The sequence below is a fragment of the Streptomyces sp. NPDC007929 genome, assembly GCF_042959065.1.
Lineage (GTDB): Bacteria > Actinomycetota > Actinomycetes > Streptomycetales > Streptomycetaceae > Streptomyces.
Window position 1 is genome coordinate 55,528 of the sequence record NZ_JBIBKD010000016.1, and the last position, 57,671, is coordinate 113,198.

Consider the following 57,671-nt stretch of genomic DNA (forward strand, 5'->3'; position numbering starts at 1 on the left):
GCGCCCCTCCCAGTTCATCTTCCGTTCACTCAGGTTGCCTACGTTCGTCTGGCCAATGACCTCGAACGATTGCCTGGGTAAATGGAAAGCTTCTCGCTGATCCTCGCGATTGTGGTGGTAACCGCTCTCGCGTTCGATTTCACGAACGGTTTCCACGACACCGCGAACGCGATGGCCACGACCATTTCCACGGGCGCCATGAAGCCCAAGGTTGCGGTGGCCATGTCCGCGGTCCTCAACCTGGTCGGCGCCTTCCTGTCCGTCGAAGTCGCCAACACGATCTCCAAGGGCCTCGTCGACGAGGCCGGCATCCGTCCCGAGGTCATCTTCGCCGCCCTGGTCGGCGCGATCCTCTGGAACCTGCTGACCTGGCTGGTCGGTCTGCCGTCCAGCTCCTCCCACGCCCTCATGGGCGGTCTGATCGGTGCCACGATCGCCTCGGCGGGCGTCGGCGCGGTGCACGGTGACGTGCTGGTCACCAAGGTGCTCATCCCGGCGATCGCCGCCCCGCTGGTCGCGGGCGTCGCGGCGATGCTCGCCACCCGGCTGACGTACTCCCTGGGCAGCAAGGCCGAGAGCAACGCGTCCAAGAAGGGCTACCGGGCCGGCCAGATCGCCTCGGCGGGCCTGGTCTCCCTGGCCCACGGCACCAACGACGCGCAGAAGACCATGGGGATCATCACCCTCGCCCTGGTCGCGGGCGGCGCCGTCGCGCCCGACTCCGACCCGCCCATGTGGGTCATCCTCTCCGCGGGCGTCGCGATCGCGCTCGGCACGTACCTGGGCGGCTGGCGCATCATCCGCACGATGGGCAAGGGCCTGACCGACCTCCAGCCGCAGCAGGGCTTTGCCGCCCAGACCTCCGCGGCCACGGTCATCCTGGCCTCCTCGCACCTCGGCTTCTCCCTCTCCACGACGCACTCCGTGTCCGGCTCGGTGATGGGCGCGGGGCTCGGCCGCAAGGGCGGCGTGGTCCGCTGGTCCACCGCGACGCGGATGTTCGTCGCGTGGGGCCTGACCCTGCCGGCGGCGGCCCTGGTGGGCGCGCTCGCCGAGTACGTCACCGGCTTCGGCAGCTGGGGCACCGGCCTGGTGGCGGTCTTCCTCGTCGCCTCCAGCGCGTGGATCTGGAAGCTGTCGCGGCGTGAGGTCGTCGACCACACCAACGTCAACGACACCGACGACGCGGAGCCCGCGGGTGTGGTCACCACGGCGATGGCCGCGGTGACGCCGCCCCCCGCGGTCACGGTGATGGAGGACCCGGTCCCCGCCTTCCCGCCGCAGGCCACCGCCGAGCGCACGCCGACCACGCCCACCACGGTCTGACCCCGTCACCGGCTACAAGGAAGAGTCTTTCGATATGAAGATCGACTGGGCGGCCCTCGGTTCCGTCTTCGGTGTCAGCCTCGTGGTCACCGTGGCCCTCGTCGGCCTGTTCACCCTCGGCATCACGGGCCTGTCGCGCCGTGAGCGGGCGGTGGCGGAGGGCGGGTCCGCGGGGCTCGCGGTCACCGGCGCGTACGCGTGTTTCGCGGCGTGTGCGGCGGCCGTGGGGTACGGGATCTATCTGATCGTGGCCTGACGGGCCTGATAGGCCTCAGGGCTTGAGGGCCTGACGTCACGTCGTGTCCGCCGGGCGGTACGGAACTCCGGTTCCGTACCGCCCGGTCGTCGTGTGCACGGCAGAGGGATGTGGGGTTCTCCACACTCTCCCCTCGCAGGTCAACGGCAAGTTGACGGCGGTTCCCGGCCGTGGTGGACTGCCGGGGCCAATACGGCGGCAGGAGAGGAAGCCGGTGAGATTCCGGCGCGGTCCCGCCACTGTCACCGGGGTAGCGATCCCCGGGAGCCAGGAACTCTCACCGCCGGTCTCGTCAACCCAGGGCGTGGACACCCTGAGTGAGGACACATATCGCCATGCGCGGCTGCCGATCGAGGTTCGACTCCCCACCCCCGCCCGCCCTCCTGGCCGGCTGAGCCCATGGGTGCCGGTCGCGTCTTCGCGTACGGCGCCGCCGCCGGCCTGATCGGTGACCTGCTGCTCGGTGATCCTCGCCGGGGGCATCCGGTCGCCGTGTTCGGGCGGGCCGCGGGTGCCGTGGAACGGGTGCTGTGGCGGGACCACCGCGGGTGGGGCGCGCTGCACACCACCGTGTGTGCCGGAGGTGCCGTCGCTCTCGGGTCCCTCGCCGCGCGGGCCGTACGCGCCTCCACCGTCGCCTCGGTCGCGCTGACCGCGGCCGCCACCTGGGCCGTCGTCGGGGGGACGTCGCTGGCCCGGGAGGCGCGGACCATCGGGAGTGCCCTGGAGGCCGGGGACGTCGAGGCGGCCCGGGCCCGGCTGCCGCATCTGTGCGGGCGGGACCCGCAGGCGCTGGACGCCGACGGAATGGCCCGGGCCGTGGTCGAGTCGGTCGCCGAGAACACCTCCGACGCAATCGTGGGGGCGCTGGTGTGGGGGGCCGTCGGCGGGGTGCCCGGGCTGCTCGGGTTCCGGGCCGTCAACACCCTGGACGCCATGGTCGGGCACAGGTCGGCCCGCTACCGCCGCTACGGGTGGGCCTCCGCGCGGCTGGACGACCTCGCGGGGTGGCCGGGAGCGCGGCTGACCGCCGTACTCGCCGTGCTGGCCGGGCCGGATCCGCGGGGGGCCGTGCGCGCCTGGCGGGCCGACGCGGTGCGGCATCCGAGTCCCAACGCCGGGCCCGTGGAGGCCTCGTTCGCCGGGGCGCTCGGGGTGCGGCTCGGCGGGACGCTCTCCTACGGCGGGCGGGTGGAGCACCGGCCCGTGCTGAACGCGCGGGGGCGGACCGTCGGCACGCACGACGTCGAACGGGCCGTGCGGCTGTCGAAGCGCGTCACCTGGCTCGCGCTCGGGGTGTGCGCCGGTGCGCGGTCGCTGATGAGCGCGCGGTCATCGAGAAGGGGGAAATGACATGAGCGGTGGGCTTCTTGTCGCCGGCACCACCTCCGACGCAGGCAAGAGCGTCGTGACCGCCGGGATCTGCCGGTGGCTGGTGCGGCAGGGCGTGAAGGTGGCGCCCTTCAAGGCGCAGAACATGTCCCTGAACTCCTTCGTGACGACGGAGGGGGCCGAGATCGGGCGGGCGCAGGCCATGCAGGCACAGGCCTGCCGCATCGAACCGACCGCGCTCATGAACCCGGTGCTCCTCAAGCCCGGTGGCGAGCAGAGCAGTCAGGTCGTGCTGCTGGGCAAGCCGGTCGGGGAGATGAGCGCGCGCGGCTACCACGGCGGTCGGCAACAGCGGCTGCTGGGGACGGTGCTGGACTGCCTGGAGCAGTTGCGGGGCACGTATGACGCGGTGATCTGTGAGGGGGCCGGTTCGCCCGCCGAGATCAACCTGCGGCGGACGGACATCGTGAACATGGGGATCGCCCGGAACGCCGGGCTGCCCGTGCTCGTCGTCGGCGACATCGACCGGGGCGGGGTGTTCGCCTCGTTCTTCGGGACGGTGGCGCTGCTGTCGCCCGAGGACCAGCGTTGCGTCGCCGGGTTCCTCGTCAACAAGTTCCGCGGGGACGTCTCCCTGCTGGAGCCCGGGCTGGAGATGCTCCAGGGCCTCACGGGGCGTCACACCTACGGCGTACTGCCGTTCCGGCACGGGCTCGGGATCGACGAGGAGGACGGACTCAGGGTCTCCTTGCGGGGGGCCGTGCGGGAGTCCGTCGTCGCCCCGCCGGTCGGTGAGGACGTGCTGCGCGTCGCGGTCTGTGCCGTGCCGCTCATGTCCAACTTCACCGACGTGGACGCGCTGGCCGCCGAACCGGGCGTCGTGGTGCGGTTCGTGGACCGGCCGGAGGAGCTGTCCGACGCCGACCTCGTCATCGTGCCGGGCTCGCGGGGGACGGTCCGCGCGCTGGAGTGGCTGCGTGAGCGGGGCCTCGCCGAGGCCCTGGTCCGCAGGGCCGCCGAGCAGCGGCCCGTGCTCGGCATCTGCGGCGGCTTCCAGATCCTCGGCGAGCACATCGAGGACGACGTCGAGAGCCGCCGGGGCCATGTCGACGGGCTCGGGATCCTGCCCGTGCGGGTGCGGTTCGCCCGCGAGAAGACCCTCACGCGACCTGCGGGCGAGGCCCTCGGGGAGCACGTCGAGGGCTACGAGATCCACCACGGCGTCGCCGACGTCACTGGCGGCGCTCCCTTCCTGGACGGCTGCCGGGTCGGCCAGACCTGGGGCACGCACTGGCACGGCTCGCTGGAGTCGGACGGCTTCCGGCGGGCGTTCCTGCGCGAGGTGGCGGCCGCCGCGGGCCGTCGCTTCGTGCCCGCGCCGGACACCTCGTTCGCCGCGCTGCGCGAGGAGCAGCTCGACCGGCTCGGCGACCTGATCGAACAGCACGCGGACACCGACGCGCTGTGGCGGCTCATCGAGTCCGGCGCGCCGCAAGGACTGCCCTTCATTCCACCGGGAGCACCCGCATGAGCACTGTGTTGTTGTTGTCGACCGCCGACACGGACCTGCTGGCGGCCCGGGCCGCCGCCGGTGCCGACTACCGGATCGGCAACCCGACCCGCGTGGACGTCCGGGAGGAGCTGCCCGCCCTGCTGGACGGGGCGTCCATCGCCGTCGTCCGGCTGCTCGGCGGCAAGCGGGCCTGGGAGGACGGCCTCGCCGCGCTGAAGGCCTCCGGCATCCCGACCGTGCTGCTGGGCGGCGAGGCCGTGCCGGACGCGGAGCTGATGGCCGAGTCGTCCGTCCCGGCCGGTGTCGTGGCCGAGGCGCTGAAGTACCTCGTGGAGGGCGGGCCGGAGAACCTGACCGAACTCGCCCGGTTCCTCTCCGACACCGTGCTGCTGACGGGCGAAGGATTCGTCGAGCCGCGGAAGATGCCCGAGTACGGCGTCCACGGCGAGCGCACCCGCGTGGAGGGCCGTCCGACCGTCGGCGTGCTCTTCTACCGGGCCCACGAACTGAGCGGGAACACCGCCTTCGTCGACACCCTGTGCGACGCGATCGAGGCGCACGGTGCCAACGCGCTGCCGGTGTACTGCGGTTCGCTGCGCGGGGCGGACGCGGGCCTGTACGAGATCCTCGGGCGGGCCGACGCCCTGGTCGCCACCGTCCTCGCCGCGGGCGGCACCCACGCCTCGCAGGCCTCGGCGGGCGGTGACGAGGAGGCCTGGGACATCGGCGCCCTCGCCGAGCTGGACATCCCGGTGCTTCAGGGCCTGTGCCTGACGTCCTCGCGGCAGGCCTGGGCCGACTCGGACGCCGCCCTCTCCCCCATGGACGCCGCGATGCAGGTGGCGATCCCGGAGTTCGACGGGCGGCTGATCACCGTGCCGTTCTCCTTCAAGGAGCAGGGTCCGGACGACGTGCCCGTCTACGTCGCCGACCCGGAGCGTGCGGGGCGCGTCGCCGGCATCGCCGTACGGCACGCCCGGCTGCGGCACAAGGCGAACGCCGAGAAGAAGCTGGCGCTGGTCTTCACCGCGTACCCGACCAAGCACTCGCGGGTCGGCAACGCGGTCGGGCTGGACACCCCGGCCTCGGCGGTGCGGGTGCTCAACGCGCTGCGGGACGCCGGGTACGTCGTCGAGGGGCATCCGGACGAGGGTGACGAGCTGATCCACCGGCTCATCAACGCCGGTGGGCACGACGTGGAGTGGCTGACGGAGGAGCAGCTGGCCGCCGCGCCCGCGCGGGTGCCGCTGGCCGACTACCGGGCCTGGTTCGAGAAGCTCGACCCGGAGTTGAAGGACGCCATGACGGAGGCGTGGGGCGAGCCGCCGGGCAGTCTCTACGTCGACGGCGACGACATCGTGCTGGCGTCGCTCCAGTTCGGGAACGTCGTGGTGATGATCCAGCCGCCGCGCGGCTTCGGCGAGAACCCGATCGCGATCTACCACGACCCGGACATGCCGCCGTCCCACCACTACATGGCGGCCTACCGCTGGCTGGAGAACAGTTTCGGCGCCGACGCCGTCGTGCACATGGGCAAGCACGGCACCATGGAGTGGCTGCCGGGCAAGGGCCTCGGGCTGAGCGGCGGCTGCGCGCCGGACGCGGTCCTCGGGGACCTGCCGCTGGTCTACCCGTTCATCGTCAACGACCCGGGCGAGGGCACCCAGGCCAAGCGCCGCGGGCACGCCACGGTCGTCGACCACCTGGTGCCGCCGATGGCCCGCGCCGACACCTACGGCGACCTGGCCAAGCTGGAGCAGCTCCTCGACGAGTACGCGCTCGTCTCCGACCTGGACCCGGCGAAGGCGCCGACCGTGCGCGCCCAGATCTGGACGCTGGTGAAGGCCGCCGAGCTCCACCACGACCTGCATGTCGACGAGCAGCCGGACGACGCGGAGTTCGACGAGTTCGTCATGCACATCGACGGCTACCTCTGCGAGATCAAGGACGTGCAGATCCGCGACGGACTGCACATCCTGGGCGGCGGTCCGGTCGGTGAGCCGCGCGTCAACCTCGTGCTGGCGGTGCTGCGCGCCTCGCAGGTGTGGGGCGGGCAGGCCAACGCGCTGCCGGGGCTGCGGGCGTCGCTGGCGGAGCACTTCGGGCTGGTGGAGAAGGAGCTGCTGGCCGAGCCGGGCGCACCGGTGAAGGTGCCGGTCGAGCTGACGGACCTGGTGGACGGCCCCTCGCGCAGCGCCGCCGACGCGATCGACCTGCTGGAGCAGCTGTGCCGGCGGATCGCGGAGGGCATGGAGGAACGCGGCTGGGCGGTCGCCGAGAGCGCGCCGCTGGTCGGTGAGGTCCTGGGCACCGAACTGCCCGCCGCGGTCGCGGTGCTGGAGTTCGCCTGCACCGAGGTCGTGCCCCGGCTGGAGCGGACCACCGACGAGATCGGGCACATCCTGCGGGCGCTGAACGGCGGTTACGTCCCGGCCGGCCCCTCCGGCTCGCCGACCCGCGGTCTGGTCAACGTCCTGCCGACGGGCCGCAACTTCTACTCCGTCGACCCCAAGGCCATTCCGTCCCGGCTGAGCTGGGAGGTCGGGCAGTCGCTCGCGGACTCGCTGGTGCAGCGGTACCTCCAGGACACCGGCGCGTACCCGACGTCCGTCGGGCTGACGGTGTGGGGCACCTCGGCGATGCGCACGCAGGGCGACGACATCGCCGAGATCCTGGCGCTGCTGGGCTGCCGGCCGGTGTGGGACGACGCCTCGCGGCGCGTGACCGGGTTCGAGGTGGTTCCCCTGGCGGAGCTGGGCCGGCCGCGCATCGATGTGACGGTCCGCATCTCGGGATTCTTCCGGGACGCGTTCCCACACGTCGTGGGGCTGATCGACGACGCGGTGCGTACGGTGGCCGAGCTGGACGAGCCCGCGGAGTCCAACTACGTCCGGGCGCACGCCGACGAGGACACCGCCGAGCACGGCGACCGCCGCCGGGCGACCGCCCGCATCTTCGGCTCCAAGCCGGGCGCGTACGGGGCCGGTCTGCTGCCGCTGATCGACGCCCGCAACTGGCGCTCCGACGCGGACCTCGCCGAGGTGTACGCGGTGTGGGGCGGCTACGCCTACGGGCGGGGCCTGGACGGGCGAGCCGCGCGCGGGGACATGGAGACGGCGTTCAAGCGGATCGCCGTCGCCGCGAAGAACGTCGACACCCGTGAGCACGACCTGGTCGACGCCGACGACTACTTCCAGTACCACGGCGGCATGGTCGCCATGGTGCGGCACCTGACGGGCGAGAGCCCCGAGGCGTACGTCGGCGACTCGGCCACCCCCGACCAGGTCAAGACCCGCACGCTCGGCGAGGAGACGCACCGTGTCTTCCGCGCCCGGGTGGTCAACCCGCGCTGGATGGCGGCCATGCGGCGGCACGGCTACAAGGGCGCCTTCGAGATGGCGGCGACCGTGGACTACCTGTTCGGGTACGACGCCACGGCCGGGGTCGTGGACGACTGGATGTACGAGAAGCTCAGCGCCGAGTACGTCTTCGACCCGGAGAACCGGGACTTCATGAAGAAGTCCAACCCGTGGGCGCTGCGCGGCATCACCGAGCGGCTGCTGGAGGCCGCCGACCGCGGCCTGTGGGCCGAGCCGGACGCCGACACCCTGGAACGGCTGCGGGCCACCTATCTGGAACTCGAAGGCGACCTGGAGGGCGACGACAAGTGACCACCCCCTTTCCGTTCACGGCCGTCGTCGGCCAGGACGACCTGCGGCTCGCGCTGCTGCTGAACGCCGTGTCCCCGGCGGTCGGCGGTGTGCTGGTGCGCGGCGAGAAAGGCACCGCCAAGTCGACGGCGGTACGCGCCCTGTCGGCGCTCATGCCGACGCTGGACGTCGTCTCCGGCTGCCGCTTCTCCTGCGACCCCGGCTCCCCCGACCCCGCGTGTCCGGACGGGCCGCACGAGCCGGGGGCGTTCGAGACCCGGGCCGCGCGCATGGTCGAACTGCCCGTCGGTGCCTCCGAGGACCGGCTGGTCGGCGCGCTGGACATCGAGCGGGCCCTCTCCGAGGGCGTGAAGGCCTTCGAGCCGGGCCTGCTGGCCGACGCCCACCGCGGGATCCTCTACGTCGACGAGGTCAACCTCCTCCACGACCACCTGGTCGACCTGCTGCTGGACGCGGCCGCGATGGGCGCCTCGTACGTCGAGCGCGAGGGCGTCTCCGTACGCCACGCCGCCCGTTTCCTGCTGGTCGGCACCATGAATCCCGAGGAGGGCGAGCTGCGGCCGCAGTTGCTCGACCGGTTCGGGCTGACCGTGGAGGTCGCGGCCTCCCGGGAGCCCGACCAGCGGGTGGAGGTGGTGCGCAGGCGGCTGGCCTACGACGACGACCCGGACGGGTTCGCCGCGCGCTGGGCCGAGGAGGAGGCCGCCGTGCGGGCCCGGATCGTCGCCGCGCGGGAGCTGCTGCCGTCCGTGCGGCTGGGCGACGGGGCGCTGCGGCAGATCGCGGCGACCTGTGCGGCCTTCGAGGTGGACGGCATGCGCGCCGACATCGTGATGGCGCGGACCGCCACCGCGCTGGCCGCCTGGGCCGGGCGTACGGACGTGCTCGCGGAGGACGTCCGGCAGGCGGCGCTGCTCGCGCTGCCGCACCGGCGGCGGCGCAACCCCTTCGACGCGCCGGGGCTCGACGAGGACAAGCTCGACGAGACCCTGGAGGAGTTCGGCGGCTCGGACGACGACGACCCGGATCCGGACCCCGGCCCGGACGGGCCCGGCGGGGGCGGCGGACAGCCGGAACCCGACGACGCGCCCCAGGGCGACGGTGACACCGCGGCCCGGCCCGAGGCGGGCGAGGGCGGGCAGCCGCAGCCCGCGGGCGCCGGCGAGCAGTCGGCCGTACGGGCGTCGGAGCCGTTTCGCACCAAGGTGCTGAGTGTGCCCGGGATCGGCGAGGGCGCCGCCGGGCGGCGGTCGCGGGCGCGGACCGAGCACGGGCGGACGACCGGGGCCCGGCGGCCCCGGGGCGCGCTCACCAAGCTGCATTTGGCGGCGACCGTGCAGGCGGCGGCGCCGCACCAGCGGGCGCGCGGACGGTCCGGGCCGGGCCTGGTGGTGCGCCGGGACGATCTGCGGCAGGCCACCCGCGAGGGGCGCGAGGGCAACCTCGTGCTGTTCGTCGTGGACGCCTCCGGGTCGATGGCGGCGCGGCAGCGGATGAGCGCGGTGAAGGGCGCCGTGCTGTCGCTGCTGCTGGACGCCTACCAGCGGCGCGACAAGGTGGGTTTGGTGACCTTCCGCGGCACGGACGCGGACGTGGCGCTGCCGCCGACCTCGTCGGTGGACGCGGCGGCGGCCCGGCTGGAGACGCTGCCCACCGGCGGGCGTACGCCGGTAGCGGCGGGGCTGCTGCGCGCGCACGACGTGCTGCGCGTGGAGCGGCTGCGCGATCCCGCGCGGCGGCCGCTGGTCGTGCTGGTGACGGACGGGCGCGCCACCGGCGGCCCGGAGCCGGTCGCCCTGGCCGGGCGCGCGGCGCGGTTGTTCGCGGCCGACGGTGTCGCCTCGGTCGTCGTGGACTGCGAGTCGGGCCCGGTACGGCTCGGGCTCGCCGGGCAGCTGGCGGGTGAACTGGGCGGTACGGCCGTGACATTGGACGAGCTGCGGGCGGACAGCATCGCCGGGCTCGTGAAGGACGTGCAGAGGAGGGCCGCGTAATGCCGCAGGGACAGCCGAGTGTGGTGCCCGACGACGGACTGACGACCCGGCAGCGCCGGAACCGGCCGCTGGTCGTCGTCCACACGGGTGTCGGCAAGGGCAAGTCCACCGCCGCCTTCGGGCTCGCGCTGCGCGCCTGGAACCAGGGGTGGCCGATCGGGGTGTTCCAGTTCGTCAAGTCGGCGAAGTGGAAGGTCGGCGAGGAGAACGCGCTGCGGGTGCTGGGTGCCTCCGGCGAGGGCGGGTCGGTCGACTGGCACAAGATGGGCGAGGGCTGGTCGTGGGTGCAGCGCGATCAGCAGATGGACAACGAGGAGAAGGCCCGGGAGGGCTGGGAGCAGGTCAAGCGGGACCTGGCCGCCGAGACGTACAAGCTGTACGTGCTGGATGAGTTCGCCTATCCGATGCACTGGGGCTGGGTGGACACGGACGAGGTGATCGCCGTCCTGCGCGACCGGCCGGGGACCCAGCATGTCGTCATCACCGGCCGGAACGCGCCCGGCGAGCTCGTGGACTTCGCCGACCTCGTGACCGACATGTCCAAGGTCAAGCACCCGATGGACGCGGGCCAGAAGGGCCAGAAGGGCATCGAGTGGTGAGTGCTTCCGTCCCTCGGCTGGTCATCGCCGCGCCCTCCTCGGGCAGTGGCAAGACCACCGTCGCCACGGGGTTGATGGCCGCGTTCGCCGCGCGGGGGCTCGCCGTGTCCCCGCACAAGGTGGGGCCGGACTACATCGACCCCGGGTACCACGCGCTCGCGACCGGGCGGGTGGGACGGAACCTCGACGCGTACCTGTGCGGGCCCGAGCTGGTCGGGCCGCTGTTCCTGCACGGGGCGCGGGGGTGTGACATCGCCGTCGTCGAGGGTGTGATGGGGCTGTACGACGGGGCCGCGGGCGAGGGGGAACTCGCGTCCACGGCGCATGTCGCGAAGCTGCTGGGGGCGCCGGTGGTGCTGGTGGTGGACGCGTCGTCGCAGTCGCGGTCGGTGGCGGCGCTGGTGCACGGGTTCGCCTCCTGGGATCCCGAGGTGCGGGTGGGGGGCGTGATCCTCAACAAGGTCGCGTCGGACCGGCACGAGGAGCTGTTGCGGGAGGCGTTGGAGCAGGCGGGCGTGCCGGTGCTGGGGGTGTTGCGGCGGGCTGCGCAGGTGGCCACGCCGTCGCGGCATCTAGGGCTGGTGCCGGTCGCCGAGCGGCACGCCGCCGCTGTGGAGGCGGTGGCGGCGATGGGAGCCCAGGTCTCCGAGGGGTGTGATCTGGACGCGTTGGCGGGGCTGGCGCGGAGTGCGGGTGCGCTGTCGGGGGCGGCCTGGGATGCGGCCGAGGCCCTTTCCTCGCCCCCGCCGCCCCTCCCCTTCCCGTCCTCCAGGGGCTCCGCCCCTTCGACCCCGCCGGGGGGCGGAGCCCCCCGGACCCCCGGTCGGCCTGAACGGCCTCGTCCTCAAGCGCCGGACGGGCTGGTTGTCGCTGTTGCCGGCGGGGAGGCGTTCACCTTCTCCTACGCCGAGACCACCGAACTCCTCGCCGCCGCCGGTGCCGACGTCGTCACCTTCGACCCCCTGCGGGACGAGGAACTGCCCGTGGGGGCCGCCGGGCTGGTGATCGGGGGTGGGTTTCCCGAGGTGTACGCCGCCGAGCTGTCCGCCAACGTGCCGCTGCGCAAGGCCGTCGCCGAGCTGGCGGCGAGCGGCGCTCCCGTCGCCGCCGAGTGTGCCGGGCTGCTGTATCTGTGCCGGGAGCTGGACGGGCTGCCGATGTGCGGGGTGCTGGACGCCTCGGCGCGGATGACCGAGCGGCTCACTCTGGGCTACCGGGACGCCGTGGCCGTCGGCGACAGTGCGCTCGCGGCGGCCGGGACCCGGATGCGGGGCCACGAGTTCCACCGGACGGTGGTGGAGCCCGGCTCGGGGGCGGAGCCCGCCTGGGGGGTCCGCGGCCCCCGGCCGCGGGTCGAAGGTTTCGTACAGCGCGGTGTGCACGCGAGCTATCTGCACACGCACTGGGCGTCCGAGCCCGGTGTCGCCCGTCGGTTCGTGGAGAGGTGCCGGACGTCATGAGCAGCAGGCTGGTCGGAGTCGGGGTGGGCCCCGGGGATCCGGAGCTGGTCACCGTCAAGGGCGTGGGCGCCCTGCGGGAGGCCGATGTCGTGGTGGTCCCCGTGATGGACAGCGGGGAGCGTGGCCGGGCCGAGGCGACGGTGCTGCACTACGTGCCCGAGGAGAAGGTCGTACGGGTCGTGTTCGCGCTGAACGAGCGCAGCGACCGGGCCCGTCGCGAGGCCGCCTGGGACGCGGCCGGGCAGCGGGTCGCCGACCTGCTGCGGCAGCACACGTCGGTGGCCTTCGCGACCATCGGGGACCCCAACGTGTACTCGACGTTCACCTACCTCGCGCAGACCGTCGCCGAGCTGGTGCCCGGGACCGTCGTGGAGACCGTGCCCGGGATCACCGCCATGCAGGACCTGGCCGCCCGGTCGGGTGCGGTGCTGACCGAGGGCACCGAACCGCTCACGCTCGTGCCCGTCACCGCCGGGGCGGCCGTGCTGAAGGACGCCCTGGCCGGGCCCGGGACCGTGGTCGCCTACAAGTTCGGACGGCAGGCGCACGAGGTCGCCGAGGCGCTGCGGGAGACCGGGCGGCTCGCCGACGCCGTGTGGGGCTCGGCGCTGGGGCTCCCGGAGGAGTCCATCCACCCGGCGGCCGAACTGGACGGCGTACCGCTGCCGTACCTGTCGACGCTCATCGCGCCCGCCCGCCGCGACGGCGGACGCGGCGGCAAGTTGTGACACCCGTGAAGGACGAAAGGACCCCTCCCATGGCCGACGCCCCCGCCGGCAAAGTGACCTTCGTCGGCGCCGGTCCCGGCGCCGCCGACCTGCTGACGTTCCGCGCCGCGCGCGCCATCGCCGAGGCCGACGTGGTGATCTGGGCGGCCAGCCTGGTGCAGGAGGAGGTCCTCGAACACGCCCGTGAGGGCGCGGAGATCCTCGACTCGGCGACCATGTCCCTGGAGGACGTCGTCGCCGTGTACGGGCGGGCCCGCGCCGAGGGGCTGCGGGTGGCCAGGATCCACTCCGGCGACCCGGCCCTGTGGGGCGGCACGCAGGAGCAGGTCGACCGCTGTGCCGAGCTCGGCATCGCGACCGAGATCGTGCCCGGGGTGTCCTCCTTCTCGGCCGTCGCGGCGCTCGCGCAGCGCGAGCTGACCATCCCGGAGGTCGCGCAGTCGGTCGTGCTGACCCGGCTGGGCGGCGGCAAGACGCCCATGCCGCCCGGGGAGGAGGTCCGGGAGTTCGCCAAGCACGGCACCACCATGGCGGTGTTCCTCTCCGCCGCCCGCAGCGGGCAGCTCGTGCGGGAGCTGCTGGAGGGCGGCTACCCGACGACGACCCCGGTCGTGGTGGCGTACCAGGCGACCTGGCCGGAGGAGCTGGTCGTGAAGTGCACGATCGGCACGCTGGAGGAGACGGTCAAGGAGCACAAGCTCTGGAAGCACACCCTGTTCCTGGTCGGCCCGGCGCTCGACGCCCACGGCACCCGCTCGCACCTGTACCACCCGGGGCACTTTCACGGGTACCGCAAGGCCGACCCCCAGGCCCGCCGGGCGCTGCGCGAGCGGGGGGCGAGTACGTGATCACGGTGGTCGGCACGGGGACGGGGGCGGTGCCTTCGGGCGAGGTCCTCGCCGGTGCCGAGCTGGTCGTGGGCGGGCGGCGGCATCTCGACGCCGCAGGCCTGCCCGGGACGGCCGAGCGGGTCGTGCTCGGGCCTCTCGCGCCGGCCCTCGACACCATCGGCGCGTACGTCGCGAAGGACCGCCCCGTTCTGGTGCTGGCCTCCGGCGACCCCGGGTTCTTCGGGATCGTGCGGGTGCTGGCGGAGCGGTTCGGGCCGGAGCGGCTGGACGTGCGGCCCGGGGTGTCGTCGGTCGCCGCCGCGTTCGCGCGGATCGGGCTGCCGTGGGACGACGCCGTGGTGGTGAGCGCTCACGGGCGGGAGCTGCGGACGGCCGTCAACGTGTGCCGGGCGCAGCCGAAGACGGCCGTGCTGACCGGCCCGGGCGCGGGTCCGGCGGAGCTGGGTGCCGCGTTGCGGGACGCGGCGCGGGTGCTGGTCGTCGCGTCCGGGCTGGGCTCGGACGCGGAGCGCGTGGAGCGGGTGACGCCCGCCGAGGCCGCGGCCCGGGACTGGGGCACGGCGGTGAACGTGGTGCTGTGCCTGGACGAGGCGCGGGCGCTCGGCCCCGTGCGGACGGTCGCGGGACCCGGGCAGCGGCCCGCCGGATGGGCCCTGGAGGAGGCGGAGTTCGCCCACCGGGACTCGATGATCACCAAGTTCGAGGTGCGGGCGCTGGCCCTCGCCCGGCTGGGGCCGCGCCCGGGCGACCTGGTGTGGGACGTGGGCGCGGGCTCGGGTTCCGTGGCCGCGGAGTGCGCGCGGCTGGGTGCGGCCGTCACCGCCGTGGAGAAGACCGCGGACGGCGTGGAGCGGGTCCGCGCCAACGCCGCCGTGCACGGTGTGGACGTGCGGGTGGTGCGGGGCGCGGCACCGGAGGCGCTCGAAGGGCTCGCCGAGACCCCGGACGCCGTGTTCGTGGGGGGCGGTGGGCGCGAACTGCCCGCGATCGTCGCCGCGTGCGCCCGGCGTGCCCGGCGCACGGTGGTCGTCGCGATGGCGGCGCTGGACCGGGTGCCGGAAGCGCGCGAGGCCCTGACGAGCGCCGGTCTCACCTGCGACGGCGTCCTGCTCCAGTCGTCGCGGCTCGCGCCGCTTCCCGGGGACGTGACCCGGCTCGCGGCGACCAACCCCGTTTTCCTGCTGTGGGGCGTCCGGCCCCCGGCAGCTGTCGAAGAAGGAGTCACCCAGTGATCGGCCTCATTTCCGCCACCGCGGCGGGAGCGGCTGCCCGGGACCGGCTGGCCGCGGCGTGGCCGGACCGCACCCGGGTGTACGAGGGTCCCGTCGGGGACGCCGTACGGACCGCGTTCGCGCAGTGCGAGCAGCTCGTGTGCTTCCTGGCGACGGGCGCCGTGGTGCGGCTGGTGGCACCGCTGCTGTCCGGCAAGACCGAGGACCCGGGCGTGGTGTGCGTCGACGAGGGCGGGCGGTTCGCCGTGTCCCTGCTGGGCGGGCACGCGGGCGGCGCCAACGAACTCGCCCGCGAGGTGGGTGATCTGCTGGGCGCCGAGCCGGTGGTGACGACGGCCACGGACGCCGTGGACCTGGCGGGCCTGGACACCCTCGGGCTGCCCGTGGAGGGCGATGTCGCCGGGGTGTCGCGGGCGCTGCTGGACGGCGAGGCGGTGGCGCTGCGGGCCGAGGTGGCCTGGCCGCTGCCGCCGCTGCCGGTGACGGACCAGGGGTCCTACACGATCCGGGTGACCGACCGGCTCGTGGCGGCGGCCGCGGGCGAGGTCGTGCTGCGTCCGCCGACGCTGGTCGTCGGGGTCGGGGCGTCCAAGGGCGCCCCCGTGGAGGAGGTCCTCGGACTGGTCGAGGGCGCCCTGCGGGAGGCCGGGCTGTCGGTGGCGTCCGTCGCCGAGCTGGCCACTGTCGACGCCAAGGCCGGTGAGCCCGCAATCGTCGAGGCCGCGCGGCGGCTCGGGGTGCCCCTGGTGACGTACTCCGCCGGGGAGCTGGCCGGGGTCGATGTGCCCAACCCGTCCGACGCGCCGCTCGCGGCCGTCGGGACCCCGTCCGTGGCGGAGGCCGCCGCGCTCGTCGGCGGGGGTGAACTCCTCGTGCCCAAGCGGAAGTCGGCCGCGAGCCCGGCGATGGCGACCTGTGCGGTCGTACGGCGGCCGGGGCGCGGGCGGCTCGCGGTGGTCGGGCTCGGGCCGGGCGCCCGGGACCTGCTCACACCCCGCGCGAAGGCCGAACTGCGGCGCGCTTCCGTACTCGTGGGGCTCGACCAGTACGTCGACCAGATCCGTGATCTGCTGCGGCCCGGCACCCGGATCCTGGAGTCGGGGCTAGGCGCCGAGGAGGAGCGGGCGCGCACGGCCGTCGAGGAGGCCCGCAAGGGGCAGGCCGTCGCGCTGATCGGCAGCGGGGACGCGGGCGTCTACGCCATGGCCTCCCCCGCGCTGGCCGAGGCCTCCGACGACATCGACGTGGTCGGTGTGCCCGGGGTGACGGCGGCGCTCGCGGCCGGTGCGATCCTGGGCGCCCCGCTGGGCCACGACCATGTGTCGATCAGCCTGTCCGACCTGCACACGCCGTGGGAGGTCATCGAGCGGCGGGTGCGGGCGGCGGCCGAGGCGGACATCGTGGTCACCTTCTACAACCCCCGTTCGCGCGGCCGTGACTGGCAGCTCCCCAAGGCGCTGGGCATCCTCGCCGAGCACCGGACCCCGCGGACGCCGGTGGGTGTCGTGCGCAACGCCTCGCGGCCGGACGAGTCCAGCCGGCTCACCACGCTGGGCTCCCTCGACCCGGCCACGGTCGACATGATGACCGTCGTGACCGTGGGCAACACGGCGACCCGGGACATCGCCGGGCGCATGGTGACGCCGCGCGGCTACCGCTGGCAGGCGGGACAGGAGGGGGCCGAGTGAACCGCGTCGTCCATCCCATCGAGGTGGAGTCCTACCGGCGCCTGCGCGCCCGGCTGGACACCTCGCACTTCCCGCCGCTGACCCGGGCGGTGGTGGAGCGGGTCATCCACTCCGCCGCCGACCTCGACTACGCCGACGACCTGGTCATGGACGAGGCCGACCTGGAGAAGGCGCACGCCGCGCTGCACGCCGGGGCGCCGGTTGTCGTGGACGTGGAGATGGTCGGCGCCGGGATCACCCGGCGCGAGACCGTCTGCCGTCTGAAGGACGCCGAGTCCGGTCCCGGTCTGACCCGGTCCGCGCACGCCATCCGGCTCGCCTACGAGCAGGTCGGCCCCGGCGCCCTCTGGGTGATCGGCAACGCGCCGACCGCGCTGGAGGAACTGCTGACGCTCGACGCCCGGCCCGCGCTCGTCATCGGACTGCCCGTCGGGTTCGTCGGAGCCGTCGAATCGAAGGCCGCGCTGCGCGAGAGCGGACTGCCCGCCGTGAGCAACGTGTCCGAGAAGGGCGGGTCGGCGGTCGCCGCCGCCGCGCTCAACGCCCTGCTGTACCACCCCACTTCCGCCGAGGAGAAACTGTGACCACCCCGCCCGCCCTGCTCATCGCCGGCCACGGCACCCGGGACGACGCCGGAGCGGAGGCGTTCCGCGACTTCGTACGGCAGCTGGGGGCCCGGCACCCCGAACTGCCCGTCGCGGGCGGCTTCATCGAGCTGTCCCCGCCGCCGCTGGGCGAGGCCGTCACCGAACTGGTCGAGCAGGGCGTGCGGCGCTTCGCCGCCGTCCCGCTGATGCTGGTGTCCGCCGGGCACGCCAAGGGCGACATCCCGGCGGCCCTGGCCCGCGAGAAGGAGCGGCACCCGGGCATCTCGTACACCTACGGGCGTCCGCTCGGCCCGCACCCGGCGCTGCTGAACGTGCTGGAGCGGCGTCTCGACGAGGCCCTCGGGTCGGCGGGCCGCACGCCCGGCGACCGTTCCGACGTGACGGTGCTGCTGGTCGGGCGCGGCTCCACGGACCCGGACGCCAACGCCGAGGTGCACAAGGCGGCCCGGCTGCTGTGGGAGGGCCGTGGGTACGCGGGCGTCGAGACGGCGTTCGTGTCGCTGGCGGCGCCTGACGTGCCGAGCGGGCTGGACCGCTGTGTGCGCCTCGGCGCGCGCCGGATCGTGGTCCTGCCGTACTTCCTGTTCACGGGCATCCTGCCGGACCGGGTACGGCACCAGACGGAGGGCTGGGCGGCCGCGCACCCGGAGGTCGAGGTGCTCTCGGCCGACGTCATCGGGCCGGAGCCGGAGCTGCTGGACCTGGTGTGGGAGCGGTACGAGGAGGCCGTCAAGGGCGATCTGCGGATGAACTGCGACTCGTGCGTGTACCGCATCGCGCTGCCGGGCTTCGAGGACAAGGTGGGCATGCCGCAGCAGCCGCACTTCCACCCGGACGACGACGACCACCACCACGGGCACGGGCACGGGCACGGGCACCACCACGGTGCTCACTCGCATGCGCACTGAGAACATGCGCACTGAGGGCATGCCGACCGAGAGCACGCGCGCCGAGAGCGGGCACGATCTGCGTCACCACGGGGACGCGGAGGTCCGGGACGACGGCGGCTCGCTCGTCGACCTGGCCGTGAACGTCCGCGCGGACACCCCGCCGGGGTGGCTGCGGGAGCACATCGCCGCGTCGCTCGGCGGGCTCGCGGCGTACCCGGACGGGCGTGCCGCGCGAGCGGCGGTGGCCGCGCGGCACGGGCTGTCGGTGGAGCGGGTGCTGCTGACGGCGGGCGCGGCGGAGGCGTTCGTGCTGCTGGCGCGGGCGCTGAAGGTGCGGCGGCCGGTCGTCGTGCACCCCCAGTTCACGGAACCGGAGGCGGCGCTGCGGGACGCGGGGCACACGGTCGGCCGGGTGCTGCTGCGGGAGGAGAACGGCTTCCGGCTGGAGCCGGCGGCCGTGCCCGGGGACGCGGACCTGGTGGTGATCGGCAACCCGACGAACCCGACGTCGGTGCTGCACCCGGCGGACGCGATCGCCTCGCTCGCCCGGCCCGGGCGGGTGCTGGTGGTGGACGAGGCGTTCATGGACGCGGTGCCGGGCGAGAGCGAGGCCCTCGCCGGCCGCGTCGACGTGCCGGGGCTCGTGGTGCTGCGCAGCCTCACGAAGACGTGGGGGCTGGCCGGGCTGCGGATCGGCTATGTCCTGGCGGCGCCGGAGACGATCGAGGACCTCCAGCGGGCGCAGCCGCTGTGGCCGGTGTCGACTCCGGCGCTGGCCGCGGCCGAGGCGTGCGTGGGGCCCCGTGCGGTGGCGGAGGCGGCCCACGCGGCGCATCGCGTCGCGGCGGACCGCGACCGTCTGCTGACCGGGCTGGCCCGGTTCGCCCCGGCCGGGCTGCGGGTGGCCGGGCCCGCACACGGCCCGTTCGTCCTGATCCGGGTCCCCGGGGCGTCCGCCGTCCGCCGGCGCCTGCGCGACCTCGGCTACGCCGTGCGCCGGGGGGACACGTTCCCCGGGCTGGACGGGGAGTGGCTCCGGCTGGCGGTACGCGACCGCGCCACGACCGACGGGTTTCTGCACGCCCTGGAACGCGCCCTGACGGACTGACACGCCGCCTTGCGGGTGCACCCGGGCCGGATCCAACCCGCGGTACGCGACCGCGCCACCACCGACGGGTCTCTGCACGCCCTGGAACGCGCCCTGACGCACTGACACGCCGCCTTGCGGGTGCACCCGGGCCGGATCAGCCCCGGCGGCGGGCCAGGGCCACCCCTCCCCCGCCTGCCGCGAGCAGGACGACGGCGGCGCCCACGAGGTACGGCGTGGCCGACCCACCGCCGGTCTCGGCCAGGTCCGCCCCGGCGGGTTCGCCCTGCGGCTTCACGTCGGCGGGCGGGTCGGACGGCTCGGCCGGGGGCTGGGCGGCGGCTTCGGGCCGCGGGGCCTCGCAGGTCGCCTCGGCCAAAGTGAGCGTGCCGTCGACCTCCGCGACGTTCAGCTTCAACGGGTTGACGTTCACCTTGAGTTCGAGGGCGGTGGCGGCGGCCGTACGGGTCGTGGTCCGGGTACGGGAGAGGTCCAGGCGGACCTCGCCGACGCCCGGCACCTTGACGTGCGTCGGGCCGCCGGCGGTCAGCCTCACGCGCTTTCCGAGCACGGTCACCGAGCCGGGCAGGCCGGTCGTGGCGAACGGCTTCCTCCCGACCTCGCAGGTGGCCCGGGCTGTGACCTTCTCCACCTCGATCAGGGACAGCAGGGGCAGGCCGGGGACGTGGAGGCGGGCGCGGGCCAGGGTGCTGCTCCCCTCGGACCTGGTCGCGGTCGTCGTGGCTCTCGCCTCGGCCACGTCCGCGCGCAGCACTTGGAACGGCCGGCCGCCGTCCACCGCGTCGAGGGTGGCCGTCAACGTGGTCTTGTCGGCGCTCCGCGGGGCCCGGACGTCGTTGAGGGTGACGGTGAGCGGGACGTTCACCGACTTGTTCAGCAGGGAGACGTCCAGGCCGGTACGCAGGACGACGGCGCTCGCGCGACCGTGGTCGCCGGTGGCGTACGCCGGGCTCACGCCGGTCAGCGCCAGGGGCCCGGCGGCGAGGGCCGTGACGGTCGCGACGGTCGCCATCCGGCGTACGGGCATGCGGAAGGAAGGGCTGTTCACGGTGGGGACTCCAGGAAAGACAGGCTCGGGACCCGCAAAGAATCGCCGCACCGCGCGCCCGCCGTCAGCGATCCGACACCGCTTCACTCCAACGTGGCGATACCGAGGATCCATTCGAATCCCCCGGGACGGGTGTTCCACCCGACCACCCTCGCGGGGCCTGGGTCCGTCGCCCCGCGGCTACCCGACCACACGCCCGTTCAGCACCACCCGGCGTGGGGACGCCAGGACACGGACGTCGGCCCTCGGGTCCTCGTCGTAGACGATGAGGTCGGCGGGGGCGCCCTCGTCCAGGCCCGGGCGGCCGAGCCAGGCCCGGGCCGTCCAGGTACCTGCGGCGAGGGCGTCGACGGGCGGGATGCCGGCCGTGACGAGTTCGGCGACCTCGGCCGCCGCCAGACCGTGGGCGAGGCCGCCGCCGGCGTCGGTGCCGACGAAGACCGGGATCCCGGCGTCGTAGGCGCCCCGGACGGTGTCGTAGCGGCGCTCGTGGAGTCGGCGCATATGGGCCGACCAGCGCGGGAAGCGGGCCTCGCCGCCGTCCGCGAGCTGCGGGAAGGTGGCGATGTTGACCAGGGTCGGGACGATGGCGACGCCGCGTTCGGCGAACAGCGGGACGAGGTCCTCGGTCAGGCCCGTCGCGTGTTCGATGCAGTCGATGCCCGCCTCCACGAGGTCCCGCAGGGAGTCCTCGGAGAAGCAGTGCGCGGTGACACGGGCACCCAGCCGGTGGGCCTCGGCGATCGCCGCCTCGACCGCCTCGCGCGGCCAGCACGCCGACAGGTCCCCGAGGTCGCGGTCGATCCAGTCCCCCACCAGCTTGACCCAGCCGTCGCCGCGCCGGGCCTCCTGGGCGACGTAGGCGACCAGGTCCTCCGGCTCGATCTCCCAGGCGTAGTTGCGGATGTAGCGACGGGTGCGGGCGATGTGCCGCCCGGCTCGGATGATCTTCGGCAGGTCCTCGCGGTCGTCGATCCACCGGGTGTCAGAGGGCGAGCCGGCGTCACGGATGAGCAGCGTGCCGGCGTCCCGATCGGTGAGGGCCTGCTTCTCGGCGACGTCCTCGGGGACCGGGCCGTGCCGGTCGAGTCCGACGTGGCAGTGCGCGTCGACGAGGCCGGGCAGGGCCCAGCCGACGACCGTGCGGATGTCACGGGCGCCGGCGGGACGGTCGTAGGAGATGCGGCCGTCGACCACCCACAGCTCGTCCCGGACGTCCTCGGGTCCGACGAGCACCCGTCCCTTCACGTGCAGCACCGTGCGATCGCTCATGCACCGCACCTTAGTGAGGTGGACGCGGGGCCTCGAAGGGGGGCGAGCGGCCGCCGGTTACCCTCGATGCCGTCGAACCTGTGAGTGAAGAGAGCACTGCCGTGACGCATCCGTTTCTGGACCTGGCCCCGCTCGGCGCGGACCGCTTCGCCGCGATCGAGGACCGCGTGGCGCGGCTGCTGAGCACCCGGCAGGACGTGGTGATCATGCAGGGCGAGGCGCTGCTGCCGCTGGAGGGCGCGATCCGTGCCGCGGCCGGTCCGGGCACGACGGCGCTGAACGTCGTCACGGGGCCCTACGGGCAGACCTTCGGCGACTGGCTGCGGGACTGCGGTGCCACGGTGATCGACCTGTCGGTGCCCTTCCACACGGCGGTGACGGCCAAGGAGATCCGACAGGCCTTCACCGAGCACCCGGAGATCGACTTCGTGTCGCTGGTGCACGCGGAGGCGGCGACCGGCAACACCAACCCGGTCGCGGAGATCGGCGAGGTCGTACGGGCGCACGGGGCGCTGTTCTACCTGGACGCGGTGGCCTCGATCGGGGCCGAGCCGGTGCTGCCGGACGCGTGGGGCGTGGACCTGTGCGTGATCGGCGCGCAGAAGGCGATGGGCGGTCCGGCCGGGGTGTCGGCGGTGTCGGTGAGCGAGCGGGCGTGGGCGCGGATGGCGGCCAACCCGAGGGCGCCGCGGCGGTCGTACCTGTCGCTCCTCGACTGGAAGGAGCGGTGGATCGACGGTGGCCGCAAGGCGCTGCTGCACGCTCCGGCCCAGCTGGAGATGCTGGCCCTTGAGGCGTGTGTGGAGCGGATCGAGGCGGCCGGTCTCGACGCCGTGATGGCCCGGCACGCGTCCGCCGCGGCGGCGACCCGGGCCGGGGCGGTCGCGCTCGGTGGCGGGCTGGAGCCGTACGTGTACGAGGCACGGGACGCGGCGCCCGTCGCCACGACGCTGCGGGCGCCGTCGGGGGTGGTGGCCGCGGAGCTGGTCCGGCGGGCGCTGGAGGCGGATCCGGCGGTTCCGCTGGCCGCGGGCGGCGGCCCGCTGGCCAAGGAGATGATCCGGGTCAACCATTACGGCGCGGACGCGACGCCGGGCGCGGTGCGGGCGAGCCTGGCAGCGCTGGGCGCGGCGCTGTCCGAGCAGCGGCTGAGCGTGGATGTGGAGGCGGCGCTGCGGGCCGCCGAGGGGGCGTGGCGGCAGCGGCCGGCCGAGGCGTGAAGCAGACTCCGACGCAAGTCGGCCGAGGCCTGAAGCGGCCCCCGAAGCAGACCGACTGACGCCCGAAGCGAACCCCGACTCGGACCGGCTGACGCCCGAAGCCAACCCCGAAGCAACCCGGCTGAGACCCGACGCGGATCCCGACGCAGGCCGACCGAGACTCGACGCGAACCCCGACCCGGACCCGCTGAGACCCGACGCGGACCCCGACTCGGACCGGCTGACGCCCGCAGCCGACCCCGAAGCGACCTGGCTGACGCCCCAAGCAACCCGGCTGTGGCCTGGAGCGGGCCGCAGAACAGGCCTGAAGCAAGCCCCGAGGCGAGGTCCGGGGCTTCTCGCGCCCGCCGCCCCTTCGAGCGGCCGCTGTCAGTGGCGCATGCCATGCTGCCCGGATGACCGACACACCCGCGGAGATCTTCCCGACCCTGCCCGACGGCCGCCCCGTCCCCCGTCTCACGGGCGACGAGCGGGCCATGCTCGAGAGCTGGCTGGACTTCCACCGGGCCACGCTGGAGCTGAAGTGCGCCGGGCTGGACGACGCGCAGGTGCGGACAGCCGCCATCGAGCCGTCGTCGCTCACCCTGCTCGGGCTGGTGCAGCACCTCGCGGAGGTCGAGCGGAACTGGTTCCAGAGAGTGACCGCCGGGCTCACCGTGGCACCCGTGTTCGAGGACGCGATGGGCTACGCGCTGGATCCGGCCCGGGGGCTCGACGAGGCGCTCGGGATCTGGCGGCGGGAGATCGCGCGGGGTCGGGAGCTGTGCGCGGGGTTGCCGCTGGACCACGTCGGGCGGGTCGCCGAGGGGCCGATACCCGGCATGGAGGTCAGTCTGCGCTGGGTCTTCATCCACATGATCGAGGAGTACGCACGGCACAACGGTCACGCCGATCTCCTGCGGGAACGCATCGACGGAGTGACCGGGGCTTGAATTGCACGTGCTTTCCGATACATCTCACATATAAGCTGGCACACAATTAGAGAATTCCCCCGAGAACAGCTTCCCGTATTCTTCTGCCCGCTTTTCCCGGTCCTAAACGCGTGGATTTTGAGGAAGCTCCGAGGGCAAATCCTGGCGGGTCGCGCGGAGCTTACACGGCTGTGACGCGTTACACATCACGACCGTTTTGACCGGTAATTCCCGTACAATATCGGGCATTCCTCCGCCCTGCTGAGCCGAGCCACGCGCTCGCGCGATAACACAGACGTGGCTGATATGTAACCCCACTCGGCGATGCAATTTCGAATTTCGCTGGGTAAGTTCAATTCGCATGACTGCCGTACAAGCAGATCCGCAAATCGACCGCCCCACGATGGCTGACGGAGCCGCACTCTGGCGGATGGCGAAGGACTCGAAGGTTCTCGACCTGAACTCGTCCTACAGCTATCTGCTGTGGTGCCGTGACTTCGCCGCCACCTCGGCCGTCGCCCGCGACGAGCAGGGCGAGCCGATGGGTTTCATCACCGGGTACGTGCGGCCGGACAGCCCGCGCACCCTGCTGGTCTGGCAGGTGGCGGTGGACGAGGCCCACCGCGGGCGCGGGCTGGCCGCCGCGCTGCTCGACGGCCTGGTCGCACGGACCACGGCCGAGACGGGGGTGACGACGGTGGAGACCACCATCACCCCGGGCAACACCGCCTCGGAGCGCCTGTTCACGTCGTTCGCCGAGCGTCACGGCGCCCGGCTGGAGCGCGAGGTGCTGTTCGACACGGGCCTGTTCCCGGACGGGCCGCACGACGCAGAGGTGCTGTACCGCATCGGCCCCCTGCCCCACTGACTTCTTCGACGTCCCGCCCGACACCGCAGACTTCCCCCACGCACCGAGGAGCGATTCTTCGTGACCATCACCCAGCCCGACCTGAGTGTCTTCGAGACCGTCGAGTCCGAGGTACGCAGCTACTGCCGCGGCTGGCCCGCCGTCTTCGACCGTGCGGTGGGAAGCCGCATGTACGACGAGGACGGCCATGAGTACCTCGACTTCTTCGCCGGAGCGGGGTCACTGAACTACGGGCACAACAACCCGGTCCTGAAACGCGCGCTGATCGACTACCTGGAGCGGGACGGCGTCACGCACGGGCTCGACATGTCGACCACCGCCAAGCGCACGTTCCTGGAGGCCTTCCAGAACCTGCTGCTGCGCCCGCGCGACCTGCCGTACAAGGTCATGTTCCCGGGCCCGACCGGCACCAACGCCGTGGAGGCCGCGCTGAAGCTGGCGCGCAAGGTGAAGGGACGCGAGTCGATCGTGTCGTTCACCAACGCCTTCCACGGCATGTCGCTGGGCTCGCTGGCCGTCACCGGCAACGCCTTCAAGCGGGCCGGCGCCGGTATCCCGCTGGTGCACGGCACCCCGATGCCGTTCGACAACTACTTCGACGGCACGGTCGAGGACTTCCTGTGGTTCGAGCGGCTGCTGGAGGACCAGGGCTCCGGCCTGAACAAGCCGGCCGCCGTGATCGTCGAGACCGTGCAGGGCGAGGGCGGCATCAACGTGGCCCGGCCCGAGTGGCTGCGGGCGCTGTCCGAGCTGTGCGAGCGGCAGGACATGCTGCTGATCGTCGACGACATCCAGATGGGCTGCGGCCGTACCGGCGCGTTCTTCTCCTTCGAGGAGGCGGGCATCACGCCGGACATCGTCACCGTGTCGAAGTCGATCAGCGGTTACGGCATGCCCATGTCGCTGTGCCTGTTCAAGCCGGAGCTGGACGTCTGGGAGCCCGGCGAGCACAACGGCACCTTCCGCGGCAACAACCCCGCGTTCGTCACGGCCACCGCGACCCTGGAGACGTACTGGGCCGACGGTTCCGCGATGGAGAAGCAGACCCGCAAGCGCGGCGAGCAGGTCGAGCAGGCGCTGATCTCCATCACCGAGGAGAACCTGGCCGACGTGAAGGAGTACCGGGGCCGCGGCCTGGTGTGGGGCCTGGAGTTCCACGACAAGGAGCGCGCCAACAAGGTCGCCAAGCGCGCCTTCGAGCTCGGACTGCTCATCGAGACGTCCGGCCCGGAGAGCGAGGTCGTGAAGATGCTCCCCGCCCTCACCATCACGCCGGAGGAGCTGGACGAGGGCCTGAGCATGCTGGCCCGCGCCGTCCGAGAGACCGCCTGACCAACCGAGCACCACCCATCTAGGAGGCATCGCAGCACCGTGATTGTCCGTTCGTTCAAGGAGATCGAAGGTACCGACCGGCACGTGAAGGCGGCGTCCGGTACGTGGGAGAGCAAACGCATCGTCCTCGCCAAGGAGAAGGTCGGCTTCTCCCTGCACGAGACGATCCTGTACGCGGGTACGGAGACGTCGATGTGGTACGCGAACCACATCGAGGCCGTCGTCTGCGTGGAGGGCGAGGCCGAGCTGACCGACCACGAGTCCGGGCTGACGCACACCATCACGCCCGGCACCATGTACCTCCTGGACGGGCACGAGAGGCACACGCTGCGGGTCAAGAAGGATTTCCGCTGCCTCTGCGTGTTCAACCCGCCCGTGACCGGACGGGAGGACCACGACGAGAACGGCGTCTACCCGCTGCTCACCGAGGAGGTGTGACGTTTCCATGACCGCCACCACCGACACCACCACCGGTATCCCCGACCTCTACCCCAGTCGCGGTGCCACCGAGGCACTGGTCCCGCGCCAGGACCCGGTCGTCTGGGGCGCACCCGACGCCCCGGGCCCGGTCGCCCCGGCCGACCTGCTGTCCTTCGAGCGCGACGGCTTCCTGGCCATCGACGAGCTCATCACCGAGGACGAGGTCGCGGTCTACCGCAACGAGCTGAACCGGCTGGTCAACGACCCGGACATGCGCGCCGACGAGCGGTCGATCGTCGAGCCGAAGTCCAAGGAGATCCGCACGGTCTTCGAGGTGCACAAGATCAGCGAGGTGTTCGCCCGGCTGGTCCGCGACGAACGGGTCGTCGGACGGGCGCGGCAGATCCTCGGTTCGGACGTGTACGTCCACCAGTCGCGGATCAACGTCAAGCCGGGGTTCGGTGCCAGTGGCTTCTACTGGCACTCGGACTTCGAGACGTGGCACGCCGAGGACGGCCTGCCGCGGATGCGCACGGTGTCCGTCTCGATCGCGCTGACCGAGAACTTCGACACCAACGGCGGACTCATGATCATGCCGGGGTCGCACAAGACGTTCCTCGGGTGTGCGGGTGAGACGCCGAAGGACAACTACAAGAAGTCGCTGCAGATGCAGGACGCGGGCACGCCGTCCGACGAGGCGCTGACCCAGATGGCCACGCAGCACGGCATCAAGTTGTTCACCGGCAAGGCCGGTTCGGCGACCTGGTTCGACTGCAACGCCATGCACGGTTCCGGCGACAACATCACGCCGTTCCCGCGCAGCAACGTGTTCATCGTGTTCAACAGTGTGGAGAACACGGCGGTCGAACCCTTCGCGGCGCCGGTACGGCGACCGGAGTTCATCGGGGCGCGGGACTTCACTCCCGTGCGGTGACCGCTCTTCGGCCGGGGGCCCGGGGGTCGCCCCCCGGACATCACAGCATCGGGGCGCGGGACTTCACTCCCGTGCGGTGACCGCCGTCGCGGTGGGATGACTGCATGACGGTGAGATGACCGCGTGACAGAGCTGCCGGGTGGGGCCTCCTCGTGTGGGACGGGAGGCCCCACCCGGTTTCTCATGCCGTCAGGGCGTCCAGGAGCCGGTCGACGTCCGCGGCCGTGTTGTACAGGTGGAACGCCGCCCGCAGGTTCCCGGCCCGGTCGGAGACCTCGATACCGGCCCGGCTCAGTTCGTCCTGCCGGTGGCCGAGCCCGGGCACCGACACGATCGCCGAGCCCGGCGCGGGCACCGGTTCGTGGCCCAGCCCGGCGAGCCCGGCGCGGAACCGGTCCGCGAGGCCGACGTCGTGGGCGTGCACCACGTCGACGCCGATCTCCTCAAGCAGCTCCAGCGAGGCACGCAGCCCGGCGTAGGTGAACAGGGACGGGCTGACGTCGAACCGCCGCGCGGAGTGGGCGAGTTCCTCGACGGGGCCGTAGCAGCTGTCCCAGGGGCGTTCGCCCGCGACCCAGCCCGCGAGCAGCGGTGTGAGCCCGCCGAAGTCCGGCGGGACGACGAGGAACGAGGCCCCGTGCGGGCCCAGCAGCCACTTGAATCCGACGGCCGCGGTGAAATCGTCGGCGTCGGCCTCCATCGGCAGCCAGCCGGCCGACTGCGAGGCGTCGACGTAGGTACGGGCGCCGTGGGTGCGTGCCGCGGCGCGCACGGCCGGGAGGTCGGCGAGGCGGCCGTCGGCGGACTGCGCGGCGCTGACCGCGACCAGCGCGGTGTCCGGGCGGACGGACTCCGCGAGCCGCTCCAGCGGCACGGCCCGCACCTTGAGGTCGCCGCGCTGGTGGAACGGGTTCACCAGGGAGGAGAAGTCGCCCTCCGCCGTGAGGACTTCGGCCCCCGCGGGCAGCGAGGCGGCGATCAGCCCGCCGTACTCGGCGACCGAGGCCCCGGCCGCGACGCGTTCGGCCGGAACGCCGGCCAGCCGGGCGAAGGACGCGCGGGCGGCCTCCACGTCCTCGTACAGGGGCCCCAGGGGCGTGCCCTCGGCACGCATCCGCACCGCCGACTGCACGGCGGCGGCGGTCCGGGCGGGCAGGAGCCCGTTGCTCGCGGTGTTGAGGTAGGTGTGCTTCGGGGTGAACTCGGCACGGACGAGGTTCTCGAAGGTCTCCATGGGACCACTCTGCGTCCCAGGGATCTCTCCGTCCATTGCCGATTTCTGCGCGATGCCGCGAAGGAACGCTTATGGATGCGCTGTGACCTGGGCGTTCAGTGCTGGGGCACGGCGCAGCCGTCCGGGCCGCAGGCGTCCGCCTCGTCGCCGCCGTCGACGATCCTCAGAGGCGCGGGCTCGCCGTAGGCCTGGGTGAGGGCGCGGGCGAAGACCTCGGCGGGCTGGGCGCCGGAGACGCCGTACTTGCGGTCGAGGACGAAGAAGGGCACACCGTTCGCACCGAGCTGTGCGGCCTCGCGCTCGTCGGCGCGGACCTCGTCGGCGTACGCGCCCGGGTCGGCGAGCACCGCGCGCACGGCTTCGGTGTCGAGACCGGCGGCGGAGGCGAGCTCCACCAGTCGTTCGTCGTCGTTGAAGACGGACCGTTCCTCGGCGAAGTTGGCCCGGTAGAGCAGGTCGAGCAGTCGCTCCTGACGGCCCTGCGCCTTGGCGAAGTGCAGCAGGCGGTGCATGTCGAAGGTGCTGCCGTGGTCGCGGCCGCGGGTGCGGTAGTCGAGGCCTTCCGCCGCGGCCTGGGCGCCGAGGTTGTCCTCGCCCGCCTCGGCCTGCGCGGCGCTCATCCCGTACTTCCGGGTGAGCATCGTGATCACGGGCTGGATGTCGTCCTTGGCGCGGCCGGGGTCCAGCTCGAAGGAGCGGTGCACGACCTCGACCTCGTCGCGGTGCGGGAAGTCCCGCAGCGCCTTGTCGAAGCGGGCCTTGCCCACGTAGCACCAGGGGCAGGCGATGTCGCTCCAGATCTCGACGCGCATGTCTCGGCTCTCTCCAGGTCGTACGGGTACGGAGACTCCCTCCGCCGAGTGGATGAACGTTCAAGCAGCATGCTTCATTCCCCGGGCAGGGCGAACCGCATCCGCAGATGGTGGTCCCCCGGCCCGGCGGGTTCGGCGACCCACCCCTGCCGCCGGTAGAAACCCTGGGCCCGCCGGTTGTCGACATGTACGTCCAGGAGGGCCGCGCGCCTGCCGTCGGCCCGCCACTCCTCCACACAGGCCGCGTGCAGGGCGGTGCCGACGCCGGTGCGCCATTGACCGGGATCGACGTGGAACTGGAACAGCTTCACCGTGTCCGCCGGGCCGTCCTCCGGGGGACGGAAGGAGGCCAGGCCGACGATGTGCCCCGCCTCCACCAGGCACAGCACCCGCCCGTCCGGCCGGGTGAGGGCAGTGCGCCAGGAGGCGGTCCAGTCGGTGCCGTCCTGCGGCACCCCGCCGGGGTAGTAGGTCGCCCGGGCCCGCGCGTGCAGCGCGACGACGTCCGCCACCTCGGCGGGCAGGACGGTACGTATCACTCGGCCCGGAACCACTCGGTTGCTGATCATGCAGCGAAGGACGAGACCGGGCCGTGACGCGGTTCCCGGCCGGTCCTCAGCTGCCGTCGCGCAGATCGTCCGGCCAGCTCGGCCTGAACTCGATGTGGTCGTACGTCACCACGCACCCCTCCCCCATCGGGGACTGGGTCATGAAGCCGACCAGGGCCGCGCCGGTCTCCTTCTCGTCGCCGAGGGTGAAGAGGCGGACGAAGGTCCAGCGTTCGCCGTCGCGGGAGGCGTGGAAGGCGAAGGCGCGGCCGGTCCGGCTGATCCGGAGCCAGACGGAACTGCCGTCCACGGTGAAGGAGTTGGCGTCGTCGGAGTGTCCCCGGGTCACCACCGTGCAGACGGTGGGGACGTCCGGGGAGTACTCCAGGCAGAGCTTGGCCCAGGCCCGCTCCGCCACGTGGACGTAGAGCACACCTGCGTCGAAGGCGGCACCGAACCCCACCGTGACCCGGGCGATCAGCTGGAAGTCCCCTTCGGGCGCCCCGAGCAGCCGCGGCGCGTCGGCAGCGGGGTCCAGCCCTTCCCCGGTGGGCGGCACGAACCGATCCTGCCTGGGCCCGGCCCACCCGGAGAGCACACCGTCCTCGTAGGACCAGTGGCCGTCGGGCCCATAGGTACGCAGACCGAAAGAAAGTTCGGAGAGTTCCAGATCCATTCAGCCAACTCTTTCAGGTCCGCCCTTCAGGGGCGCGGGGAACTGCGCGATCAACCACAACGAACCGTCGGACCGCGATTCACCGCACCCCCACGGCGCTACCGCTCCAGACGCCCGTTGAACCGCCGCGGCAGCCCCAGCGGGTTCTCGTCCCTCAACTCGGCGGGGAGCAGCGCGGACGGGGCGTTCTGGTAAGCAACCGGCCGCATCCACCGCTCGATCGCCGTCCCGCCCACCGACGTGGACGTCGAGGTCGTCGCCGGGTACGGCCCACCGTGATGCTGAGCCGCCGCGACAGCGACCCCCGTCGGCCAGCCATTGACCAGCACACGCCCCGCCAGCGGCGTCAGCTCCGCGAGGATCTCGGCGCCGCGGCCCTGGCCGGCGGCCTCCTCCTCGGACAGCTGCACCGTCGCCGTGAGGTTCCCCGGCAGGCGCGACAGCACCGCCTTCACCTCGGTCTCGTCCTCGTAGCGGGCCACCACCGTGACCGGCCCGAAGCACTCCTCCAGCAGCAGGTCGTGCTCGCCCTCGGCGGCCAGCCTGCTCGCCGGGACGGTGAGGAAGCCCGCGCTGACGGTGTGCTCGCCGCCCGCGCCGGGGGTGACCGGGGAGTCGACGTCGGGCAGCCCGGCCCGCTCGGTGACACCGGCGACGAAGTTGTCGCGCATGCGGTGGTCGAGCAGGACACCGGCGTCGGTGTCGCTGACGGCGTCGGTCAGCGACTTCAGCAGGGCGTCGCCCGCGGCACCGGCCGGCGCGAGGACGAGGCCCGGCTTCACGCAGAACTGCCCGACGCCCAGCGTCATCGAACCGGCGAGACCGGCGCCGATCGCCTCGGCCCGCTCGGCGGCGGCGGCCTCGGTGACGACGACCGGGTTCAGGGAGCCCAGTTCGCCGTGGAAGGGGATCGGCACGGGGCGGGCCGCCGCCGCGTCGAAGAGGGCGCGGCCACCGCGCACCGAGCCGGTGAAGCCGGCCGCCGCGACCAGCGGGTGCTTGATCAGCTCGACGCCCGCCTCGAAGCCGTGGACCAGGCCCACGACGCCCTCGGGGATGTCGTGCCGGGCGGCGGCGCGGCGCAGCACCTTGGCGACGTACTCGGACAGGGCCGGGTGGTCCGGGTGGGACTTGACGACGACCGGGCAGCCGGCCGCCAGCGCGCTCGCGGTGTCGCCGCCCGCGACCGAGAAGGCGAAGGGGAAGTTCGACGCCGAGTAGACGGCGACGACGCCCAGCGCCACCTTGTAGCGGCGCAGGTCCGGGATGGGCGGGGTCGCGGTGTCGTCGGGGTGGTTGATGACGACGTCGAGGAAGGCGCCCTCGTCGACGATGTCCGCGAAGGCGCGCAGCTGGTAGCAGGTGCGGGCGAGCTCGCCGGTCAGCCGGACCGGGCCGAGCGCGGTCTCGGCGTCGGCGGTCTCGACGAGGGAGTCCTTGGCCGCCTGGAGCTCCTCGGCGGCGGTGCGCAGGAAGGCGGCGCGGACCGTGCGGTCGGCGAGGGCGCCGCGTGCCTCGTGCGCGGCGCGGACGGCGGCGTCCACCTCCTGGGCTGTGGCCTCCACCGCAACCTGTTCACGCTGCTTCCCGGTTCGGGGGTCGACACTCCAGACTGGTGCTGCTGCCACCGCGGGTCCCTCCACACATGTATTGCCGCAGTACTGGGTCATCCACCAGGGGCGTTCGATATACTGAACGCTGTCTCTGATGATGAATATGCTGTGGAGACTATTTCCCGTCCAACGAAGGGGTCAAGGGCGATGTCGGCTGGCGAGACGGGCGGCGGGGCGCAGGTCAAGTCCGCGGTACGAACGGTTGAACTGCTCGAATACTTCGCCGGACGCCCCGGCATGCACTCCCTCGCGGCGGTCCAGGAGGCCGTCGGGTATCCCAAGTCCAGCCTCTACATGTTGCTGCGCACCCTGGTCGAGCTGGGCTGGGTGGAGACGGACGCGACGGGCACGCGATACGGCATCGGAGTGCGGGCCCTGCTGGTCGGCACGTCGTACATCGACGGTGACGAGGTCGTCGCGGCCGCCCGCCCGACGCTGGACCGGCTCTCGGACGACACCACCGAGACGATCCACCTCGCCCGCCTCGACGGCACCAACGTCGTCTATCTGGCCACCCGCCAGTCCCAGCACTACCTGCGTCCCTTCACCCGGGTCGGCCGCCGGCTGCCCGCGCACTCCACGTCCCTGGGCAAGGCGCTGCTGAGCACGTACTCGGACGAGCAGGTGCGCAAGATGCTCCCGGAGACGCTGCCCGCGCTGACCGAGCACACCATCACCGACCGGGAGAAGCTCATCGAGGAGCTGCGCCAGGTGCGGGACCAGGGCTTCGCGGTGGACCGCGAGGAGAACACCCTCGGGCTGCGCTGCTTCGGCGTGGCCATCCCGTACCGCACCCCGGCGCGGGACGCGATCAGCTGCTCGGTGCCGGTGGCGCGGCTGACCCCGGCGCACGAACAGCTGGTCAAGGACGCCCTGTTCGACGCCCGGGACCGACTGACACTGGCCACTCGTAGGCTCTGAGACATGGATATCGAGCTGCGCCCCGTCCACAACAGCGATCTGCCCGTGTTCTTCCGGCAGATGAACGACCCCGAGTCCCTGAGCATGGCGGCCTTCACCCCGGAGGACCCGGCCGACCGGGCCGCCTTCGACACCCGCTGGGCCAAGATGCGCACTTCGCCCGACGTCGTCATCCGTACGGTCCTGGCCGACGGGGACGTGGTCGGCAGCGCGGGGGTGTACGGGGTGCCGGGTGAGCGCGAGGTGACGTACTGGATCGACCGCGCGTACTGGGGCAAGGGCATCGCCACACAGGCGCTGCGGGCGCTGCTCGCCGAGGTGCCCGAGCGTCCGCTGTACGCGCGGGCGGCGTCGGACAACACGGGGTCGCTGCGCGTGCTGGAGAAGTGCGGCTTCAAGGTGACGGCGACGGACCGCGGGTACGCCACGGCCCGCGGTGCCGAGATCGACGAGACGGTGCTCCTCCTGGAGGGCTGAGGCCTCTCCCCCGCCCGGCGGAGGCGGATCGCCGCCGGGCGGAAGGGGCCCCGGACGGCGCGCGGGAGCCTGATCGCATGACGCGGTCACTCGCTCCCGCCGCGCGTACGAGGCCGGCTTTCTGAACGGCGGATGAGAAAACCGCCCCGCCGGATGAGAAACCGGGACGGACGGGAACGATCCGCCCGGTGTGGTTCGTCCTCCAGTTCGGAATGAACAAGACGATCAGGCGCGCCTCGGTCTTCTCGCTGCTCCTGGTGCTCGCCCTGCTGGTCAGGGCGACCTGGGTGCAGTTCTACGAGGGCCGGGCGCTGGCAGACGACAAGGACAACCGGCGCAACGCCATCGAGACGTACTCGGCGCCGCTCGGGAACATCATCGTGGGCGGCCGGTCGGTGACCGGCTCGGCGCCCACGAAGACGGGCGACCTGAAGTACAAGCGGACGTACACCGACGGCCCGCTGTACGCGGCGGTGACGGGATACGCGTCGCAGGCGTACGCCCCGACCCAGCTGGAGGGCATCTACAGCGACCTGCTCAACGGCACGGACAACCGGCTGAAGTCCGTGATGGACACCCTCACCAACCAGCGGGCCGAGCCGGGCAACGTGGTCACGACCATCGACCCGGACGTGCAGAAGGCGGCCTACGAGGCGCTCGGCGGCAAGAAGGGCGGGGCCGTCGCCATCGACCCGAAGACCGGCAAGATCCTCGCGGTCGTGTCGACGCCGTCGTACAGCCCTTCCTCGCTGACCGACGCCAACACGGCGGGGAAGGCCTGGCGCGAGCTCACCTCGGACCCGGAGAAGCCGCTGGTCAACCGTGCGCTGCGGCAGCCGCTGCCGCCCGGTTCGACGTTCAAGCTGGTCGTGGCGGCGGCCGCGCTGGAGGACGGGCTGTACTCCTCGGTGGATCAGCGCACGGACAGCCCTGACCCGTACACGCTGCCGGGCACCACCCGGGACCTGACGAACGAGAACCCGAACGCGCCCTGCACGAACGCGACCATCCGCACGGCGCTGGAGTACTCGTGCAACAACGTCTTCGCCAAGATGGCCGTGAAGCTGGGCCAGGACAAGGTGAAGGCGATGGCCGAGAAGTTCGGCTTCAATGACGACAAACTGGACGTGCCGGTCCGGGCCTACACGAGCGTGTACCCGTCGGACATGTACCCGTCGCAGACGGCTCTGACGGGTATCGGCCAGTTCGACGTCACGGCCACCCCGCTCCAGATGGCCATGGTGTCGGCGGCCATAGCCAACGGCGGCAAGCTGGTGTCGCCGCATATGGTCGCGCAGATCACCGACAGCGGCGGTGATGTGCTGGAGGACTACGACGACGACGCGGGCACGAAGGAGATCGTCAGTTCCTCGACCGCCGAGCAGTTGCGGTCGGCGATGGAGACGGTCGTCAGCAAGGGCACGGGCACCAACGCCCAGGTCCCGGGAGCGACCGTGGGCGGCAAGACGGGCACGGCCCAGCACGGCGAGAACAACAGCCAGGTGCCGTACGCCTGGTTCACCTCGTACGGCAAGTCCGACTCCTCGGGCAAGGAGGTCGCCGTGGCCGTCATGGTCGAGCAGTCGGACGCGGCCCGCTCGGAGGTCAGCGGCAACGGCCTGGCCGCGCCGGTCGCCAAGGCGATGATGGAAGCCGCGCTGAAGAACTGAACCCCGGCGCCGTGAATCACGTCTGTAAGGACAGACGGGCCGCCCCCTTCCCCCCGGGGGCGGCCCTTCGCCGTGTCGTCGCGGCCTCCCCGCGCCGCTACTTCGCGCCCAGCAGCTGCTCGATCGGGTCGATGGCGAAGTACACGAGGAACAGCGCCGAGGTCCCCCACAGCAGCCAGTGCACCTCCTTGGCCTTGCCGAGGACGGTCTTGATGACGACGTAGGCGAGGAAGCCGGCCCCGATGCCGTTGGTGATGGAGTAGGTGAACGGCATCACGGCGATGGTGAGGAACGCCGGGATGGCGATGTCGTAGCGGTCCCAGTCGATGTGCTTGACCTGGGTCATCATCAGGAAGCCGACGGCGACCAGGGCCGGGGCGGCCGCCTGGAGCGGGACGATGGTGAGCAGCGGGGTCAGGAACAGCGCGAGGCCGAACAGCCCGCCGGTGACGAGGTTGGAGAAGCCGGTGCGCGAGCCCTCGCCGACACCGGCCGCGGACTCGATGTAGGACGTCGACGAGGAGGCGGACGCCGCACCGCCCGCGACGGCGGCGGCGCCGTCGATGAGCAGCACCCGGCCGAGGTTCGGGACCTTGCCGTCCTCGTCGAGCAGCCCGGCCTCGGCGCTGATGCCGACGACCGTGCCCATGGTGTCGAAGAAGTCGGACAGGATCAGCGTGAAGATCAGCAACACGACGGTGATGACGCCGACGCCGGGCGCGCTGAAGGCGCCGAACAGGTCGAAGTCGCCGATGAGGCCGAAGTCGGGGGCGTCGACGACGTTGTCCGGCCAGGAGGGGGTGGTCAGGCCCCAGGACTTGATGTCGGCCAGGGAGTCGATCACGATCGCCAGCGCGGTCATGGTGACGATGCTGATGAGGATGGCGCCCTTGACCTTGCGGGCGAGCAGTCCGATCGTCAGCAGCACGCCGAGGCAGAAGACCAGCATCGGCCAGCCGGCGAGGGTGCCGGTGCCGCCCAGCTGAACGGGGACGGTGGTGTTGGCGGCGTCCGGGATGCGGCTGACGAACCCGGCGTCGACGAAGCCGATGAAGGCGATGAACAGGCCGATGCCGACGCTGATCGCCTGCTTGAGCGGCTGGGGTATCGCGTGCATGACGGCCTCGCGCAGCCCGGTCACCACCAGCACACAGATCAGCAGGCCTTCGAGGACGATCAGGCCCATCGCGTCGTCCCAGCTCATCAGCGGGGCGATCTGGAAGGCGACCACGGCGTTCAGGCCGAGTCCGGCGGCGAGCGCCAGAGGCAGGTTGCCGCCGACGCCCATGATGATCGTCATGACCGCGGCCACCAGGGCGGTGGCGGTGGTGAGCTGGACGGCGTCCAGCTGGTGCCCGAACTTGTCCTTCGCGCTGCCCAGGATGATGGGATTCAGGACAAGGATGTAGGCCATCGTGAAGAACGTGGCGAAGCCGCCGCGCAGTTCACGGCCGAAGGTGGACCCCCGCTCGGAGATCTTGAAGAACCGGTCGACGCTGTTCGCCGCCGGTGGCGCGGCGTCGGACCGGTCGGCCGTCTTCTGCGATGCGGACATGGCGCGTGCTCCTTGCTGCCGGGGTGATCGGGGTGCGGGTGCTGGCTGGATTTTCGTCGCGTTGAACCACGTTCAGGTGTTCTTCGTGTTACGAAATCGAAGTCCGGCCTGCCATACGGCGTTCGAAGCTCCGTACGAACCATCCGGCGATCGCTGCTACGCTTCCCGATCTCGTCCGGACCTCTCCCGGATGATCACATGTCATCCACAGGACGCCCCCGGCCGGGAGCGCCCGTAGCCGCTGCGAGAAGAGGTCGCCCGTGGGCACAGTCGTCGACGACGCCGCCTCCGTGGAGTTCCACGCCTTCTTCGAGCGCCACTACGCCGAACTGTCGCGTCTGGCCTATCTGCTGACGGGCGAGTCGGACACCGCCGACGATCTGGCGGCGGACGCGTTGCTGGCGCTGTGGCACCGCTGGGACCGGGTGCGGGCGGCGGACCATCCGGCCGCGTACGCGCGCGGTGTGGTCGCCAACCTGGCCCGGACCCGGATCCGCAGCGCGGTGCGCGAGCGGCGGCGCATCGCCCTGTTCTGGTCGCAGCGCGAGGAGAACACCGAGAACCCGGACGTCGCGGGCGTGGTCGATGTGCAGGAGGCACTGCGCAGGCTGCCGTTCCGCAAGCGGGCCTGTGTGGTGCTGCGGCACGCGTTCGACCTGTCGGAGAAGGACACCGCGCTGGCCCTGGGTGTGTCGGTCGGTACGGTGAAGAGCCAGACCTCCAAGGGAATGGCCGAACTCCAGCGGTTGCTGGGAACGCGGGGGCTGCCGCAACGGATGCACGCGGCGCTGGGCGCGCCCCGCTGCTCGCCCGCCGTGGAGGGCGTGCGCACCGGCGAGGGCGGAGGGAGGGACCGATGAGCATGCGGCGGGACGTGCACGAGGAGCTGCGTGCCCGGCTGCACGAGGCGGCCGGGGCGCACGAGCCCGACCGGGAGCGCGTGCTGGCCCGTCTCGAGCGCGGCATGGCCGGTCCGGCCGGTTCCGCCCACCGGGCGACACGTCCGCCGGTGGTCGGCTGGATGCGGGTGGCCGGTGCGACGGCCGCGGTCGCCGGTGTGCTGGCGGTGGGCGGCTACGCGGTGGCGTCCGCGGTGAAGGACGAGACCGCCCCGCGGCAGCGGGAGGTCGCCACGTCGGCGACGCCCACCCCGTCCCCGGAGGCGACGAGCCGGCCGCCCGCGCCCCCCGTTCCGGTGGAGCCGGAGCCGAGCCGGTCGCCCGAGCGCCGCGAGTCCGGCCCGCCGCCGTCGAGGACACCGAGCGCCCCGGTCACCGAGCGCCCGCCCGCCGGTACCGAGGACGGACCGCTCTGGTCGGACGGCTCGGTCGACCCGCACAGCAACGACTTCTGGGCGCAGAGCAACATCACCTTCAAGACCGGTGCGCAACTGACCGCGCTGACCGTGCGGTTGGAGGTCGCCCAGACCGGCGGGGTGTCGAACGCGGGCGCCTGGCGCTCGCTGCCCGAGAGCGACTTCACCCTCGCGGTCGCCGAGCGGGACGGCTTCCTCGTCTACACCTGGACCCTCAAGAAGGGCCGGACGGTACCGGCGGGCGAGTGGGTGTTCGCCGGGCAGTTCGACCACGCGCGCGGCGGCCGTGACGCGGGCCGGGACCGCTACACGGTGACGGCCGAGGCCGGTTCGCGGCAGCTGTCGGTGGGCGGCGGCTTCGCGGCCGTGGACGACGGCGGCGACTCGTGAAAAATTCCGGGAGAGGCGGCAACCCTTTCCTCACGAGTGGCGACCACAACGCGCAAGAGTCACCACCCATCTGAGGAATCGGTACATGACTGCACCAGCAGAACAGCGCGTCCGTCATCGCCGCAGTGCCACCAAGCGGCGGGCCGTGATCGCCGCGGTGTCCGCGCTCGGCATCACGGGTGCGGCGGTCGTCACCACGTCGATGCTGTCGACGGCCGGCGCCGCCGCCTCCTCCTGGCCCACGGACAAGGGCAAGACGCCCGTGTCCAAGACCATCCCGGTCTCCGGTGTGCGCGACGGCGGGATGAAGATGTTCTACGGCACCGGTGCGCTCGGCAAGGGCAACCAGGACGAGGGCCAGGACCCCATCTTCGAACTGGCCGACGGGGCTGTCCTCAAGAACGTCATCATCGGCACCCCGGCGGCGGACGGCGTGCACTGCAAGGGCAGTTGCACGCTGCAGAACGTGTGGTGGACGGACGTCGGCGAGGACGCGGCCAGCTTCAAGGGCAAGTCCGCCTCCGCGGTGTACAAGGTGATCGGCGGCGGCGCGCAGAACGCCGAGGACAAGGTGCTTCAGTTCAACGGCGCGGGGACGCTGAACGTGTCCGGCTTCCAGGTGCGGAACGCGGGCAAGCTGGTCCGCTCCTGCGGCAACTGCAAGACGCAGTACAAGCGTACGATCGTGCTCAGCGACATCGACGTGACCGCGCCGATGAACTCCATCGTCGGGGTCAACGCCAACTACGGCGACACGGCGACGCTGTCCAGGGTCCGCATCCACGGTGACAGCAAGAAGAAGATCAAGACCTGTGTGCGCTTCCAGGGCAACAACACCGGCAAGGAGCCCAAGGAGCTGACACCGCCCGGACCGGACGGCAAGAGCTGCAAGTTCAAGGCCTCCGACATCAGTTACCAGTAGGACCCGCCCCGTGTGACTCCGGTCGGCCCTCGTCCCCCCTTGGGCCGACCGGGACGCCGGGTGCCCGGCCCCCCAGCCGGACGCCCCGGCACCTCGGCCTTCCGGAGCCCCCCTCCGGACGGCCGGACGGTACCGGCCGAGCCCCCCTCGGCCGGTCGGCAGGACGCCCCCGCCGTTTCGCACCGGCGGGGGCGTCGTCGTACCGACGGCGGCGCGGCCTCAGTCCATCGGCGAGCCGATGCCCGTGGAGCCGGTCGTCAGGAAGGCCGTGGCGGGCAGGGAGCCGTCGGCCCGGCGCGCCGCGAGGGCGGTGGCCGCGTCGGTCGACCTGAGGGGCGGTGTGGCGACGCCGCTGTCCCAGGTGTTGCCCGCCGAGACCGTCGATGAGCCGAGCTTCGCCGCCCCGCCCTTGTTCGCGACGGCGAGGTTCTTGCCCAGGCGGGCCGTGCCGGTGGCGAAGGAGAAGCCGCTGCGGGCGTTGGCGTACGCGGTGTTGCGGTGCAGGGTGAGGGCGCCGGTGTTGGAGTTCTCGGTGAAACCGTGCTGCGTGTTGTCCCAGGCCGCGTTGCCGTTGACGACATGGGCGGGGGAGGCGCCGCCGCCGCCCAGCTCGAAGCCGTTGCCATCGCCCGCGAAGGCCGTGTCCTTCCAGCGGTTCTCGCCGTTGCCGAAGGCCCAGGAGTGCTCGACGGTGACCGGTGAGGAGAACTGCCACAGGTCCAGGCCGTCGTCGGAATTGCCGTGGAGCCGGGCTCCGGTGATCCGGTTGCCGGTCCCGGAGCCGAACGTGACGGTGATGCCGTCGGCGTTCTGGCCGTGGCCGGCCGGGTCGTAGTTGCCGTGACTGTCCAGGTTCTGCACGAGGTTGCCGGTGGTGCCGTCGCCGCGCAGGGTGAAGCCGGAGTCGCCGTTGTGCGCGGTGACCAGGTTCCTGAAGACGCCGCCCACGGAGGACGTGGCGACGAAGCCCTGCGCGGGGGAGTTGACGAACGCGAGGTTCTCGACGGTCCAGTGGTCGCCGTGGATGGCGGCCAGCCAGGACCCGGCGGGCAGCCGGGACCCGTCGATCCGGACCTCCTCGGCGCCGTGCGCGCGCAGCGTGATGGGCGCGGAACGCGTGCCGTTGGCCGAGGACTTGAGGGTGGCCGACGGACGGTAGGTACCGCCGCGGACCTGGATCACGGTACCGGCGGTGGCGTTGTGCACGGCCTGTTCGAGCTGGGCGGTGGTGGAGACGGTGACCGTCGCCGAGGCGGCCTGTGCGCCGCCGGTCGACAGCCCGAGGTAGACGCCGCCGGCCCCCGCGGCACCGGCGACGGCCGCGGCGATGGAGAGGGTCCGGGTCCTGCGATGACGTCCGGTGCTCGGCAGCACGGAGCGTTCCTTTCCTAGGGGATCGGGACGGAACCGGCCCGGAGGGGCCCGCCCCGGCCGTTTTCCGTCCAGCAGTCGCCGCCGCGCCGGAAAGGGTTGCCGCCGTGACGTGCCCGATGGCCCCGGCGTTCCGAAAGTTTCGGAGCCACGGGCCGCACACGCACCCGTTGACGCCCCGCGCCCCTCCGGTGAGACTCCGAAGGCCGCCATCCAACAGAATCCCCCAGACTCCGACAGGAAGTGTCATGCGCCCCCGCAACGCCCGCACGCTCCTGCTGCCCTTCCTGGCCCTGACCGGCCTCCTGCTGACCCTGCTCAGCGCACCGCCCAGCACCGCAGATCCCGGAGCCCCACCCGTGAAGCACAGCAAGTACGCCGGTTACCTCTTCGCCTACTTCACCGGTGAGGGCACCGCCGACGGCGAGCAGATCCGCTACGCCCTCAGCCGCGGCAACGACCCGCTGCACTGGCGTGAGCTGAATGCCGGGAAGCCGGTGCTGACCTCCACGATCGGCGAGAAGGGTCTGCGCGACCCGTTCGTCATCCGCTCCCCCCAGGGCGACAAGTTCTACCTGATCGCCACCGACCTCAGGATGTACCAGAACTCCAGCGGGAGCTGGAACGACGTCCAGCGGCACGGCAGCAGGTCGATCATGGTCTGGGAGTCCACCGACCTGGTCCACTGGACCGACCAGCGCCTGGTGAAGGTCTCCCCGGACAGCGCGGGCAACACCTGGGCCCCGGAGGCCTACTGGGACGACGAGCTCGACGCGTACGTCGTCTTCTGGGCGTCGAAGCTGTACGCCGACGACGACCCGGACCACAAGGGCGACACGTACAACAAGATGCTGTACGCGACCACCAAGGACTTCCGCACCTTCAGCGAGCCCAAGGTGTGGAACGACCCGGGCTACTCGGTCATCGACTCCACGGTCGTGAAGTACAAGGACGAGTACTACCGCTACACCAAGGACGAGCGGGACCCCGGCTCCTCCAGCCCCTGCTCGAAGTTCATCACCGGCGAGAAGTCCACCTCCCTGACCTCGACGACGTACGACTTCGTGGCCGACTGCATCGGCAAGGGCGCGATGGAACGCGGCGAGGGCCCGACGGTGTTCAAGTCGAACACCGAGAAGAAGTGGTACCTGTTCATCGACGAGTACGGCGGCCGCGGTTACATCCCCTTCGAGACGACCGACCTCGCCTCGGGCAAGTGGACCCCGTCGACGAACTACCAGCTCCCGGCGAGCCCGCGGCACGGCACGGTCCTGCCGGTGACGCAGCAGGAGTACGACCGCCTGCTGGCCGCCTACCCGGCCGCCTCCACCTCGGTCGTGGACGCGACGGCGAAGCACCAGAAGGGGTACGCGGTCGTCACGGACAGCGCCTCGAAGGTCGTCCTGCCGATGGAGCCGGACGCCGACCTGCGCGGCCTCGCCCCGAAGCTGTGGGTCGGTGAGGGCGCGAAGCTCAGCCCCAAGTCCGGCACCCGGCGCGACTTCCGCAAGCCGCAGAAGTACACGGTCAGGGCGGCCGACGGCACCGAACGCACCTGGACGGTCGAGGCGGTCCGCACCCGCAGCCCGATCCTGCCGGGCCTGAACGCCGACCCCGATGTGCACTACCTGAACGGCCGGTACTGGATCTACCCGACCACCGACGGCTTCCAGGGCTGGAGCGGCACCACGTTCAAGGCCTACTCGTCGAAGGACCTGGTGAACTGGAAGGACCACGGTGTCATCCTCGACCTCGGGCCGGACGTCACCTGGGCGGACAAGAACGCCTGGGCGCCGGCGATCGCCGAGCGGGACGGGAAGTACTACTTCTACTTCTGTGCCGAGCAGCAGATCGGCGTGGCGGTGGCGGACTCCCCCGCGGGTCCTTTCAAGGACGCGCTGGGCAAGCCGCTGGTCGCGAAGGGCGGTTCGCTCCAGGGGCAGATGATCGACCCGGCGGTCTTCACCGACGACGACGGCCAGGCGTACCTCTACTGGGGCAACGGGCACGGGTACGTGGTCCCGCTGAACGACGACATGACCTCGTTCGACCCCGCGAAGGTCGAGGACATCACCCCGGACAACTTCCGCGAGGGATCCTTCGTGATCAAACGGAAGGGAACGTACTACTTCATGTGGTCCGAGGACGACACCCGCAGCGAGAACTACCACGTCGCCTATGCGACGGGACCGTCCCCGCTCGGCCCGTGGACCAAGAAGGGGACGATCCTGTCCAAGCGTCCCGAGTACGGCATCCTCGCCACCGGCCACCACTCGGTGGTGAACACGCCCGGCACCGACGACTGGTACATGGTCTACCACCGGTTCGCCCTCAACGGCCCGGGCCTGCCGGGCGGTGACGGCGTGCACCGCGAGACGACCATCGACCGCATGGAGTTCGCGGCCGACGGATCGATCCTCCCGGTGGTGCCGACCCTGGAGGGGATCAAGCCGGTCAGGAAGCGCTAGCCGACGAAGTACGTCGGGTTCGGGAGCTTGTACGTCCGGTCGGCGTAGCCGCCGTCCAGGTCCGAGTACTGGTCGCCGAAGTTGGCGATGATCTCGTACCCGAGGTCCTTCTCGATGTGCTTGCGGGTACCGGACTTGTACTGCACGGTCGTGCAGGTCCAGGTGCCCGCTCCGGCGCAGGAGCTCAGGTACGACGGCGGGTTCGCCGTGTCCTTGAGGAACATGTGGCCGGCGTCGAGGTTCACATCGGCGCCGATCCTCTTCAGGTTCTCGACCGCGGCGGAACGCTGGGCCTCGCTCAAACCGGAGTTGTAGAAGACCTCGACGCCCTTCTTCTCGGCGTAGCGCACGAGTCCGGCGCTGCCGAAGACACCCGGGCGGTCGGCCTTGTTCACATAGGCGGCCCAACTCGCGGAGTCGTAGGTGTAGTTGTAGCGCTTCTCGTAGTCGAGACTGAGCAGCAGGGTGTCGTCGATGTCGAAGACGACCGCGGGCTTGTCGCCCTGGTGGCGGGCCTTGCGGGCCGCGTGGTCGATGTACTTCCTCGCCGCCTTGTCGAGGGCCGCGAGGTCCTTGGCGTAGGGGCTGGTCGCCGAGGCCTGGTAGACGCCGTTCGCGTCGAGCGTGGTGCCGTAGTAGGTGTCGATGTCCTTCACCAGGAGCCCGATGTTGTAGGGCTCGTGGGTGGAGTTGGCCGTGGACTGGCCGGCCGTGGCCGCACCGGCGCCGTAGAGGGCGGCGCCGGTGACGGCACACGCTGCGGCGATCGCCGCGATACGCAGTGACTTTTGCATGACAGACGTTCTACGCGCGTCATCCGGGTGGGCGCGAGACCCGCCCGGCAAAATCCGTGTCAAGCGCCCCCCAAGAGACCGGGCCTCCTCACAGGACGGAGTCGAGCCAGCGGAAGACCTCGTCCTGGAGGGGGTCGGTGAAGACGTGGCCGAGCTCCGGCCGGGTGCGCAGCCGCAGGCGCTCCTCGGCGTGGCGGGACCGCCAGACGGCGCGCAGCTTGTCGTGGGCGACGCGCACGCCGTCCGCGGGGAACAGCGGGTCGAGCCCGCCGTGGAGGAAGAGCATCGGCCGGGGCGCGGCGATGCTCGCCACGTCGGGGATGTCGAGGTGCCGGGCGAGGCCGGGATGGAGCATCTGGTACGCCGACTGCCCGCGCAACGTGTTGTTGCCGGGCACCATCATCTCCTTCAGGCCGGTCATCCAGCCCACGCTCGCGGCGGCCGCGATGTCGTCGCTGAGGGCGGCGGTCTGCCAGGCGCGGTAGGCGCCCATGGAGAAGCCGACGGCCGCGACCCGCCGGGCGTCCACCCGGTCGAGCCCGGCCAGGAAGGCGGCGGCCCGCTGGTCCTCGCGGGCCATGAGCCCGGCGAGCGAGGATCCGAGGTGGTAGAGGTTCGAGGCAAGGGCCTGCTGCTGGTCGTGGGCGAGGGGGCCGCGGTCGCCCCAGCCGAGGGCGTCCAGGCACAGCACCACATAGCCGCGCCGGGCCAGTTCGTCCCCGACGAAGCGCCCGCTGAAGTACTTCCGCGCCCAGGTCCGTGCGGTGGCCAGGCGCGTGTCGTCGTACCAGGGCCGGACGAGTTTCTCCTTGCCGATGCCGAACTCGCCGCCGTGGTCGTGCAGGAGCAGCACGGCGGGGAACGGCCCGGGGCCGTGCGGGGTGAGCAGGGCACCGCGGACCCGTTCGTAGCGGGTGAGGGAGACGGTCACCAGCTCGCGGGTGTACTGCCGCTCCGGGGAACGGTCGCCGAACTCCGGCGCGTACGGCGTCCCGTCCTGCCGCTCGACGAGGAGGTGCTCCTCGACGGTGGCCCGGGCGGCACGCCGCCAGGCGCCGAAGTCGCGGATCGGGGAGCGCCCCCAGGCGAGCGGGAAGGTCAGGGCGTCCTTCAGCGCCGGGTGGAAGCCGGGCAGCGGGCCGTCCACGACCGTCGCCTCAGCGCCGCTCACCGCTCCCCCGGCGAGATGGGGAGCGCGGCGGCCCTACGCACACGGGTGCCAGTCGCCGAGGTAGGTCTCCCGGGTGTGTGCCCGGGCCTGTGCGCGGCTCAGTTGGGGCCGGTTGACGGGGACGTGGACCACCGCCCCGGGCCCGGTGTTGTGGTACTCGGCGAAGCGCTGGGCCTGCCAGGGGTGCGCGTCCGACATGTTGGCGTAGGGCGCGACCGCGTCGATGCCCGGTCCGAGCCGGGTGTCCCGCACGGTGAGCATGGGGCGGGCGGTGGTGTCGGAGCTGGGCACCCAGGGCCGGGCCAGCTTGTAGTAGCCGTCGGGTGCCTCGCTGCTGACGCGGCTGCGGGTCACCAGGTAGCCGAGCGGATTGGCTCCCGCGGTGGACGGCGCGAAGACGAAACCGTAGGGGGCGCCTGCCAGATCGGTCCGGGACAGGGTCCGGAAGTGGCAGTGCTCGAAGACCGCGGTCGCCCGTCCGAAGACGAAGTCGACGTCGCCCTCGACGTAGCAGTGGGCGAAGTACTGGCGGGCGACGGTGCCCAGTGCCATGGAGTCGGCGTACAGGGTGTCCTGGTGGCCGAGGAACCGGCAGTGGTGGAAGGCCGATCGGTCGCCCTGGACCTTGAGGGCGACGGCCTGGGTGTCGCGGATGTCGGGGTGGTCGGCGCGCAGCCAGTCGTTGGCGAAGGTGATCCAGCGGGCGGTGAAGCCGTCGGCCTGGACGGTGGTGGTGGCGGAGCCGGTCGTCCCGTGGATGCCGCCGCCCGGCTTGGGTGTCCCGGCCGCGTTGTCGTACACGACCACGACGTCGCGGGGGTTCTCGCTCGCCCCGATCCAGGTCATCTCCGAACGGGTGCGGTCGACGGCAACCGTCTCACGGTAGGTGCCGGGTGCTATGACCAGGGTCCAGCCGCTGCCTGCGGCGGTGACGGCGGCGCGCACGGAGGTGTGGTCGCCGCGGCCGAGCGGATCGACGTACAGCGTCTTCGGATCGAGGCGGGCGGCCGGTGAACCGTACCGGCCGAACGGGCGCTGCCGTCCGGAGGCCCGTGCGGGGGTCGGCGCGAGGGCGAGTGCGGGGACCGCCCCGGCACTCGCGACGAGGAATCCCCTGCGGGAGAGGGAACGGTGGACGTGCGAGGACATGCGGCTGTCCTTTCGCGGTGCGGCTGGTGCGGGGCGAGGGTCCGGGGAGGGGCCGGGGCGGGCGCACCTCGTGGAGTGCGCCCGGCCCGGCCGGTCATCGGGGGCGTCAGCAGATGCGGCCGGCGCCCGCACGGTGGTCGACGATGGCGGGGACGGACTTCGCCGGGTCGACCTTGGTCCGCAGGGTCGGCGTCCAGCCGGCATCCGGCTGGAGGGTCTCCTCCGGGATCTCCGCGTTGTGCACGGCGATCAGGTCGGTCTTCCTGCCGTTGACGTAGTTGTCGGCGGCGGTGACCGGCGCCTCCATCCACTTCTTGAGGATCTTCGCCGGGCTGATGCCCTTCGCCAGCGTGAAGGCGTTGTGCTCGGCGACGAGCCGGGACTCCTTGCCGATGCCGAAGCTGTAGACGTAGTCCTGACCGGCCACGAAGTGGTTGTTGTACGTGTCGACCTGCCCGAAGCGGACGCGCGGCGCACGCTCGATCACGTTCCGGAACAGGTTGTGGTGGAGCGTCACCTTGAGCTTGCCCCGGTCCCCCACGGCCGTCGACTCACTGTCGCTGTTGCCGATCATGAGCGTTTTGTCGTGGTCGGCGAACACGTTCCACGAGGCGGTGACGTAGTTCGACCCCCGGACGATGTCCAGCTCACCGTCGTGCTGCTGGTACAGCGCGCCGAAGTAGGTCGGTGCCTCGCTGTCGGGGTGGCTGCCGTCGGTGAAGGTGTTGTGGTCCATCCAGACATGGGTGGAGCCGTAGACGACGGCGGTGTCGTACTCGGAGTTCCAGGCGCCCGTGGCGGTGTCGGTCGGGTCCCACTGCGGGAAGCAGTCGAGGGGGCTCTCGAAGGTGAGGTTGCGGACGATGACGTTGTCGACGCCCTTGATCTGGAGGCTGGCTCCCTTGAACCCGGCGTTCTTCCCGATCCCGATGAGGGTGGTGTTGGCCGGGACGTTGGCCTTGATGGCCTGGTCCTGGTTGTCGGCGGAGGCACGGCGCAGCCCCTCCGGGCTGTCGGCGGGCTCGCCGCTCAGGTCCGTGTCCATCCCCCACGTCTCGGGCGCGTACTTCTTGAGGTAGGCGTCGAAGTCGTACCCGGGCGCGGCGAAGGCGTCACAGCCCTCGGAGACCGCGTCGATGGTCCCCTTCACCTTGATGATCTTCGGTGCGCTGCCGCCTGCGGCGAGGGCGGCCTTGAACTGGGCCCAGGTGGTCACGGTGTACACGTGCGCGGCGTCGGCGGCTGCGCCACCGGTGGTCCCGGTGCCGTACGCCCCCCAGCCGTCCTTCGCTCCGAGGGTCTGACGGGCGGGATCGCGCGAGTCGGTCCGGGCGTTCGCGGTCGCGGCCCCGGTGAGGGACAGCACCAGTGCGGTGCAGCCGGCGAGGACGGCGACTCTCCTTATGGCATGCCCATGCCATGCAGATGCGTTCATGATGCGAATCTCCTTTTCGAGGGACCGGGGGGTGCTACGCGGTGGCCTTCGGCCAGGTGATCCAGGACTCGGGAATCGTCTCGTCCAGCCGGCGCACCTCGCTGGGCGCGAGCACCCGCGTCCGCAGCAGTTCCCGCGCGACGAGCCGCGCCACGGCGATCGCGCCGGGCGGGTTGAAGTGCGTGTTGTCCTGCTCGGTCGCGGTCCAGTTGAAGTACTTCTTCGTCTCCTCGCTCCCCAGCCGCTGCCACAGCGCGATCGACAGTGCCTGGATGTCGAGGACCGTCACCTGCTCCTGCTTGGCGAGCGCCCGCATCGCGGCCGGGTAGTCGCCGTGCGTCGGAAGAGCCTTGCCGGCCGCGTCGAACTTGCGCCGCTCGACGGACGTGGCGAGCACGGGCCGCGCCCCACGCGCTCGGGCCCCGTCGATGTACTTCCGCAGGTAGGCCTGGTACGTCGTCCAGGGCTCGGTGAACCGCGTGGGGTCTTCCCTCTTCGCGTCGTTGTGACCGAACTGGATGAGCAGGAAGTCACCCGGCTGGATCTGCCGCAGGACGGCGTCGAGCCGTCCTTCATCGATGAAGCTCTTGGAACTACGGCCGTTGACCGCGTGGTTGGCGACCGGGCGATCCTTGTGGAGGAAGAACGGAAGCGCCATGCCCCACCCGGTCTCGGGCTTCGCGTCGGCGTACTTCTGCGCGGCGGTGGAATCACCGGCGATGTAGAGGGTTCGGGTGCGGCGGCCGGCGGCTTGCGCGGTACCGGTCGCGGCGAAGGTGAGAGGAACGGCGGCGACAGCGGCCGCGGTGACCTGTCTACGGCTCAGTGACACGACATACCCTTCTTCGAGCGGGCCCTCCGGAGCACCGGGGGGTGTTGTGCGTACACGGCTCCACAGTGGGTGCGACCAGCCCGGGGCGGCCCACGGCCTGCACAGCACAGGCCGCCCCGGGGGCGGGGTCCGGCGGCGTCAGCCCTTCTGCTGGTCCCACTCCGCCTGGGCCTCGTTCAGCTGATCGGCCATCTTGTCCAGGAAGTCCTTGGCGCTCATGTCGCCGAGGAGGACCTTCTGGAAGCTGGGCTCGTTCTCGGCCTTGGAGATGGTGTTCCAGTCGGGCAGGTAGTACGGCAGCTGGACGATGGTGGTGGAGCCGTCGTTGAGGGCCCCGGCGGCGAGCTTGGTCGGCTCGGCCTTCGAGATCCAGGCGTCCTTGGCGGCGTCCGTGTTGGACGGGATGGCGCCGGCCGACTCGTTCCACTTGGAGTTGGACTCGTGCGCGGCGGCGAACTCGATGAACTTCCAGGCGGCCTCCTTGTTCTTGGAGCTCTTGAACAGGCCGAGACCGTCGACCGGGTTGGAGACCTGGACACGCTTTCCGCCGGGGCCGGTGGGCTGCGGGATGCCGCGGAACTTGTCGGGGCCGAGTGCCTTCACGTGGTCCTGGTAGGAGCCCAGGTTGTGATTGAGCATGCCGATCGTGCCGGAGTCCCACTGCGCGACCATCTTGGTGAAGTCGTTGTTGAGGTCGGCGGCCGGCGTGTACTTCTTGTACAGACCGGCGTACTTCTCCAGCGCCTCGACGTTCTTCGGGTCGTTGACCGTGGTCTTCTTACCGCCGGCGTCCCAGAAGGACGTGATGCCGGATTGCCCGTACATCGCGTCCAGTGCCTGAGCGATGGATCCCGCGCCGCCGCGGATGGTGTAGCCGAACTCGTTCTTCTTGGCGTTGGTGAGCTTGGCGGCGGCCTCGTAGAAGTTCTCCCACGTGGTGGGCGCCTCCAGGCCCGCCTTCTTGAACAGGTCGGTGCGGTAGTAGAGGGTGCCGTTGTTCGCGGAGGTCGGGATCGAGTACAGCGCGTCGCCGCCGCCTGCGGACTTCAGCGACTCGATCATGCCCTCGTTGAGCTTGCCCTTCAGCGCGGACTTGCCGAGCCGGTCGTCCAGGGGGTCCAGCGCGTTCTGGGCGGCGAACCCGGCGGCCATCGCCGCACCGACACCGCCGACGTCGGGCAGGCCCCCGCCCTGGATGGCGGTGTCGACCTTGGACTGGTACTCGGTGGCGGAGATACCGACGTAGTCGACCTTGACGGACGGGTTCGCCTTCTCGAAGTCGGCGATGATCTGCTTCCAGATGTCCGTGCGGACACCGCCGTTGTTGTCCCAGAAGACGATCTTGCCCTTGCCGCTGCCCTCGGCCCCCTTGTCGCCCCCGGCGCCGCTGCCGTCGTCGCCACAGGCGGTCGCGGTCAGGGCGAGGACGGAGCCCAGGGCGACGGCCGTGGCCGCGCGCCTGCTTCTGCGGATGCTGTTCTTCATGGTCGGTTCTCTCTTCTGGGTCAGACGGAGACGTGAAGTCGTGGCGGTCAGCGGCGCGTGTGGGGCGCCCAGTTGTCGTTGCCCTTGAGGTAGGCGGTGACGGTGTGTGTCCTCGCGTCCTCGGCGCTCATCTGCGGCCGGTCCTGGGTCTTACCGGCCCCCGGCCCGTAGTTCCGGTACTCCGTGAGGCGCGCGTCCTTCCAGGAGAAGTCGCTCATGTCGGTCCACGGCGAGGACTTGATCGCGGCGGGCAGCCGGGTGTCGCGGATCAGCACCTGGGCCACCGCGTTCGGCTCACCACCCGGGTGCCAGGGCCTGCCGAGGTGGAAGCTCCCGGCCGGCGCGTCGCTCACGATCTTCGAGCGGGTGATCAGGAACCCGTACGGGTTGCCCGTCCACGTCGAAGCGGCGGTCACCCACCCGTTGTTGGTCGTCGACCCACGGCTGAGCGCCTTGATGACGGACCGTTCGATCACAGTCGTGGCCCGCCCGTAGATGAAGTCGACGTCGCCCTCGATGTACGAGTCGCGGACGTACACCCGGCTGATCACGTTCAGCTTGGGGCTGTCGGTCATCAGGGTGTCCTGGTTGCCCAGGAAGGCGGTGTTCTCGAAGACGATCCGGTCGCCGGTCGTCTTCATGGCCAGGGCCTGCTCGCCCTTCAGCTCGACCGCGGCCTCGTCGAAGTCGTTGCTGAAGGTGAGGTTGCGGGCGGTGACGTCGTTCGCCGCGATCCGCACGGTGGCACTGCCCGTCGAACCCCCGTACTCGGCAGGCGTGTCGAAGACGATGACGGTGTCGGAGCGGTCGCGTCCGGTCCCCTGGAGCAGGATCTTCGGCTTGGTCGCCGGGATGAACACCTTCTCGCGGTAGGTGCCCGGTGCGACGGCGATCGTCACCGGCACGTCATTGCCGTCGGGGACGGCGTCCACGGCGGCCTGCACGGTCGGGTAGGCCGCCGGGACGTCGAGGGTCACACCGATCCGCTGCTGCGGACCGGAGAACTTCTTCACCAGGGCGGGGACGGCGGCGGCGGGATCCAGCCGGTAGTCGTAGAAGTCGCGCGGCGCGAAGGCCGCTCCCCATTCGTCGGTCCGCCCGCTCGTCCTCCTCAGGATCGACCCGCGCTCCACCAGCTCCGCGGTGGCGTCGGCCTGGTAGGGGTGCTGGACCCGGTCGTAGTAGCTGTTCTCGATGACCATCTTGGTGCGGCCCCGGGACCAGTTCCCGTACGTCCAGACGGGGTCGCCGTCGGCCACCTGCGCCGAGACGTAGTTGTTGTAGAGGTGCGCGTAGGCGCAGTTGTCCGCCGAGGGGTTGCGCTGCTTCGTGCCGGTGAACCAGTTGTGGTCGATGGTGATCTGGGTTTGGACGTTGTCCGTCCAGCCGATACCGAACGCCTTGTTGTGGTTGCTGAACTGGTTGTAGGAGACGGTGACGTACTGGCTGTCCTTGCGGATGTCGAGCAGGCCGTCGCCCATGTGCGTGAAGCGGTTGTGGTCGATCCAGACGTGGTGGACGGAGTCCATCTGGATGGCGTCGAAGTCGGTGGTCTTGCCGTCCCAGTCGCCCTCGACGTAGGAGTCGCGGATCGTCAGGTTGCGGATGATGACGTTGTGCGTGCCGGGGTTGAGGTGCAGTTCGCCGTGGACGATCTCGCCGGTGTCACCGACGCCGATGATCGTCTTGTTCGAGGCGACGACGACGTCCGAGCCGAAGGGCGCGACGGCGACCGACCCCGCCACCCGGATGACATACGGCTCCTCGGCGCCCGCGTACTTCGCCAGCGAGGCCTGGTCGGTGACCGTGACGACCTTGCCTCCGGCCCCGCCCGTGGTGCCTCCCGCCAGCGAGGCGAAGCCGTGGGCCTGGTCGGTCCAGCGGGCGGCCGACGGTGTGGACATCTCGGCGCGGGCGGGCTCGGCGGCCCTCGCCTCACCGGTCGCGCCCAGTCCCAGGGCGGCGACCAGGCCGGCTACGGCGGCCAGGGCGACACCCGGGCTGGGCAAGCGCTTGCTACGGAAGGGCGTCATTGCGGCTCCCAACAGGCGTGATGAGCGTGCGGATGCGGTGGGCTACAGGTGGGTGATCCGGAAGTGCGTGAACGTGGCGGCGCCCGCGTGTCCCGGTCCGACGGGCGCGAGGGCGAAGAGGCCGAGCAGGGCGCCGACCCAGCGCCAGGGGGTGGCGGCGAAGACGGGACCCGACGGACGCGGGCCGTCGCCGAGGTCGTAGAAGAAGCGGCAGCGGGCTCCGGCGCCGATCTCGATGCGGAGCCTGACGCGCCCCTCGGGTGCGAGGCACGGGTGGGCCGCGTCGCGCTCCCGCTCGGCGACCCCCTCGGCGAACCGGTGCACGAGGTGGACCGTGCCGTCCGGGCCCCGCTGGAGCCCGATCCAGCCGAACGCGTCCCCGAGCACCGTGAGCCCGGCCCGGGCCCCCGGCTCTTCGCTGTCGAGCCGCAGCTCCACCTCGGCCACGCAGGGCGTGCCGGGCAGCCGCTGCGTGAGCACATGGGGCAGTTTCCGCAGGTCGTGGGCGTCGGCCGAGCGGACGCAGGTGAGTCTCAGCCCGTCCCCGGAGTGCTGGGTGGCCCAGCCGTCGACGGGGTTGGCCGTCCACTGCCACTGACGGCCGTACCGTCCGCCGGGGAAGTCGTCGTCGGTGGCGGGTGCGGCGGGCGGCTGCGGCGGCAGGGCGGGGCGCCGGTGTACGGCGACGGGCGCGCCGTCGTCCCCGAGTACCGGCCAGTTGTCCGCGCCCCAGCGCATGGGCTGGAGGTGGACGACCCGGCCGTACGCGCCGCGCTGCTGGAAGTGCAGGAACCAGTCCTCGCCGGACGGGGTGCGCACCCAGCCGCCCTGGTGGGGGCCGTTGACGTCGGTGTCCTGCTGCTCCAGGACGATCTTCTCCTCGTACGGCCCGAAGAACCCGCGCGAGCGGAAGGCGCCCTGCCAGCCGGTCTCCACGCCGCCGGCCGGGGCGAGGATCCAGAACCAGCCGTCGTGGCGGTAGAGCTTGGGGCCTTCGAGGGTGAACCAGCCGGGTATGCGGTCCCCGTCGACGATGACCTTGCCCTCGTCGAGGAGGCCGGTGCCGTCGGGACGCATCCGGTGGCCGGTGAGCCGGTTCTTGACGCCGGAGCGGGACTTGGCCCAGGCGTGGACCAGGTAGGCCTCCCCGGTCTCCTCGTCCCACAGGGGGCACGGGTCGATCAGGCCCTTGCCTGCCTTGAGCAGGTGCGGGCGGGTCCAAGGGCCCCTGATCTGGGGGGCGTTGATCTGGAAGACGCCTTGGTCGGGGTCGCCCCAGAAGATCCAGAAGCGTTCGTCGTGATACCGCAGGGACGGGGCCCAGACGCCGCGGTCGTGCCGGGGCCGCTCGAACTCGGCGGCCGGTTCGAGGCGTTCGAGGGCGTGCCCGACCAGGGTCCAGTTGACCAGGTCCCGGGAGTGCAGCAGCGGCAGCCCGGGCGCCCGGCCGAAGCTGGAGGCGGTCAGGTAGAAGTCGTCCCCGACGCGGACGACGTCGGGGTCGGACCAGTCGGCGTCGAGAATCGGGTTGCGGTAGGTCCCGGAGGTCCCGGGCTCACCGCCCGGCGACGTCCCGGAGGTCACGGACTCGGGGGCCACGGACGCGGGGGTCAGGAACTCGGGGGTCACAGGCTCGGACGTCATGGGCTCACCGCCTTGCGCACGAGGGCGGACGCGGCGTCGCGGTCGAGACGGCCGTCGGCGACGACGGTCACCACCCGGCGCACGATCGTCTCGCCCGGCGGCAGCGGCACCCGCTCCGCGTGCGCGAGGGAGGATCCGACGCCCGGGTACTCCTCGGTGCGCACGAACCACGGGTCGCGGCGGGTCTGTTCGGTGGCGCCGGCGAAGACCAGCGTCCAGGTGCCGCCGCGCAGGGCGAGCCAGTCGGCGCTCCGGCCGTGCACCCCGTCCTCACCGTCGGCCCCGGCCGTGAAGACCTCCGGCGCCGCGGCCTCCTTGCGGGCCCGCCAGAAGAACCCGCCGTAGGCCGCCCCCGGGCGCCCGTTGGTCGCGGGGCTGCCGATCGACAGGGGGCCCTTGGTGACGTTGGTGAGGGAGAAGGTGAGGTCCAGCGCCCAGGCCTGGTCGGTGAGTTCGGCGGCGGCGACCGTACGGCGCTCGCGCAGCAGCTCGCCGCCCGCGGCCACCCAGCGCAGCTCCTCCACGAAGCCGTCGGGGTCGCGCAGCTGGAAGGCGACGTGCCGCTGCGAGCCGTGGTTGTCCAGCTCGGTCGGGCCCTGGTCGCGGACGTAGGTGCGCCCGCCCCAGAAGTTGAACCCCTCGACGTCGGGAACGGCGACACCGACGCCGAGGTGGTGGGTGTGGTCGGCGGGGGCGAGTTCGGTCACCGCCGTGCCGGCCAGGGTCGTGACGGGGTGCAGGTAGGGGCGCGGGGAGAGCCGGGCGGGCAGTTCGGGCCGGGTGACGTACCGGCCGACCGGCCGGCCCGCGACGCGCAGGACCGTGGTGTCGTGGCTGGTCATCGGGTGCTCACCTCGTTCGGCAGATGCTCCGCTGACAGGGCCCAGGGGGCGCCGAGCTCGGAGTAGAGGGAGAGGGTGTCGGCGGCGGCCGCGACGAGTCCGTCGATGCCGGGCACCACGCGGCGGTTCTCGCCGGGGACCCGGTGCCAGGCGGTGTCCGGCAGCGGCGCCGGGTCGGGGGCGGTGCGGATGGCCTCCACGACCTTCATGAAGGCGCCCGTCTCGTCCGGCGGGACCAGCAGGTCCGCGCCGGTGGTGAGGTGGTCGACGAGGTTCTCCAGCAGGTCGGTGCGGCCGTGCTCGGACTCCTGCGGGCCGTGCCCCGCGCGCTGGAGCAGCACCCGGTCCTGCTTGTACCAGAAGGTGATCCGGCCGCTGCTGCCGTGCACGAGGACGTACGGCTCGTCCGCTTCCTCCGCGCACAGCGTCGCGGCGACGGTCACCGGGTGGCCCTGCGCGGTGGTGACGCGGACGCAGGAGGTGTCGTCGGACTCGATGGCGTTGGCCCGCAGCAGTTCGGTCTCGATGCCGGTGACGTGCTCGGCGCGGGTGCTGCCGCCGAGGGCGAGGGCGGTGGCGACGGCGTGGGCGAGGGGGTTGGTCAGCGCCCCGTCGATCACGTCGACGCCGTTCAGCCGCCGCTTGCCCGCCCAGGGCGCCCGCCGGAAGTAGTCCTCGTCCCGGACCCAGGCACCGGCCCCGCCGAGTCCGGCCAGTTTCCCGATCGCGCCCTGCTCGATCAGCTCGCGGACGGCGGGCAGGGCGTGCGAGCCCAGCGACTGGAAGCCGATCTGGCAGACGACCCCGGCGGCGGCGACTCCGTCGGCCATCCGGCGGAACTCGGCGTAGGAGGGGGCGGGCGGCTTCTCCAGGAGGATGTGCACTCCCTGGTCGGCGGCCGTGAGGGCGAGGTCGGTGTGGGTGGGGATCGGGGTGCAGATCACCGCGACCCGGGCGCCGGTGGCGTCCAGCAGAGCGCCGAAGTCGGCGGACTGCTCGGGGGCGCCCAGGTCGCCCAGTTCCTCCTCGGTCAGCGGTGTCAGCTCGCAGATCCCCACGAGCCGGACGAGGCCCTTGTGCTGCAGGCGGCGGATGTTCTCGACGTGCCAGCGGCCGTGCCCGCGGGCTCCGGCGAGGACGACGGGCAGGGGCGTGTTCAGGGGTTCGCTCATGGTGTCGATCATGCGACCGGTCATGGGAGCCTCCCCGCACCCGCGCCGCGGGCCACCGCCCGGTCGGCCGCCGCGGCGCTGTCGATCGGCCCGTGCAGGGTGGGGGCCCAGCCGACATCGGCGGTCAGATCACGCTCGCTGCCCGAGTTGTAGGCGTTGTAGATGGCGAGCAGGTCGACCGGGAAGCCGTTGAAGAGCGTGCCGCTCTGGTGCAGGGCGCTGCCGTTCCAGCTCTTGACCAGGTCGGCGACCTCCACGTGGCCTGGCGCGTGGAAGGCGTTGTTCTCCGCGTACATCCTCGACTCGGTGGAGACACCGAGGGAGTAGCGGTAGTCGTCGCCGGTGACGTCGTAGCGGTTGTTGTACACGTGGACCTGGCCGAAGCGGACGCGTGGGGCGCGCTGAACGACTGACTTGAAGGCGTTGTGGTGCAGGGTGACGCGGAGCTTGCCGCGGTCGCCGGTGGCGGTGTCGCCGCTGCCGATGAGCATCGCCTTGTCGTGGCCGGCGAAGCGGCTCCAGGAGACGGTGACCAGGTCGGAGCCGCCTGTAATGTCCAGCAAGCCGTCGTGGCGCAGGTAGTTGCGGGCGAAGTGGGTGGGTTCCTTCGCGTCCGGGTGGCCCTTGTCGCTCAGGGTCACGTGGTCCACCCACACATGGGTGGCTCCGGTCAGCCAGATGTTGTCGTAGGCCGTCTTCCAGTCGCCGAGGCCGCCGGTGTTGGGCTGCCAGACGGGGAAGCAGTCGTAGGCGTCGCGCACGTCGAGGTTGCGGATGATCACGTTCTCGGCGTTCTTCACCTGGAGGCTCGCGCCCTTGAGGACCGCCGAGTCGCCGAGGCCGACGAGGGTGGTGTTCGAGCCGACGGGCAGCACGATCCGCTCGGCCTGCCGGGCGGCGGAGGCCTGGCGGGCCTCCTCCTGGGGACCGCTGGGCTTGGCGGAGCCCCAGGTGCGGGGGTCGTAGGCGGCGAGGTACTTCTTCAGGGCGTAGCCGCCGGTGGCGTAGTCGGCGCAGTCCAGCCGGTCACCGTCGTCGTCGGTGTTGGCGTCGATCGTCCCGGCGATTCTGATGATCTTCGGGGTGTCGCTGCCGCCGTCGAGGGCCCGGACCAGTCCGGCCCGGTCGGTGACCGTGTACACATGGCCGGCGTCGGCGGCCGCGCCTCCGGTGGTGCCCGCCCCCTCGGCGGCCCAGCCGTCGTTCGCGGGGAGGGTGTCGCGGCCGATGTCCCGGGCCTCGGCGTGCGCGGGCACGCAGAGCACCCCCAACAGCCCGGCCGCCACGGCCAGTTGCCTGCCTCTCATCCCTTCACCGCCCCTGCGCTGAAGCCGGTGATCAGCCACTTCTGGATGAAGGCGAACACGATCACCACCGGTACGGCCGCGATGATGCCGCCCGCGGCGAGCGCGCCCAGGTCGACGCTGTCGGCGCTCATCAGGGAGTTGAGGCCGACCGGGATCGTCTGCTTGTCCTGGTTGTTCAGGAACATCAGCGCGAACAGGAAGTGGTTCCAGGAGTGGACGAAGGCGAACGAGCCGACGGCGATCAGACCGGGCCTCAGCAGCGGCAGCACCACGATACGAAAAGCCGTCATGCGGTTGCAGCCGTCGACCCAGGCCGCCTCCTCCAGGGAGTACGGCACGTTCTTGATGAAGTTGCTGATCAGGATCATCGACAGCGGCAGCTGGAAGACCGTCTCGGCGAGGATGACACTGCCCAGCGAGTTGATCATCTGGAGTTCGGCGAAGATCTCGAACAGCGGCACCAGCAGCAGCGCGCCCGGCACGAACTGGGAGCACAGCAGGGCCAGCATGAACCCGCGCTTGATCTTGAAGTCGAAGCGGGCGAGGGCGTAGCCGCCGGCCAGCGCGACGAGGG

The 57,671-nt window shown here is 71.8% G+C and carries 49 protein-coding genes and 1 riboswitch (1 of these 50 running past the window's edge); of the genes, 28 read left to right on the forward strand and 21 right to left on the reverse strand.

Translation table 11 applies throughout. From position 1 onward, the window contains the following. The first annotated feature begins 81 nt into the window (after positions 1-81). The 15 genes from ACFZDE_RS36345 to cobC all read left to right on the forward strand — a co-directional run bounded on the left by ACFZDE_RS36345 (position 82) and on the right by cobC (position 19,256). The gene (locus ACFZDE_RS36345; RefSeq protein ID WP_391210363.1) at positions 82-1,326 is read left to right on the forward strand and encodes an inorganic phosphate transporter; all 1,245 of its coding nucleotides are present in this window, start codon (positions 82-84) and stop codon (positions 1,324-1,326) included. Between the two features lie 34 nt (positions 1,327-1,360). Further along, positions 1,361-1,582, forward strand: a complete 222-nt coding sequence (locus tag ACFZDE_RS36350) for a hypothetical protein (RefSeq protein ID WP_031108151.1) — start codon at positions 1,361-1,363, stop codon at positions 1,580-1,582. 141 nt (positions 1,583-1,723) lie between these two features. After that, positions 1,724-1,882: riboswitch (cobalamin riboswitch) on the forward strand. A gap of 99 nt (positions 1,883-1,981) precedes the next feature. Then, on the forward strand, positions 1,982-2,935 hold the full coding sequence (locus ACFZDE_RS36355; protein ID WP_391210377.1) for a cobalamin biosynthesis protein: 954 nt from the start codon (positions 1,982-1,984) through the stop codon (positions 2,933-2,935). A gap of 1 nt (position 2,936) precedes the next feature. Then, positions 2,937-4,445 (forward strand): cobyric acid synthase, encoded by a 1,509-nt coding sequence (locus tag ACFZDE_RS36360; protein ID WP_391210385.1) that lies wholly within the window; start codon positions 2,937-2,939, stop codon positions 4,443-4,445. After that, positions 4,442-8,098, forward strand: coding sequence for a cobaltochelatase subunit CobN (gene cobN / locus ACFZDE_RS36365; RefSeq protein ID WP_391210392.1), 3,657 nt, complete (start codon positions 4,442-4,444; stop codon positions 8,096-8,098). The genes ACFZDE_RS36360 and cobN overlap by 4 nt, the downstream gene beginning before the upstream one ends. Further along, the gene (locus tag ACFZDE_RS36370) at positions 8,095-10,092 is read left to right on the forward strand and encodes a putative cobaltochelatase (protein ID WP_391210398.1); all 1,998 of its coding nucleotides are present in this window, start codon (positions 8,095-8,097) and stop codon (positions 10,090-10,092) included. Before cobN ends, ACFZDE_RS36370 begins: the two co-directional genes overlap by 4 nt. Then, positions 10,092-10,691: a cob(I)yrinic acid a,c-diamide adenosyltransferase gene (cobO, locus tag ACFZDE_RS36375; protein WP_391210408.1), complete on the forward strand. Its 600-nt coding sequence runs from the start codon at positions 10,092-10,094 to the stop codon at positions 10,689-10,691. The genes ACFZDE_RS36370 and cobO overlap by 1 nt, the downstream gene beginning before the upstream one ends. After that, positions 10,688-12,151, forward strand: coding sequence for a cobyrinate a,c-diamide synthase (locus ACFZDE_RS36380; protein ID WP_391005524.1), 1,464 nt, complete (start codon positions 10,688-10,690; stop codon positions 12,149-12,151). The genes cobO and ACFZDE_RS36380 overlap by 4 nt, the downstream gene beginning before the upstream one ends. Beyond that, a complete protein-coding gene (cobI, locus tag ACFZDE_RS36385) occupies positions 12,148-12,879 on the forward strand; it encodes a precorrin-2 C(20)-methyltransferase (protein ID WP_391210417.1) in 732 nt (243 codons plus the stop codon). Before ACFZDE_RS36380 ends, cobI begins: the two co-directional genes overlap by 4 nt. 29 nt (positions 12,880-12,908) lie before the next feature. Next, positions 12,909-13,727 carry a precorrin-4 C(11)-methyltransferase gene (cobM, locus tag ACFZDE_RS36390; protein ID WP_391005520.1) on the forward strand — a complete coding sequence of 273 codons (819 nt, stop codon included), beginning with the start codon at positions 12,909-12,911 and terminating at the stop codon, positions 13,725-13,727. Then, complete coding sequence (cbiE, locus tag ACFZDE_RS36395) at positions 13,724-14,962, forward strand: precorrin-6y C5,15-methyltransferase (decarboxylating) subunit CbiE (RefSeq protein ID WP_391210428.1); 1,239 nt, start codon at positions 13,724-13,726, stop codon at positions 14,960-14,962. Before cobM ends, cbiE begins: the two co-directional genes overlap by 4 nt. Next, positions 14,959-16,650, forward strand: a complete 1,692-nt coding sequence (gene cobJ / locus ACFZDE_RS36400; protein ID WP_391210438.1) for a precorrin-3B C(17)-methyltransferase — start codon at positions 14,959-14,961, stop codon at positions 16,648-16,650. Before cbiE ends, cobJ begins: the two co-directional genes overlap by 4 nt. Continuing rightward, entirely contained in the window at positions 16,647-17,234 is a 588-nt protein-coding gene (locus tag ACFZDE_RS36405; protein ID WP_391210446.1) for a precorrin-8X methylmutase, read from the forward strand. The genes cobJ and ACFZDE_RS36405 overlap by 4 nt, the downstream gene beginning before the upstream one ends. Next, complete coding sequence (locus ACFZDE_RS36410) at positions 17,231-18,166, forward strand: CbiX/SirB N-terminal domain-containing protein (RefSeq protein WP_391005512.1); 936 nt, start codon at positions 17,231-17,233, stop codon at positions 18,164-18,166. The genes ACFZDE_RS36405 and ACFZDE_RS36410 overlap by 4 nt, the downstream gene beginning before the upstream one ends. After that, positions 18,156-19,256, forward strand: a complete 1,101-nt coding sequence (gene cobC, locus ACFZDE_RS36415; protein ID WP_391210458.1) for an Rv2231c family pyridoxal phosphate-dependent protein CobC — start codon at positions 18,156-18,158, stop codon at positions 19,254-19,256. The genes ACFZDE_RS36410 and cobC overlap by 11 nt, the downstream gene beginning before the upstream one ends. A 136-nt stretch (positions 19,257-19,392) precedes the next feature. On the opposite strand, the gene ACFZDE_RS36420 is transcribed toward cobC, so the two are convergent. After that, on the reverse strand, positions 19,393-20,304 hold the full coding sequence (locus ACFZDE_RS36420; RefSeq protein WP_391210470.1) for an SCO1860 family LAETG-anchored protein: 912 nt from the start codon (positions 20,302-20,304) through the stop codon (positions 19,393-19,395). A 180-nt stretch (positions 20,305-20,484) separates the two neighbouring features. Continuing rightward, positions 20,485-21,576 (reverse strand): amidohydrolase family protein, encoded by a 1,092-nt coding sequence (locus ACFZDE_RS36425; RefSeq protein WP_391210484.1) that lies wholly within the window; start codon positions 21,574-21,576, stop codon positions 20,485-20,487. A 101-nt stretch (positions 21,577-21,677) separates the two neighbouring features. Here ACFZDE_RS36425 and ACFZDE_RS36430 point away from each other — a divergent pair, with 101 nt between their 5' ends. The 6 genes from ACFZDE_RS36430 (at position 21,678) to thpD (ending at position 27,261) form a co-directional block, all read left to right on the forward strand. Further along, positions 21,678-22,796 carry an aminotransferase class V-fold PLP-dependent enzyme gene (locus ACFZDE_RS36430; protein ID WP_391210492.1) on the forward strand — a complete coding sequence of 373 codons (1,119 nt, stop codon included), beginning with the start codon at positions 21,678-21,680 and terminating at the stop codon, positions 22,794-22,796. A 395-nt stretch (positions 22,797-23,191) separates the two neighbouring features. Beyond that, positions 23,192-23,728, forward strand: a complete 537-nt coding sequence (locus ACFZDE_RS36435; protein WP_391005501.1) for a DUF664 domain-containing protein — start codon at positions 23,192-23,194, stop codon at positions 23,726-23,728. Between the two features lie 340 nt (positions 23,729-24,068). After that, positions 24,069-24,575 carry a diaminobutyrate acetyltransferase gene (ectA, locus tag ACFZDE_RS36440; RefSeq protein ID WP_391210501.1) on the forward strand — a complete coding sequence of 169 codons (507 nt, stop codon included), beginning with the start codon at positions 24,069-24,071 and terminating at the stop codon, positions 24,573-24,575. A 60-nt stretch (positions 24,576-24,635) separates the two neighbouring features. After that, on the forward strand, positions 24,636-25,907 hold the full coding sequence (ectB, locus tag ACFZDE_RS36445; RefSeq protein WP_391005497.1) for a diaminobutyrate--2-oxoglutarate transaminase: 1,272 nt from the start codon (positions 24,636-24,638) through the stop codon (positions 25,905-25,907). Positions 25,908-25,946: 39 nt separating this feature from the next. Further along, positions 25,947-26,345 carry an ectoine synthase gene (locus ACFZDE_RS36450; RefSeq protein WP_391005495.1) on the forward strand — a complete coding sequence of 133 codons (399 nt, stop codon included), beginning with the start codon at positions 25,947-25,949 and terminating at the stop codon, positions 26,343-26,345. A gap of 7 nt (positions 26,346-26,352) precedes the next feature. Continuing rightward, a complete protein-coding gene (gene thpD, locus ACFZDE_RS36455) occupies positions 26,353-27,261 on the forward strand; it encodes an ectoine hydroxylase (protein ID WP_391005493.1) in 909 nt (302 codons plus the stop codon). A gap of 181 nt (positions 27,262-27,442) precedes the next feature. Here the strand turns inward: thpD and ACFZDE_RS36460 are convergent, their stop codons facing one another. The 5 genes from ACFZDE_RS36460 to ACFZDE_RS36480 form a co-directional block, all read right to left on the reverse strand. Then, on the reverse strand, positions 27,443-28,495 hold the full coding sequence (locus ACFZDE_RS36460; RefSeq protein WP_391210523.1) for an aminotransferase class V-fold PLP-dependent enzyme: 1,053 nt from the start codon (positions 28,493-28,495) through the stop codon (positions 27,443-27,445). 95 nt (positions 28,496-28,590) lie between these two features. Next, positions 28,591-29,307 (reverse strand): DsbA family protein, encoded by a 717-nt coding sequence (locus tag ACFZDE_RS36465; RefSeq protein WP_391210528.1) that lies wholly within the window; start codon positions 29,305-29,307, stop codon positions 28,591-28,593. A gap of 74 nt (positions 29,308-29,381) precedes the next feature. Beyond that, complete coding sequence (locus ACFZDE_RS36470) at positions 29,382-29,876, reverse strand: GNAT family N-acetyltransferase (RefSeq protein WP_391210541.1); 495 nt, start codon at positions 29,874-29,876, stop codon at positions 29,382-29,384. A 46-nt stretch (positions 29,877-29,922) separates the two neighbouring features. Further along, positions 29,923-30,531 (reverse strand): DUF1349 domain-containing protein, encoded by a 609-nt coding sequence (locus ACFZDE_RS36475; RefSeq protein ID WP_391005485.1) that lies wholly within the window; start codon positions 30,529-30,531, stop codon positions 29,923-29,925. Positions 30,532-30,629: 98 nt separating this feature from the next. Beyond that, complete coding sequence (locus tag ACFZDE_RS36480; protein WP_391005483.1) at positions 30,630-32,159, reverse strand: aldehyde dehydrogenase family protein; 1,530 nt, start codon at positions 32,157-32,159, stop codon at positions 30,630-30,632. Between the two features lie 132 nt (positions 32,160-32,291). Between ACFZDE_RS36480 and ACFZDE_RS36485 the strand changes: the two genes are divergently transcribed. The 3 genes from ACFZDE_RS36485 (at position 32,292) to ACFZDE_RS36495 (ending at position 35,212) form a co-directional block, all read left to right on the forward strand. Beyond that, positions 32,292-33,065, forward strand: a complete 774-nt coding sequence (locus tag ACFZDE_RS36485) for an IclR family transcriptional regulator (protein ID WP_030852502.1) — start codon at positions 32,292-32,294, stop codon at positions 33,063-33,065. A gap of 3 nt (positions 33,066-33,068) precedes the next feature. Beyond that, entirely contained in the window at positions 33,069-33,542 is a 474-nt protein-coding gene (locus ACFZDE_RS36490) for a GNAT family N-acetyltransferase (RefSeq protein WP_391210567.1), read from the forward strand. 212 nt (positions 33,543-33,754) lie between these two features. Next, positions 33,755-35,212, forward strand: coding sequence for a penicillin-binding transpeptidase domain-containing protein (locus tag ACFZDE_RS36495; protein WP_391211091.1), 1,458 nt, complete (start codon positions 33,755-33,757; stop codon positions 35,210-35,212). A 97-nt stretch (positions 35,213-35,309) separates the two neighbouring features. On the opposite strand, the gene ACFZDE_RS36500 is transcribed toward ACFZDE_RS36495, so the two are convergent. Further along, entirely contained in the window at positions 35,310-36,767 is a 1,458-nt protein-coding gene (locus ACFZDE_RS36500) for a solute carrier family 23 protein (RefSeq protein ID WP_391210574.1), read from the reverse strand. A 260-nt stretch (positions 36,768-37,027) separates the two neighbouring features. Here ACFZDE_RS36500 and ACFZDE_RS36505 point away from each other — a divergent pair, with 260 nt between their 5' ends. From ACFZDE_RS36505 to ACFZDE_RS36515, 3 genes are all read left to right on the forward strand, one after another. Next, complete coding sequence (locus ACFZDE_RS36505) at positions 37,028-37,627, forward strand: SigE family RNA polymerase sigma factor (protein ID WP_391005476.1); 600 nt, start codon at positions 37,028-37,030, stop codon at positions 37,625-37,627. Beyond that, the gene (locus tag ACFZDE_RS36510) at positions 37,624-38,472 is read left to right on the forward strand and encodes a hypothetical protein (RefSeq protein ID WP_391210580.1); all 849 of its coding nucleotides are present in this window, start codon (positions 37,624-37,626) and stop codon (positions 38,470-38,472) included. Before ACFZDE_RS36505 ends, ACFZDE_RS36510 begins: the two co-directional genes overlap by 4 nt. A gap of 85 nt (positions 38,473-38,557) precedes the next feature. Beyond that, positions 38,558-39,394 carry a pectate lyase gene (locus tag ACFZDE_RS36515; RefSeq protein ID WP_391210589.1) on the forward strand — a complete coding sequence of 279 codons (837 nt, stop codon included), beginning with the start codon at positions 38,558-38,560 and terminating at the stop codon, positions 39,392-39,394. A gap of 219 nt (positions 39,395-39,613) precedes the next feature. Here the strand turns inward: ACFZDE_RS36515 and ACFZDE_RS36520 are convergent, their stop codons facing one another. Further along, complete coding sequence (locus ACFZDE_RS36520) at positions 39,614-40,768, reverse strand: right-handed parallel beta-helix repeat-containing protein (RefSeq protein WP_391210594.1); 1,155 nt, start codon at positions 40,766-40,768, stop codon at positions 39,614-39,616. Between the two features lie 245 nt (positions 40,769-41,013). Between ACFZDE_RS36520 and ACFZDE_RS36525 the strand changes: the two genes are divergently transcribed. Continuing rightward, on the forward strand, positions 41,014-43,233 hold the full coding sequence (locus tag ACFZDE_RS36525) for a family 43 glycosylhydrolase (RefSeq protein WP_391210604.1): 2,220 nt from the start codon (positions 41,014-41,016) through the stop codon (positions 43,231-43,233). On the opposite strand, the gene ACFZDE_RS36530 is transcribed toward ACFZDE_RS36525, so the two are convergent. The 12 genes from ACFZDE_RS36530 to ACFZDE_RS36585 all read right to left on the reverse strand — a co-directional run. Beyond that, entirely contained in the window at positions 43,230-44,027 is a 798-nt protein-coding gene (locus tag ACFZDE_RS36530) for an HAD family acid phosphatase (RefSeq protein WP_391210615.1), read from the reverse strand. The two genes, ACFZDE_RS36525 and ACFZDE_RS36530, sit on opposite strands and share 4 nt — an antisense overlap. Positions 44,028-44,115: 88 nt before the next feature. Beyond that, a complete protein-coding gene (locus ACFZDE_RS36535) occupies positions 44,116-45,198 on the reverse strand; it encodes a dienelactone hydrolase family protein (protein WP_391210623.1) in 1,083 nt (360 codons plus the stop codon). Between the two features lie 33 nt (positions 45,199-45,231). Beyond that, entirely contained in the window at positions 45,232-46,347 is a 1,116-nt protein-coding gene (locus tag ACFZDE_RS36540; RefSeq protein WP_391210634.1) for a pectinesterase family protein, read from the reverse strand. Positions 46,348-46,453: 106 nt separating this feature from the next. Next, positions 46,454-47,782 (reverse strand): polysaccharide lyase family 1 protein, encoded by a 1,329-nt coding sequence (locus ACFZDE_RS36545; RefSeq protein ID WP_391210641.1) that lies wholly within the window; start codon positions 47,780-47,782, stop codon positions 46,454-46,456. A 34-nt stretch (positions 47,783-47,816) separates the two neighbouring features. Continuing rightward, positions 47,817-48,614, reverse strand: a complete 798-nt coding sequence (locus tag ACFZDE_RS36550) for a GDSL-type esterase/lipase family protein (RefSeq protein WP_391210648.1) — start codon at positions 48,612-48,614, stop codon at positions 47,817-47,819. 138 nt (positions 48,615-48,752) lie between these two features. Beyond that, complete coding sequence (locus tag ACFZDE_RS36555) at positions 48,753-50,099, reverse strand: extracellular solute-binding protein (RefSeq protein ID WP_391210660.1); 1,347 nt, start codon at positions 50,097-50,099, stop codon at positions 48,753-48,755. A 47-nt stretch (positions 50,100-50,146) separates the two neighbouring features. Next, positions 50,147-52,132: a pectinesterase family protein gene (locus tag ACFZDE_RS36560; RefSeq protein WP_391210669.1), complete on the reverse strand. Its 1,986-nt coding sequence runs from the start codon at positions 52,130-52,132 to the stop codon at positions 50,147-50,149. Between the two features lie 42 nt (positions 52,133-52,174). Continuing rightward, complete coding sequence (locus tag ACFZDE_RS36565) at positions 52,175-53,776, reverse strand: family 43 glycosylhydrolase (RefSeq protein ID WP_391210679.1); 1,602 nt, start codon at positions 53,774-53,776, stop codon at positions 52,175-52,177. After that, complete coding sequence (locus ACFZDE_RS36570) at positions 53,773-54,618, reverse strand: DUF6807 family protein (RefSeq protein ID WP_391210682.1); 846 nt, start codon at positions 54,616-54,618, stop codon at positions 53,773-53,775. The genes ACFZDE_RS36565 and ACFZDE_RS36570 overlap by 4 nt, the downstream gene beginning before the upstream one ends. Next, positions 54,615-55,814: a Gfo/Idh/MocA family oxidoreductase gene (locus tag ACFZDE_RS36575; RefSeq protein ID WP_391210692.1), complete on the reverse strand. Its 1,200-nt coding sequence runs from the start codon at positions 55,812-55,814 to the stop codon at positions 54,615-54,617. The genes ACFZDE_RS36570 and ACFZDE_RS36575 overlap by 4 nt, the downstream gene beginning before the upstream one ends. Then, the gene (locus ACFZDE_RS36580) at positions 55,811-57,097 is read right to left on the reverse strand and encodes a polysaccharide lyase family 1 protein (RefSeq protein WP_391210704.1); all 1,287 of its coding nucleotides are present in this window, start codon (positions 57,095-57,097) and stop codon (positions 55,811-55,813) included. The genes ACFZDE_RS36575 and ACFZDE_RS36580 overlap by 4 nt, the downstream gene beginning before the upstream one ends. After that, positions 57,094-57,671, reverse strand: the 3' portion of a protein-coding gene (locus tag ACFZDE_RS36585; protein WP_391210714.1) for an ABC transporter permease subunit. The gene runs 319 nt beyond the window's last position; the window shows 578 of its 897 coding nt (coding positions 320-897); its start codon lies off the right edge, out of view; it ends in the stop codon at positions 57,094-57,096. Before ACFZDE_RS36585 ends, ACFZDE_RS36580 begins: the two co-directional genes overlap by 4 nt.

Coding starts and splice junctions, on each gene's coding strand:
- ACFZDE_RS36345 (WP_391210363.1), top strand. CDS start 82: ATGGAAAGCTTCTCGCTGATCCTCGCGATTGTGGTGGTAACCGCTCTC.
- ACFZDE_RS36350 (WP_031108151.1), top strand. CDS start 1,361: ATGAAGATCGACTGGGCGGCCCTCGGTTCCGTCTTCGGTGTCAGCCTC.
- ACFZDE_RS36355 (WP_391210377.1), top strand. CDS start 1,982: ATGGGTGCCGGTCGCGTCTTCGCGTACGGCGCCGCCGCCGGCCTGATC.
- ACFZDE_RS36360 (WP_391210385.1), top strand. CDS start 2,937: ATGAGCGGTGGGCTTCTTGTCGCCGGCACCACCTCCGACGCAGGCAAG.
- cobN (WP_391210392.1), top strand. CDS start 4,442: ATGAGCACTGTGTTGTTGTTGTCGACCGCCGACACGGACCTGCTGGCG.
- cobO (WP_391210408.1), top strand. CDS start 10,092: ATGCCGCAGGGACAGCCGAGTGTGGTGCCCGACGACGGACTGACGACC.
- cobI (WP_391210417.1), top strand. CDS start 12,148: ATGAGCAGCAGGCTGGTCGGAGTCGGGGTGGGCCCCGGGGATCCGGAG.
- cobM (WP_391005520.1), top strand. CDS start 12,909: ATGGCCGACGCCCCCGCCGGCAAAGTGACCTTCGTCGGCGCCGGTCCC.
- cobC (WP_391210458.1), top strand. CDS start 18,156: ATGCGCACTGAGAACATGCGCACTGAGGGCATGCCGACCGAGAGCACG.
- ACFZDE_RS36425 (WP_391210484.1), bottom strand. CDS start 21,576: ATGAGCGATCGCACGGTGCTGCACGTGAAGGGACGGGTGCTCGTCGGA.
- ACFZDE_RS36435 (WP_391005501.1), top strand. CDS start 23,192: ATGACCGACACACCCGCGGAGATCTTCCCGACCCTGCCCGACGGCCGC.
- ectA (WP_391210501.1), top strand. CDS start 24,069: ATGACTGCCGTACAAGCAGATCCGCAAATCGACCGCCCCACGATGGCT.
- thpD (WP_391005493.1), top strand. CDS start 26,353: ATGACCGCCACCACCGACACCACCACCGGTATCCCCGACCTCTACCCC.
- ACFZDE_RS36460 (WP_391210523.1), bottom strand. CDS start 28,495: ATGGAGACCTTCGAGAACCTCGTCCGTGCCGAGTTCACCCCGAAGCAC.
- ACFZDE_RS36465 (WP_391210528.1), bottom strand. CDS start 29,307: ATGCGCGTCGAGATCTGGAGCGACATCGCCTGCCCCTGGTGCTACGTG.
- ACFZDE_RS36470 (WP_391210541.1), bottom strand. CDS start 29,876: ATGATCAGCAACCGAGTGGTTCCGGGCCGAGTGATACGTACCGTCCTG.
- ACFZDE_RS36475 (WP_391005485.1), bottom strand. CDS start 30,531: ATGGATCTGGAACTCTCCGAACTTTCTTTCGGTCTGCGTACCTATGGG.
- ACFZDE_RS36485 (WP_030852502.1), top strand. CDS start 32,292: ATGTCGGCTGGCGAGACGGGCGGCGGGGCGCAGGTCAAGTCCGCGGTA.
- ACFZDE_RS36490 (WP_391210567.1), top strand. CDS start 33,069: ATGGATATCGAGCTGCGCCCCGTCCACAACAGCGATCTGCCCGTGTTC.
- ACFZDE_RS36495 (WP_391211091.1), top strand. CDS start 33,755: ATGAACAAGACGATCAGGCGCGCCTCGGTCTTCTCGCTGCTCCTGGTG.
- ACFZDE_RS36500 (WP_391210574.1), bottom strand. CDS start 36,767: ATGTCCGCATCGCAGAAGACGGCCGACCGGTCCGACGCCGCGCCACCG.
- ACFZDE_RS36510 (WP_391210580.1), top strand. CDS start 37,624: ATGAGCATGCGGCGGGACGTGCACGAGGAGCTGCGTGCCCGGCTGCAC.
- ACFZDE_RS36515 (WP_391210589.1), top strand. CDS start 38,558: ATGACTGCACCAGCAGAACAGCGCGTCCGTCATCGCCGCAGTGCCACC.
- ACFZDE_RS36525 (WP_391210604.1), top strand. CDS start 41,014: ATGCGCCCCCGCAACGCCCGCACGCTCCTGCTGCCCTTCCTGGCCCTG.
- ACFZDE_RS36530 (WP_391210615.1), bottom strand. CDS start 44,027: ATGCAAAAGTCACTGCGTATCGCGGCGATCGCCGCAGCGTGTGCCGTC.
- ACFZDE_RS36540 (WP_391210634.1), bottom strand. CDS start 46,347: ATGTCCTCGCACGTCCACCGTTCCCTCTCCCGCAGGGGATTCCTCGTC.
- ACFZDE_RS36545 (WP_391210641.1), bottom strand. CDS start 47,782: ATGAACGCATCTGCATGGCATGGGCATGCCATAAGGAGAGTCGCCGTC.
- ACFZDE_RS36555 (WP_391210660.1), bottom strand. CDS start 50,099: ATGAAGAACAGCATCCGCAGAAGCAGGCGCGCGGCCACGGCCGTCGCC.
- ACFZDE_RS36560 (WP_391210669.1), bottom strand. CDS start 52,132: ATGACGCCCTTCCGTAGCAAGCGCTTGCCCAGCCCGGGTGTCGCCCTG.
- ACFZDE_RS36565 (WP_391210679.1), bottom strand. CDS start 53,776: ATGACGTCCGAGCCTGTGACCCCCGAGTTCCTGACCCCCGCGTCCGTG.
- ACFZDE_RS36570 (WP_391210682.1), bottom strand. CDS start 54,618: ATGACCAGCCACGACACCACGGTCCTGCGCGTCGCGGGCCGGCCGGTC.
- ACFZDE_RS36575 (WP_391210692.1), bottom strand. CDS start 55,814: ATGACCGGTCGCATGATCGACACCATGAGCGAACCCCTGAACACGCCC.
- ACFZDE_RS36580 (WP_391210704.1), bottom strand. CDS start 57,097: ATGAGAGGCAGGCAACTGGCCGTGGCGGCCGGGCTGTTGGGGGTGCTC.